We start from the raw sequence: 48,743 nt of genomic DNA, 5'->3' as shown, positions 1-48,743 counted from the left end.
GCGCGTGCGGTAGGGCGTGTTCACGGCCTCGACGGGGCGCAGGTCGGCATCGCGCCATTCGAGCCGCAGCCATTCGCGGTGCTCGCGCAATTGCGCCGCCGCGCGGTCGGCCCAGTGCGTGCGCTCCATGCCGGGCGCGAGCGTGGCGCGCAGGCTCTGGGCATTGCGCTGCAGGCCGCTGCGCAGGTCGACGACGGCATCGGCGGTGTCGCGCTCGAGCGCGGCCTGCACCTGCTCGACCTCGTGCCGACCGGCCAGCCACACGACGGTGACGAGCAGCGCCGACACCAGCACCGCCAGCAACAGCCACAGAAACCAGCGCTTCCACAGCGAGCGCAGGCGCGCGAAGGCGACGACCCATCCCCGGCGCTGCGGCTGCTGTTGCGGCGGCGGCGGTGCAGGAACGTCGAGCGCCTCGTCGGCCATCGTCAGGCGAGCACGCGGTGCGACAGCGCGGGCAGCTGGGCGCGCGTGCGCTCGACCTGGCGGGCGTCGAGGTCGAACAGCACCACGCCCTCTTCGACGGCCTGCTGCGCGACCACCGTGCCCCAGGGGTCGATGACCAGCGACTGGCCCCAGGTCTGGCGGCCGTTCTCGTGCGTGCCGCCCTGCGCGGGCGCGACCACCCAGGCCAGGTTCTCGATGGCGCGGGCGCGCAGCAGCACCTCCCAATGCGCGGCGCCTGTGGTGCGCGTGAACGCACTGGGCACCAGCATCAGGTCGGCGCCCTGCCCCGCCAGCGCGCGGTACAGCTCGGGAAAGCGCAGGTCGTAGCAGACGCTCATGCCCACGCGCCAGCTGTGGCCGTCGCGCGAAGGCAGGTCGAACACCACGGGCTGCGCGCCCGGTGCGATGACGCGGCGCTCGTCGTAGTGCTCGGTGCCGTTGTCGAAGAAGAACAGGTGGATCTTGTCGTAGCGCGCCACGCACTTGCCTTCGGGCGAGAAGGCCAGCGAGCTGTTGAACACGTGGTCGGCGTCGTCGCTCTCGATGGGCAGCGTGCCGCCCACGATCCACAGGCCGAACTCGCGCGCCGCATCGGCCAGGAAACCCTGCACCGTGCCCGCGCCGGCGGTCTCGCGCAGGCCGAGCTTGTCGGTGTCGCGCGCGCCCATCATGCAGAAATACTCGGGCAGCACCGCGAGCTCGGCGCCGTCGCGCGCCGCCTGCCCGAGCAGGGCGTGGGCCCGCACGAGGTTGGCTTCGCGGGTGATGGCGGACACCATCTGGATGGCTGCGACTTTCATTGCGTGGTCTCCGTTTTCCTGGCTTCGCCGGTCGCGGGCGCGCCCGACATACCGGGCAGTTGCAGCGAGCGCGGCACCTTGGTGATCTTCGGGTCGGCCCAGGTGCCTTCGACGTGGAACTCCTGCGTGGCGGCGGCCGCGAGCGGCTTGCTCAGCACCCACTGCGCGAGGAAGGTGCCCAGGCCGATGGCCGGGTTGATGGCCGTGGCCACCAGCGCGGCCGTGCCGGCGTTGATTTCGGGCACCACCACCACGCGCAGGTTCTGCGTCTCGCGCACGATGTCGGCCGAGCCGTCCATGAGTGCGGCGGCGTTGACGCCCTTCATCTGCAGGTTGTTGGTGCTGGCGATGCCCTTGTTGATCTTGGCGTCGCCGCGGATGAAGTCGAAGGCGAAGCCCTGGCTGAACACGTCGCGGAAGTCGAGCGTGAGCCGGCGCGGCAGCGCCTGCAGGCTCAGCACGCCCAGCAGCTTGGCCAGGCCCGGGTCGGCCTTGAGGAACTGGCCCTGCTCCACGTCGACCTGCAGCTGACCGCCCAGGCTCGGGTAGTCGAGTGAGAACGGCGAGCCGCGCCAGTTCACCTCGCCCTCGAGCCGCCCCTTGCCGCGCCGCAAGACGCCCGGCATGCCGAAGCGCGTGAGCAGGTCGCCGGCGTCGGCGATGTCGAGCTTGAAGTTCATGGCCGTGGTGCGGCGCTGGCCGGCGTTCGCGCCGCCGCCCGCCGGTGCGGCCCAGGTGCCCTTGGCGGTGAAGGTGGCTTCGGGCACGCTGAAGGCGAGCTTGTTGAGCAGCCATTCGCGCCCGCCGCGGTTGACGGCATCGATCTCGGCGCGGCCCAGGCGCTTGCCGAGCAGCTCGAAGTCGTCGACCACGATGTCCAGCGCGGGCAAGGTGCCGGGCTGCTCGTCGAGCAGGGTCTCGACCTGCGTGGCCTCGGTCGGCGCGATCTTCAGGCGCGCCAGCCGCGCATAGAGCCGGCCGTCCTGGCTGTGGCTGTACTCGGCGTAGCCGCTCAATTCGCTGGCGTCGACGTTGGCGCGCCACAGCGCACCTTCGCGCGTGCCGCCGAGCACCACGTTGTGCAGGGTGCGGCCCGCAATGCCCAGCTGCTGCGCGCGCACGGCGATGCGCGTGGGCAGGTAGGCCAAGTCGGGATCGTCGGCGCGCTCGCCGGCAGCGGCCGCGGCGCTGGTGCCCACCAGCGTCTGCCAGGCGCCCATGTCGAGCTTGGCGACGTTGACGTTGGCGAACACGCCGCGGTCGGGCGGCAGCGCCGTCTCGCCCGCGGCCAGCCCGATGCCGATGCCGCCGCGCAGCACGCGCGCCTCGCCCGTGGCCGACAGCTCGCGCACGTACTGCACCGAACCGACGCGGCCGAGTTCGAGCGTCAGCTGGTCCTGCGTGGCGACGTGGCGGGCGTCGCGCGTGAGCACCTTCTTTTCGATGCGCAAGGGCATCTGCTCTTCGGCGGTCTTGACCAACGGCGTGGGCAGCTGCAGCGCCAGCCCCTGCAGGCTGCTGGTGAGGGAGAACTCGGGCGTGTCGTCGCGCATCGAGAAGGTGGCGGCGTACGGCGTGCTGCCGGTGGCGTGCTTGGCCAGCCGCGCGAGCCAGTCGACCTCGCGCGCGCCGCGCAGGCCTTCGGCGCTGGCCGTGCCCTGCGCCTTCAGCGCCAGTTCGCGCTGCGGTCCGCTGAAGCGGCCCTTGCCTTCGACGCGCACGTCGCCGCCCAGCAGCCGGGCCTGCACGCCGGCCAGCGAGAAGCCGGTGTCGGTGAAGCTGAGCGTGCCGCGCGCCTGCGTGAACGGCGGGGCCTCGGGCACCAGCTGCAGCTCGTTGTCGGCCAGCGTGACGGTGGCCTGCACCTTGGTGTTGTTGACGTTGTCCAGCGGCAGGTCGAGGCGCAGCTTGTAGTCGGCCGAGCCGGTGGCGCGCGCGCGCTGCAGGAAAGGCCCGGCCTCGCCGGCCAGCGGCGCGCCGGCGCGCAGCACCTCGCCCAGCGGCCCCTTGGCCTGCGCATCGACGCGCAGCATGGCGGCGTGGTGCGACATGTCGGCGATCTGCACCTCGGCCTTCGTGACCTCGACGCCGGGCGCGCCCGCCACACGGCCGCGCGCGTTGCGCACCAGCATGCCTGCGCGTTCGAAGACCAGCTCGCCCGACACGCCCGTGAGCGCCGGCCACACGGGCGGCGGCGCGGCGGGCGGGCCGGTGCGCGACGGCGGGGTTGTGCTGGCTGCACTGGCCGCGGCGAGCGACGGCGGCACGTAGGCGTAGTGCACGTCCGACACCTTGGCCGCGATGCGGAACTCGCCCTGCTTCGGGTCCATGAAGGGCATGTCGTGCAGGTCGCCGCGCACGCGGAAATCGACGATGCTGGCCGTGCCCTTGACGACCGACTCGCGCACGTAGTCGCGCGTGTGCTGCGGAATGTCGAGCGGCAGGTAGCGGAACACGCGGGTGCCGTCGGCGCGCGTGAGCTTGCCCTGCAGGTCGAGCACGCCGGGGTGCTGCGCGCGGCTGCGCGAGGTGGCCGGGTCGCTGGTGCGCCAGTGGGCCTCGGCCTCGCCCTCGGCGTCGGCGTTGGCAAAGCGCAGCTTCGACACCTGCACCTGCATGGCGCCGTTGTCGAGCTTCCACTGCAACTGGGTCGAGAGCCGGTCGATCGGGATGACGGGGTCTTCGAACACGCCGGGGAATTCGAGCGTGCCCTTGGCCATGGTCAGCGTGGCGGTGCCGCCGGTGTGGCTGGCGTCGAAGTCGAGCGTGGCGCCGCTGAGGCCGGGGGTACCGGGGTGCACGCGCGGTGGCGCGGCGGCAGCGCCCGCCGGCGGTGGCGTACTCGGCGCGGCCGATGCAGCCGGTGCCGGCTGCGACGCCACGCGCAACCCGCTGACCCGGCCCTTGGCCTGGTAGCGCGCGATGGCATCGGGCGCGCCCTGCCAGTTCATGTCGATGCGCTCGACCAGGCCGCGCGGCGCATAGGCGCCCAGCACGCGGTGCGTGGCCTCGCCCAGCGGCAGGCGGTCGGCGATGAGGGCCAGCGCGGCGAGGTCGAGCCGGTCGGCCTTCAGCGCGCCGTGCTCGGGCGTGCGGCCCTTGGTCGGCGTGTGCTGCAGCCACAGGTTGCCGCCGGGCCAGCGCATGCCGTCGACGGTGTCGAACTGCAGCGCGGTGGTCGAAAACTCGAAGGTGTCGGCCTTCAGGTGCCCCGCCAGCCGGCCGGTGACGGCGCGCAGCACCAGCGGCTGCAGCCCCTTGCCGAGCGAGGCGTCGATGCGATTCAGGCCGAGGTCGGCCGCGCCGCCGACGATGCGCCCGTCGTCCACGTCGGCCCACAGGCGCAGCGCGCCGTTGCCTTCGCGGATGCGCGCGTCGAGCGAGACGTACTGGCCCAGGCGGGTGACGTCGATGTAGGGCAGGTCGGCATAGAGCTGGCCGTCCCAGGTCTGCCAGTGGCCGCTGCGCAGCGACAGCAGCGGCTGACGGAACTGGCCGCGCAGCGTGAAGCGCTCGCCCCAGCCGGCCGGCGGCGTGGCGTCCAGCCGCAGGCCGTGGCGGCGCGAGCCGTTGCGGGACACGAAGCGCACGTCGGTCAGCAGCAGCGGTTCGGCGCCGCGCTGCTCGTCGGTCCAGCGCACGGTGCCGCCTTCGATGACGAACTCGCGCTGCGCGAAAAACCAGTCGGCGGCGCGGGTCTCTCCGGTGGTGTCGGTCTCCATGTGCAATCCAGCCACATGGAGTTTTCCCTGAGTGTCGCGGCGCACGTCGAGCTGCGGGCCCTCGATGTAGAGCTGCTCGAAATTGAGGCGCCACAGCGAGCGCGGCGACACGCTCGCCACCACCCGCACGAGGCGAAGGGCCTCGCGTTTGTCTGCGTCCTGCAGCACCACGTCGCGCAATTCGAAGGCCGGAAATAGCCCTTCGGAACGGGCGGTGATGGCGCCGATGCGCACCGGGACACCGATGGCCTTGCTAGCCTGCGCCTCGAGTGCACCGCGAAAATCGCCGATTCGCGGCACAATCCACGCGTGCAGGACCACGACTGACAGCGCCAGCAGAAGCCACGCAGCGAAGAGCAGACCCAATAGCCAGCGCGCTGTCACAGCGGTGATTTGGAGCAGACGTGAAGGGGAAGACGCCGTGTCGTTCATTGAGGGTCGCGCTGTGTCGGGAATTATGACCGCCAGCCTAGAGCCGGGTTCCGCGCCAACCCACACCAGTGTGAATCAGTTGCCATCCAATCCGACGCCTTCCGCGTTTTCTTCCAGTTCCCGATTCGTCCAGCGGCTGCGTCGCCGCTATGCGGCCGAGCTCGGCCTGCTGCCGCCCGGCGAGCCCCGGCGCGAATCGATGACCGTCGCCTACGACGAATTGCGCGCCCGTGGCGTGGCCGTCGGCGATGCCTTGCGCATCGTGCGCCAGCTCGTCATGGAACGTCTGGTCACACTCGATTGCGACCAGCAGGCCCCGCTCGCCGTGGTGACCACGGCCGTGACCGAGCTGGCCGAACTGGCGCTGGACATCGCCTGCCAGGACGCCTGCCACGAACTCGACGCCCAGCACGGCGCGCCGCTCGGCCCCGAAGGCCAGCGCTCGCAGCTGTGGGTGATCGGCATGGGCAAGCTCGGCGCGCGCGAGCTCAACGTGTCGAGCGACATCGACCTCATCTACCTGTACGACGTCGACGGCGACACGGCCGGCGATGCCGACGGGCGCGGGAAGCTGTCGAACCAGGAATACTTTGCGCGCGCCGTGAAGCGCATCTATGCGCTGGTCGGCGACGTGACCGAGCACGGCTTCGTGTTCCGCGTCGACCTGGCGCTGCGGCCCAACGGCAACTCAGGGCCGAGCGTGGTCTCGCTCGATGCGCTCGAAGAATATTTCCAGGTGCAGGGCCGCGAATGGGAGCGCTTTGCCTGGATGAAGAGCCGCGTGGTCGCGCCGCGCGCCGTGGTGCAGGACGGCCAGGCCCAGGCGCTGCGCACCGTGGTGCTGCCCTTCGTGTTCCGCCGCTACCTCGATTACAGCGTGTTCGATTCGCTGCGCATCCTGCACCGCCAGATCCGCGAGCAGTCGGCGCGCCGCAGCGCCGGACGCCCCGAGCGCGCCAACGACGTGAAGCTCTCGCGTGGCGGCATCCGCGAAATCGAATTCACCGTGCAGCTGCTGCAGGTGGTGCGCGGCGGCCAGTTCCCCGAGCTGCGCACGCGTCCCACGCTCGATGCGCTGCAGCGGCTGGCGCGCGCCAACCTCATGCCGCAGGACACAGCCGACACGCTGGCCGCGGCCTACGAGTTCCTGCGCCGCGTGGAGCACCGCATCCAGTACCTGGACGATCAGCAGACCCACGTGCTGCCGGTCAACGACGACGACCTGCGCTGGATCGCGCAGTCGATGGGCTATGCCGACTGCTGCCCTTTTCTCGAACAGCTCGACACGCACCGCGAGTTCGTGGCGCAGGAATTCGACAAGCTGCTGGGCGGCGAGAAGCCCTGCAACGGCAAGTGCAACGGCAAGAAATCGGCCGCGCCCGCCGACCTGGTCGACCTGCTCGACGACCTGCCGCCCGTGTTTGCCGAGCGCATCCGCGACTGGTGCGAAACGCCGCGCGTGCTCGCGCTGCGCGAAGAAACCCGCGGCCGCCTGCGCCAGCTGGTGCAGCGCACCGGCCAGTGGCTGAAGGAGCCCGACGGCGACGGCGCAGGACAAACACCGCGCCACGTCGATGCCGCCATGCGCTGGGCCGACTGGATCGAACCGCTGATGCGCCGCGAGAGCTACCTGGCGCTGCTGGTCGAACGCCCCGCCGTGCAGGAGCGCCTGTTGCGCCTGCTGGGCGCCGCGAAATGGCCGGCGCGCTACCTCATGCAGCACCCCGGCGTGATCGACGAGCTCGCGAGCGACGAGATGCTCTCGGGCCGCTTCATCGCCGACGAATTCGAGCGCGAGCTCGAAGCGCGCCACACCTCGCTCACCCGCACCGGCGAAGCCGACGAAGAGCGCCTGCTGAACCTGCTGCGCCACGCTCACCACGCCGAGGTGTTCCGCACGCTGGCGCGCGACGTGGACGGCCGCATCACCGTCGAACAGGTGGCCGACGACCTGAGCGCGCTGGCCGACACCACGCTGCGCGTGACCGCGCGCTGGTGCTGGCCGCATGTGCGCAACCGGCACCGCGAGGTGCCGCAGTTCGCGATCATCGGCTACGGAAAATTGGGCGGCAAAGAGCTCGGCTACGGCAGCGACCTGGACATCGTGTTCGTCTATGACGACGACGACGAGCGCGCCGGCGAGGTCTATGCGGCCTACGTGCGCAAGCTCATCAACTGGCTCACGGTGAAGACGCGCGAGGGCGATCTGTTCGAGATCGACACCGCGCTGCGGCCCAACGGCAACTCGGGCCTGCTCACCACCAGCTTCGAGGCCTACGAAAAGTACCAGCTCGGCCGCGGCAGCAACACCGCATGGACCTGGGAGCACCAGGCCATGACGCGCGCGCGCTTCGTGCTCGGCAGCGCCGACCACGGCGCCGAACTGGGCGCGCGCTTCGACCAGGTGCGCGAGGCCGTGATGGTCGCCCCGCGCGACCGCGAATCGCTGAAGGCCGAGATCATCGGCATGCGCAACAAGCTGCGCGGCGCCCGCCCCGTGAAGGCCGACCGCTTCGACGTGAAGCACAGTCCCGGCGGCATGGTCGATGCCGAGTTCGCCGTGCAGTTCCTGGTGCTGTCGGCCTCGGGCGCGCACCCCGAGCTGATTCCCAACCTGGGCAACATCGCGCTGCTGCTGCGCGCCGAACAGGCCGGGCTGCTGCCCGACGGCGTGGGCCGCGATGCGGCCACCGCCTATCGCGAGCTGCGCCGCGTGCAGCACCGCGCGCGCCTGAACGAAGAGCCGACGCAGGTCACGCCGCCCGCCCTGAGCGCCGAGCGCGACGCCATGCTGGCGCTGTGGAAGGCGGTCTTTGGCTGACGGCGCCCTCGCTTCCCGCGCGCTGACGGCCTGCGCCCTGGCCGCGGCGCTCGTGCTGGCCGGCTGCGCCAGCGGACCCCGCAGCAGCGGTGGTGGCGTCGCCGGTGGGCGCGACGGCCCCGGCACCAACATCCCGTCGGACCTCGACCGCGTGCCCGACGCCGAGCCCCGCATCGAGGCCATCCGCAGCAGCGGCGGCACCAGCAAGCCCTACACGGTGCTGGGCCGCGGCTACCAACCGATCACCGACGACCGGCCGTTCCGTGAATCGGGCATCGCCTCGTGGTACGGCCGCAAGTTCCATGCGGCCTCGACCGCCAGCGGCGAGCCCTACGACATGTACGCCATGACGGCCGCGCACAAGACGCTGCCGCTGCCGAGCTACGTGCGCGTGCGCAACCCGGCCAACGGGCGCGAAGTGATCGTGCGCGTGAACGACCGCGGCCCCTTCGTGGACGGCCGCGTGATCGACCTGAGCTACACGGCGGCGCTGAAGCTCGATCTGCTGCGCGGCGTGGCGCCGGTGGAGATCGAGCGCATCACCAACGAAGACATCCGCACCGGCGCCTGGCGGCGCGATGCGGGCACGGCCTATGCCGCGGCGCCAGCGCCTGCACCTGCGCCCATCCGGGTGGCGGCGGCACCGGTGGCCGTGCCGTCGGCCTGGGTCGCGCCGGTTGCGATGACGGCTGCGGCGGCACCTGCCGCGACGATGCCCGTGACACCGCAGAGGCCGGTGATGGCCGCGGCACCGCCATCAGCGCCCGAGGCACCGGCCGGCCCGCGCGAAGCGATGGTGGTGACGGACCTCGCGCCGCTGGCCCCGATCGCGGCGCCCGCAGTACCGTCGACGCCTTCGTCCACTGCAGCCGGCTTCTGGGTGCAACTCGGCGCGTTCCGCGAACGCGACGGCGCCGAGAGCCTGAGAAACCAGGCCGCACGCGGCCTGCCCACGCTGGCGCCGCAGCTGCGCGTGTTCAGCGAAGCCGGCACGCACCGCCTGCAGGCCGGCCCGTTCCCGTCGCGCAATGCGGCGGGCGAAGCCGTCACGCAGCTGCGCGACAGCCTGCGCATCGCGCCGATGGTGGTGGAGAGGCGCTGAGGCTCAGGGCATCGCCTTGGCCACGACCTGCGAACGCAGGCCCACGCCGAGCCGGTTCCAGGCGTTGATCTGCGCCACCGCGAGCGAGAGCTCGACGATTTCCTGGTCGCTGAACACGGCCTTCAGTGCTTCGTACTCGGCATCGCGATCGGCGTGGTGGTCGGCCAGGCGCGTGAGCGTTTCGGCCCAGTCGAGCGCCGCACGCTCGCGTTCGTTGAAGAGGCTCACCTCGCGCCAGGTGGCGAGGCTGTTGATGCGCTGCCAGTCTTCGCCCTGCACGCGCAGGTCGCGCACGTGCATGTCGAGACAGTAGGCGCAGCCGTTGATCTGCGAGACCCGGGCAAAGACGAGGTCGATCAGCACCTTGCCGAGCGTGCTCGACTCGAAGCTGCCGTTGACGGCGATCATGGCCTGGAAGGACTTCGGGGCGAACTTGGTCCAGGCGAGACGGAGGGCGGGGGCTTGGCTCATGAGATGTACTCCAGGGTGGTTGAAGGAAGAGAAGCGAAATCTGCTTGCTACACCTTGAAGACGCGCCAGCCATCGGCCCTGTGACAGCCTGCGCGATTTTTTTCTTCAGTCGCTCCGTTTGGCCGCGAACAGCTGCGCGATGCGCGCCAGCTTGTCGGGGTTGCGCTGGGCGCGGATGCGCACGATGCGCTCACCCTCGATCTCGAAGGTCTGGGCCGATTCGAGCTCGCCGTCCAGAAAGCGCAGCATCCCGGGCTCACCGTTGAGCTCGACCAGCTCCATGTGCACGCCGGCCCCCATGCGGCGCCACAGCGAGTAGTACAGCTGCGCCAGCCGCTGGTTGCCGCGCAGAATCTTGCTGAAGGTCTGCACCTTGCCGCCGCCGTCGCCGATGAGTTCCACGTCTTCGGCCATCAGCAGCTTCAGGTCCTGCATGCTGCCGCGCGCGGCGGCGTCGGCAAACGCGCGCAGCAGCCGCTGGTGGGTGTCGCGCGACACCTGGAAACGTGGGCGTGCCTCCTGCACCTGGACCTTGGCGCGGTGCACCAGCTGGCGGCAGGCGGCTTCGCTCTTGCCGAGGGTCTGGGCGATCTCGTCGTAGTCGGCGTCGAACACCTCGCGCATGAGAAAGGCGGCACGCGCCTCGGGCGCGAGGCGTTCGAGCACGGCGAGGAAGGCGACGGAGATGTTGTCGGCGCGCTCGAGCACTTCTTCGGGCGTGTCGGGCGACCCGGTGAGCGTGGGCTCGGGCATCCAGGGGCCGATGTAGTGCTCGCGCTGGACCTTGGCGCTGCGCAGCCGGTCGATCGACAGGCGCGTGACGACGGTCACGAGCCAGGCTTCGGCGCTGCCGAAACTGGCCTTGTCGGCCTCGTGCCAGCGCAGCCAGGCGTCCTGCACCACCTCTTCGGCCTCGGCGACGGAGCCGAGCATGCGGTAGGCGATGCCCTGGAGGCGGCGGCGGTGGCTGTCGAAGGTGAGGGTCGGGTCGTCCATGCCCGATTAGACGTTTGACACCGCCGCGTTGTGACAGCTCGCGCCCAAAAAAATCGCCCCGGCATGCGGGGCGATTTTTTAGATCTTGGGAGCGGCTCAGGCGCCCTGGTATTCGGGCTTGGGGCCCAACGTGGCCGAGACTTCCTTGCGGTAGCGGTTCAGCTCCTGCACGGTCTTGAAGCTGCGGTTCATCAACAGGCTCAGGTTGTGCAGGATGCGCTCGCCGACCTTGGTTTCCCAGCCGGCGTCGAACTTGATCTGCTTGTCCAGCCAGTGCTCGAGCCAGTCGGGATCGGGCATGCGGCTCTGGATGGTGTCGTTCGGGAACAGCGCCTTGTTCACGTGCAGGTTGGTCGGGTGCAGCGCCTGGGCGGTGCGGCGCGCGCTGGCCATCAGCACGCCCACCTTGGTGAAGGCGGCACGGGCTTCGTCGCCGAACTTTTCCATGGCGCGCTTCATGTAGCGCAGGTAGGCGCCGCCGTGGCGGGCTTCGTCCTGGCTCAGCGTGGTGTAGATGTGCTTGATGACCGGCTCGGTGTGCCACTGGGCGGCGCGGCGGTACCAGTGGTTCAGGCGGATCTCGCCGCAGAAGTGCAGCATGAGGGTTTCGAGCGGGGGCGCCGGGTCGAAGTCGAAGCGCACCTCGTGCAGCTCCTGTTCGGTGGGCGCGTGCTGCGGGCTGAAGCGCTTCAGGTACTCCATGAGCACCAGCGAGTGCTTCTGCTCTTCGAAGAACCAGATCGACATGAACGCCGAAAAATCGCTATCGTGCCGGTTGTCGCGCAGGAACATCTCGGTGGCCGGCAACGCCGACCACTCGGTGATGGCATTCATCTTGATGGTCTGCGCCTGCTCTTCAGTCAGCAAGGAAGCGTCGAACGACTGCCAGGGGATGTCCTTGTCCATGTCCCAGCGGACGGATTCGAGTTGTCTGAAGAGTTCCGGGTAGAGCATCAAAGTCTTTCAATGGCCGCCGATTTTAATCGGCCCGTTTGGCGCGCCCATGACAGACGCGCGATGATGTGCTTACGCGCGCACTTGCGCCATAGATGCACACCCCCTTTTCGATCCAGGAGCCCGTCATGCGAACCCCCGCCCGATCGTCGATGCTGCGACGTTGCGCCACGGCCTTTTCACTCGGGGCGGGCCTTGTGGCCGCCCTCCCGGCGGGTGCCCAGACCGCCCCCCCCGCGCCCGTGGTGGGGGCTGCAGCGGGATGCCCGGCGATCCTGCAGCACAGCTTCCCGCGGCTGCAGGATGAAAAGCCCCAGAACCTTTGCCAGTACTCCGGAAAAGTGGTCCTGGTGGTCAATACGGCCAGTTTTTGCGGCTTCACCCCGCAGTACAAGGGGCTGGAGGCGCTGGACATGAAGTACCGCGCCCGCGGCCTCGTGGTGCTGGGCTTCCCCTCGAACGACTTCTCCCAGGAATCGGGCTCCAACAAGGAGATCGCCGACTTCTGCGAAAGCACCTTCGGCGTGAAATTCCCGATGTTCGCCAAGTCGTCGGTGCGCGGCACCGACGCCAACCCGCTGTTCAAGCAGCTCGCGCAGGCCTCGGGCACCACGCCGAAGTGGAACTTCTACAAGTACCTGATCGGGCGCGACGGCAAGGTGGTGCAGGCCTGGTCGAGCATGACGGCACCGGACGAAACCGGCTTTGTGAACGTCATCGAGAAACAGCTCGGGCCGAATCAGGACAAGGCGGGCGATTGAAGAATGCACCGGGCTGCGGCGATGCGCGACGCGGCCCCTGCAATGTGAACTTTGAGTCACAAACGTTTACCACTCGACCGGGAACCGGGCACCGGAGCCGCGCTCATACTTGAGCATGGGCCGCCAAGGCCCACAGGTTTTCATGTTGCGAGGTCTTCCGGGCGCCTGCCGTCCGGTTGAAATCCCGAGGCGATTCTTCTCCTCCTCCCTCCCTCCCTCCTTCGTGTCGGGGCGCCTCGCAGCATTTTTGTCTTCCCGCCGGAAGCGGGGCCCGCGATGACGCAGCGCCCCGCCGACCTTCCTGCACGTCGCGGCCTGAACGGCCCCAAAGAAAAAGCGCCCCAAGGGGCGCTTTGTCGTTTCAGGGCTGGGTGTCGATGAAGCTCGGCCGCAGCATGAGCTTGTCGTACAGCCGGGCCAGGTTGGCGTGCTCGCCGCGCCAGTCGATCTCGGGAAAACGCAGCCCCAGCCAGCCCAGTGCGCAGCCGACCGCGATGTCCGACAGGCTCAGGTGGATGCCGCTGCAGAACGGCTTGTCGCCCAGGCCCTTGGCCATGGCGGACACGCCGGCTTCGACCTTGACGCGCTGGCGCTCGATCCAGGCGGTGCTGCGCTCGCCGTCGGCGCGGCCGGTCCAGGTGGCTTCGAGGCGCCAGAGCACGCCGGCGTCCATGACGCCGTCGGCCAGCGCTTCCCAGGTCTTGACCTCGGCGCGCTCGCGGCTTTGCTGCGGAATAAGCTTGCCCACGGGCGACAGGGTGTCGATGTATTCGACGATGACGCGCGAGTCGAACATCGCCTCGCCGCCTTCCATGATCAGGCACGGCACCTTGCCCAGCGGGTTCGAATGGGCGATCGTGGTGTCGGCGGACCAGACGTCTTCGATCACGAACTGGTAGTCGAGCCGCTTTTCGGCCAGCACCACGCGCACCTTGCGCACATAAGGACTGGCGGCGGATCCGATCAGTTTCATGAAGGCTCTCTCCCCATATCGTTTGTTAACGTTTGTTCGCAGGCATTTTAGGTGAACGGAAAAAGACGCCGCCCCAATTCCCCCGCGCCGCGGCCCCCCGGCGGCCGCCTAAAATTCGGGCATGAGCTTTTCCACCGTCTCCGCCCTCTCCCCCCTTGACGGCCGCTATGCGGCCAAACTCGCGGCCTTGCGCCCGCTGATGAGCGAACAGGGCTACATGCACCGTCGCGTGCAGGTGGAGGTGGCGTGGTTCATTGCGCTGTCCGACTGCGGCTTTGCCGAGTTCAAGCCCCTCACGGGCGGCGCGCGCAAGTACCTGATGGGGCTGGTGTCGCACTTTTCCGAGGCCGATGCGCTGGCCATCAAGGACATCGAGAAGACCACCAACCACGACGTGAAGGCCGTCGAATACTGGATCAAGTCGAAGTTCGAAGCCCGCCCGGAGCTGCTGGCCGCCGCCGAGTTCGTGCACTTCGCCTGCACCAGCGAAGACATCAACAACACCAGCCACGCCCTGCAGATCCAGGCCGCGCGCGACACCGTGGTGCTGCCGGCCATCGACGGCCTGATCGCCAAGCTGCGCGAAATGGCGCACCAGTTCGCCGACGTGTCGATGCTCTCGCGCACGCACGGCCAGACCGCCAGCCCGACCACCGTCGGCAAGGAAATCGCCAACGTGGCGGTGCGCCTGACCAAGGCCCGCGCGCAAATCGCCGCCGTGCAGCTGCTCGGCAAGATGAACGGCGCCGTCGGCAACTACAACGCGCACCTGGCCGCCTGGCCCGAGTTCGACTGGGAAGCCTTCAGCCGCAAGGTCGTCGAGACGCCCGCGCCGCTGGGCCTGGGCCTGAACTTCCAGCCGTACAGCATCCAGATCGAGCCGCACGACTACATGGCCGAGCTGTTCGACGCCGTGGCGCGCGTCAACACCATCCTGGTCGACTTCTCGCGCGACATCTGGGGCTACGTGAGCCTGGGCTACTTCAAGCAGCGCCTGAAGAAGGGCGAGATCGGCTCGTCGACCATGCCGCACAAGGTCAACCCGATCGACTTCGAGAACGCCGAAGGCAACCTGGGCCTGGCCAACGCGGTGCTGCGCCACCTGAGCGAGAAGCTGCCCATCAGCCGCTGGCAGCGCGACCTGACCGACAGCACGGTGCTGCGCAACATCGGCGTGGCCTTTGGCTACGCCACGCTGGCCTACGCAAGCCTGGCCACGGGCCTGGGCAAGCTCGAGCTCAACGAAGAAGCGCTGGCCGATGACCTCGACGCCTCGTGGGAAGTGCTGGCCGAGCCGATCCAGACCGTGATGCGCCGCTTCGGCGTGCAGGGTGCCTACGAGCAGCTCAAGGAAGTCACGCGCGGCAAGACCGTGACGGCCGAGGCGCTGCACGGGCTGATCCGCTCGCTGGAGATTCCGGAAGAGGAAAAAGCCCGCCTTCTGGCCATGACGCCGGCCAGCTACACCGGCAAGGCCGCCGAACTCGCTCGTAGAATTTAGGCTCCCCCCGCGACGATCCGCCGGCCCGTGTTGCCCACGGCCGGTGCGCTTCGCTCGCTGCTCGATCCCTTTCAGCCAACGTGCCCCTCCGGGGCGCATGCCAGCCGACAACCCTGACGGGACGCTTCGACGTCCCCGTTGTTCATGCTGCGCGCCCTGCTGAGACACCACTGGCTCACGCTCCACCGATGGACCGGCCTCGCGCCCGGTCCGCTGGCCGCGTTCGGCCACTGCGCCCCCTTCACGACGATCACCGCACTGCGGGGCCTGGCGCTCGCGGGCCTCGGCCTGCGCGGCGTCTGCACCACGCCCTGAGCACCCGCGGCACACCCATTCAAGCAAACCAACAGACAACAACGCTTTCGACAACCAGAGGAGGAAAAAAACCATGTTCAAGAAAACAAAAACCACCGCCATCGTGATGGCGCTCTTTCCCATCAGCTTCCAGAGCTGGGCGGCCGACGCCGAGCCCGGGGCCGATCCATCGAAGTCGCTCGAGGCCATCACCGTCACCGGCGACTGGCTCGGCTCACCCAGCGAGACCAAGGTGCTCGAGCACGCCGGCGCGCGCAGCATCGTCGAACGCAAGCAGATCCAGGAAAGCGGCGCCGCCAGCGTGCGCGACGTGCTGCGCCAGGTGCCCGGCGTGCAGGTGCAGGAAAGCAGCGGCACGGGCGGCAGCGACATCTCGCTCAACGTGGGGGTGCGCGGCCTGACCTCGCGGCTGTCGTTCCGCTCCACCGTGCTGATCGACGGCGTGCCCGTGGCCTATGCGCCCTACGGCCAGCCGCAGCTGTCGCTGGCGCCGGTGGCGCTGGGCAGCCTCGAGGCGGTCGACGTGGTGCGCGGCGCGGGCTCGGTGCGCTACGGCCCCCAGAACGTGGGCGGCATCATCAACTTCGTGACGCGCTCGATTCCGAAGCAGTTCGCGGGTGAAGTGGGCGTGGGCGTCGAAAGCGCCAGCCACGGCGGCGGCACCAAGACGACGCCCACCCTGTTCATCGGCGGCACCAACGAGAACGGCCTGGGCCTGGCGCTGCTGTATTCGGGCACGCACGGCAACGGCTTTCGCCAGAGCAACGACAAGACGCGCATCGACGACCTGATGCTCAAGGGCGCCTACCGCCTCTCGAAGACCGACGACATCGCCGTGACGCTGCACCGCTTCGAAGGCAGCGCCAGCATGCCGGGCGGGCTGACCACCGCGCAGTTCGCGGCCAACCCCTTCCAGTCGGACCGCCCGTTCGACGAGTTCAGCGGCAGCCGCACCGACGGCTCGGTCAAGTACACGCACAACGACGGCGTGAACAAGTTCGAGATGCTGACCTACTACACGGACTCGTTCCGCGGCAGCCACCTCGAGCAGGAAGGCTCGGGCAACAGCGCCGGCCAACGCCGCCTCACCGCCGCCCCGCGCAACTACAAGACCTACGCCTTCGAGCCGCGCTACTCGCGCCTCATCGATTCCGGCAGCGTGGTGCAAGAGATCAGCGTCGGCGCGCGCTACCTCAAGGAAGAGGCCTCCGAGGTGGCCACGCGCAGCAGCTACTACCGGCCGCGCCCGGGCTTCGATGCCTACTCGCTGGCCCAGCCCACGTACCAGTTCAGCAAGGGCGGCACGACGGCGCACGCGTTCTACATCGACGACCGCATCGACTTCGGCAACTGGACGGTCACGCCCGGCGTGCGCTACGAATCGATCCGCTCGCACAACGATGTCTTCAACATGGCGAGCGGCCGGATCACCAGCGCGATCTATCCGAAGATCGACTCCAACGAGGTGCTGCCCACGCTGTCGGTGCTCTACCGCATGAGCGAGCGCTGGTCGGTGTTCGCCAATGCCGGCGTGTCGTTCGGGCCGCAGCAGTACGCGCAGCTCGCGCAGTCGACCAGCGGCCTGCATCCCGAGAAGGCCAAGACCTACGAGATCGGCACGCACTACAAGGGCGAGGCCTGGAGCGGCGAGCTGACGCTGTTCAACATCAACTTCGACAAGGAACTGCAGCTGGCGCGCTCCATCACCGGCGAGGTCAGCCAATGGACCGACCTGGGCGCCACGCGCCACCGCGGGCTGGAGTCGGCGCTGCGCTACGACCTGGGCAGCCTGAGCGACGCGCTCAAGGGGCTGTCGGTGTCGGGCACCTACACGTACACGCAGGCGACCTCGAAAGCCGGCGCCTTCGCCGGCCGCGACCTGCCGTTCTACTCGCGCCAGGTGGCCACGCTGGGCGCGCGCTACGAGCGCGGGCCGTGGACGGTCAACGCCGACGTGTACGCGCAGTCGAAGCAGCGCTCGCCGGGCGCGCCCGACGACGGCGCGAGGTACATCACGCTGGAGGACTCGACCGGCCGGCTCGGCGACATCCCCGGCTACGCCACGATGAACCTGCGCGCCGCCTACGACTTCGGCCCCTCGCTGAGCCACCTGAAGCTGGCCGTGGGCGTGAAGAACCTGTTCGACCGCCGCTACTACAACCGCTCGGTCGACAACAACGGCGGCAAGTACGTGGGCCAGCCGCGCACGCTGTACATGCAGGCGTCGCTGGCGTTCTGAGGCGCGGGGGTGCGCGGGAGGGCGTCGGGCCTACACTCGCGCACCCATGGCTCTCAAATCCACCATCTTCAAGGCCACCCTCGCGGTGGCCGACATCGACCACGGCTACTACGCCGACCATGCGCTGACCCTGGCGCGCCACCCCAGCGAGACCGACGAGCGGATGATGATCCGGCTGGTGGCGCTGGCGCTCAACGCGCACCAGCTGCAGGACATCTGCAACGGCGACGGCACGCTGGCCTTCGGCGCGGGGCTGTCGAACGTCGAGGAACCCGACGTGTGGCTGCGCGACTTCACGGGCCAGACCAAGATCTGGATCGAGGTCGGCCAGCCCGAGGACAAGCCCGTCATCAAGGCCTGCGGCAAGGCGGACGAGGTGATCGTCTATTGCTTCAACCACGCAGCCGAAATCTGGTGGCGCGGCATCGAGAACAAGCTCGCGCGGCCGCAGAACCTGAAGGTCTACCGCGTGCCGACCGAGGCCTCGCAGGCGCTCGCCAAGCTGGCGCAGCGCAGCATGCAGCTGCAGGCGACGATCCAGGAAAGCACGCTGACGCTCGGCGACGGCGTGAACAGCATCGACGTCGAACTGCTGCGCTGGAAGTAGTCCCGCGCCGCTAGGCAGCGGGCATCATCTCGCCGCACTGCCAGCACTGCTCGAAACCGCCTTCGACCTGCTCGCCGCACACGCACAGCCAGCTGCGCTGCGGGCGGTTCTGCAGTTCGTGCAGCAGGCGCTTCGCGAGCTCGTACTGCGATTCGTCGTCGATCCAGATCTCGGGCAGGCACTGGTCGGGCGGCAGCTGGCCCATGACCGCGCCAAGGAATTCGCGCTGCACCGTCGCGGCCACACCCTCTTCGCGCAACGCGTGCGCCCACACGGTCGCGATCGCGAGGTTGGGGGCTTGCGCGAGGCGTCGCATGGTCAGGGCGCCCAGTGCTTGTCGTCGTCGGGGTCGAACTCGGGCTCGGCGGCGGTGGGCTCGGCTTCGCGCGCGCGCTCGGCATAACGGTTGAAGCGCCACGCCGAGTCTTCCATGGTGATGCGGCGCCAGGTGACGCGCTTCTCGACCGGCGTCATGGCCGGCCAGTACTGCACCTCGTCGAAGCTGCGCCCGCAGCCCTTGCATTCATCGTCGCCCTGGCTCGTCGAGCAGATCGCGATGCAGGGCGTGTCGGGCGTGCTGTGGTACCAGTCGAGCCAGGCAGCCCAGGCCTTGGGAGGAAAGCCGACCTCGTCGACCTCGTCTTCGTGGTGGAAGACCATGAGCGCGTAGACCTCGGCCAGCGCGCGCAGTTCGGGCGCCAGCGTGATGCCGTCGGGCGAGGGAGACTTCTCGCGCCAGTGGTTGATGGCGGCCTCGATGTCGGTGATGTGGATGGCGGCCATGAAGAGTGAAAAAACAGCGAGCGGCGATCATAGTCCCGCAATGTCCCGCCCCTTCCTAGGGCCATAGACGCTACCAAAAATAGAGCACGCATCGCCCAGCGCATGCGGCCTGCGGAAGGATCGCCCTCAAATGTAAAGAAAACTTTTGGTTGCCTCGGCGCGGTCTTCAATGCTCTAATCCCGCCCACGAAGGGGAGTAGCTCCCGATCGCTGTCCCCGGGCAGCGTGAATCGTCAGGTCGTCAATACGAAGCACAACACTTCCGGCCTGGCGGGCGACACACGCGCCGACGCCTGTCGGCGCGCCTGCTGTTGTCGAGCGAGACCTTCGATTTGAACCTGCGCAGGTTTGGTCGAAGCGTTCGCAAGTCCCCGGTGTCACCCGGCCTTCGCACCCCCGCTCTCGACCGCACCCGCGCAGGGTGAATCGAAACGCATCGGCATGCCGCTGCCCGTCGTGGTCCCCTCCAGGGAGCTGCGGGCGCGCTGCCAAGACAATGAGGAATCTATGGAACAGTTCATGACCCCGGAATTCTGGGTCGCGGTCGGTCAGATCATCATGATCGACATTCTTCTGGGCGGCGACAACGCTGTCGTCATCGCGCTGGCATGCCGCAAGCTGCCGCCCGCGCAACGCACCCAGGGCATCCTGTGGGGTACCGCCGGCGCCATCATCCTGCGCGTGATCCTGATCTTCTTCGCGCTCACGCTGCTCGCGATTCCGTTCCTGAAGCTGGTGGGCGCGATCCTGCTGCTGTGGATCGGCGTGAAACTGCTGGCCCCCGACCATGACGACGCGCACGGCAACATCACCGGCAGCGACAAGCTCTGGGGTGCCGTGAAGACCGTGATCATTGCCGACCTGGTGATGAGCGTGGATAACGTGATCGCCATCGCCGGTGCCGCACAAGGCGCGGGCGACGGCCACCAGATGCCGCTGGTGATCTTCGGTCTGCTCGTGAGCATCCCGATCATCGTCTGGGGCAGCCAACTGGTCATCAAGCTGATGGACCGCTTCCCGATGATCATCACGCTGGGCGGCATGCTGCTGGGCTGGATCGCCGGCACGATGGCTGTGTCCGACCCCGCCCTGGCGAACCCGACCAACTGGACCTGGGTGCCGAAGGTGCCGCAGACCGACACCATCAAGTACGCCGCTGGCGTCTTCGGTGCGCTGTTGGTGCTGGCGATCGGCAAGTGGGTGGCCTCGCGCAAGCCGGCCCCCGCCACCCCGGCCCACTGAGCGTTCATCGGTCGATCAACGCCCCGCACTGAAACTTCTTGCATCAATCCGGTCTCTGTCACTCTAACTATCAAAGGAGAGCACTCATGGAAAAGATCATTCTTTACGTCGACGACGCCGTCTATGCCAGCGAGCAGTTCGCCGAACTGGCGCCGGATGCAGACAACGTCGTGGCGCGCCATTGGGTGCTCGTGGCCTGCGCGCCGCGCATGACACACCGGATCAGCAAGTGGGTGAGCCACAGCGCGCGCGAAAACTGGCGCGCCAAGTGGTTCAGCAAGGTGCAGGCGCAGATGCTGCCGCTGCTCGAGCGCAACGGCGGCCAGGTGACGGCGGTGCTGGCCAAGGGCCCGCTGACCGACCTCACGCAGCAACTCAAGCGCGAGCACGCAGCCACCCACGTGGTTGATGCGCGCCGCCCGAAGGTCGGCGTCGACCTGGAACCGGTCGCGCCCGACCAGACCCCGCCCAAGCAATCGGGCTGGGCCTTTCCCGGCGCCGTGATGGGCATGGGTGCACTGCTGGTGCTGGCGAACGAGCTGGCCGAGTAAGCCCAGGGCCACACGCCCTCCCGAACCGACACAAGCCCCGCTGCGGCAACGCAGCGGGGCTTGTTCTTTTGCGCGGGCCCGTGGGGTATCCTGCGGCGCATGCGCATCCTCCTCAAATGGCTGCTCAGCGCCGTCGCGCTGCTCGCGGTCGCCTACCTCTACAGCGGCGTCCAGGTCCAGAGTTTCGGTTCGGCGCTGCTCGCGGCGGCCGTGATCGGCCTGCTCAACATGGTCGTGCGGCCGGTGCTGGTGATCCTCACGTTGCCGGTCACCATCGTCACGCTCGGGCTGTTCCTGTTCGTGATCAACGCCCTGCTGTTCTGGGCCGCCTCGGGCCTGCTCGGCGGCTTCCACGTCAGCGGCTTCTTCGCCGCGCTGGTGGGCTCGCTGATCTACTCGCTGCTCGGGCTGCTCATCGAGAGCGCGCTGGGCGGGCTGCTGTCGTCACGGCGCTGAGCGCCGGCGGCACCGCCCTCTTCCCCTTCATCATCACTTCAGCGGCGGCTCCTCGGCCTGCTGCTTGACCAGCACGTCGACGGCGCGCGCGCGTGTGTCGACGATCGACGCCTCGTAGTGGTCGATGGGCCCGCCCGACTTGCGGATCAGCTCCTGCGCCGCCTTGAAGCGGTCGCGCGCCGCCGGGTAGTCGAGGATCGCCACGTTGGCCTCGGCATCGGCACGGACCGCGCGCAGCGTGTCGTTCTGCGCACCGTACAGGTTGGCCAGCGTGCGCCAGACCGTGGCGTCGCGCGGATGAACCGCCACCCAGTCGCGCAGCACGGGCACCATCGGCGCGGGCTGGCGCTGGGCGATCGCGGCTTCGGCGGCGAGGATCATCTCGGGCCGCTCCTTCGACTTGGCATCGAGCAACGCCGCCGCGCGAGGCGCGCCGCCGGCCGCAAGTTCGATCTCGGCCTGCAGCCAGCGCGCCTGCTTGCTCGCCGCCGAATCGTCGGCCGTGCGGGCCACGAGCCGCTCGGCCAGTGCCCGCGCCGCCTTGAAATCGCGCAGCTCCTTGGCTGCCATCGCCGCCGCGTAGAGCGTGCCCGCCTGCTGCGCCGGTGAACTGCCCGCGAACTCGCCGCTCGACGCCGCGTTGACCCACAGCCGCAGCACGTCGACGCCCGGGCGCGTGAGCACGCGGGCGCGCGAAGCGACCATGGCGTGGTCCATCACCAGCGGCACCACCGGCGGTGCGGCGTCGGCCCGGAACTGGAAGCGGCCCTGCATGTCCGAGATGCGCTCGGTCGTCAGCGGGTGGCTGCGCAGGTAGGGGTACGAACCGTTGTCGTTCAGGCGCGAGGCGTACTGCAGCTTCTCGAACATCGCCGCGGCGCCCTGCGGCGCAAAGCCCGCCTGCGTCATCACGCCGAAGCCGATGCGGTCGGCCTCGCGCTCCATGTCGCGCGAAAAACTCAGCTGGTTCTGCATGAACAACGCCTGGCTGCCCATGATCACCGCCTGGCCAGCGTCGGAATTGCGGCTCTTGCTGGCCGCGATCATCCCGAGGATCAGGCCCGCGATCATCAAGGGCATCTGCTTGCCCTGCTTGTTCATGATGCGCGAGATGTGACGCTGCGTGACGTGCGACAGCTCGTGCCCCAGCACCGTCGCCAGCTCGTCGCGGCTGCCGACCGCGGCCAGCAACCCCAGGTTCAGCCCGAGGTAGCCGCCGGGCAGCGCGAAGGCGTTGATGTTGCGGTCGCGCCCCAGCAGGATGGTCCAGGCGAAACGCTCGTCAAGCTCGGGCGTGAGCTCGCCGCGCGCGCGTGCGGCGGCGAGCAGGCGCTGCCAGATGTCCTGCACGTAGGCGGCGATCACCGGGTCGTCGATGTAGTCGGTGTCGCGGTACAGCTCGCGCACGATCTGGTCGCCCAGCTGGCGCTCGGCGCTCGCCGTCATCTCGCCGCCGTCACCGAGGCCCGGCAGGATCTGCTGCACCTGCGCCAGCGCGGGGGCCGGCAGCAGCATCTGGGAAGCTATCAAAAAAGTAGCGCACACCGCATGCCGGAGGGGCGTCGGGCGTGTTTTCTTGGGGGAAGAGGGAGTCAAGCGCGGCATTCCTCGTCTGTGGCTCGGGCTCGTATGATGCATCTTCAAAACGAACGTTCACCGATGAGCACCCTCACCCACTTCGATGCCCAAGGCCAGGCCCACATGGTCGACGTGGCGGCCAAGCCCGCCACCCACCGCGTGGCCGTGGCCACCGGCCGCATCGAGATGCAGCCCGCGACGCTCGCGCTGATCGAATCGGGCACCGCCAAGAAGGGCGACGTGCTGGGCATCGCGCGCATCGCCGGCATCCAGGCGGCAAAAAAGACCAGCGACCTCATCCCGCTGTGCCACCCGCTCGCCCTGACCCGCGTGGCCGTGGCCTTCGCACTCGCTGAGGGCGGCGAGGCACCGCAGGTGGCCTGTACCGCGACCGTCGAGACCGTCGGGCCGACCGGCGTCGAGATGGAAGCCCTGACCGCCGTGCAGGTCGCGCTGCTCACCATCTACGACATGTGCAAGGCCGTCGACCGCGGGATGCGGATCACCGACGTGCATGTGCTGGAGAAGCACGGCGGGAAGTCGGGGAGCTACGTCGCGACGGCGGGCTGAATCGAGCTGCTACAGCTCGGGCGCATCGTCTGGGCGGTCTTCCAGCCAGCGGGCGAATTCGTTGGGAAACGCCGCACGGAAGCGTTGTGCCCACATGTGGGCCTCGGCATCGCGGCCCACCAACTCGGCACTTTCGATCAGCTTGACGATGACCCGCGGCTCGGGCGAGAAATGCACGACGCGCGCGGCCAGGGCGTGCATCTGCGCGGCATTCGCGGGGGTGACGGCGGTGAGCGTCAGCTCGGCGAAATCCACCTGCCGTGAGAACAGCCAGGAGCCCTGGAGCTTGGCGAGCGTGTCGTCGCGGTAGGCCGGCAGGCGCGCCTCGCGCGGCAGGTAGATCTGGCTGATGCGGGTGTAGTCCCAGGCGGCGTAGCCGATGACGGCGATCCAGGCTGCGGCGGCGAAGGCGGCGATTTTTCTGCCGTTCGCTTGCGGGCGCGTGGGCGATGCTGGCCACAGGATGCCGAGGCACAGGCCGAACACCAGCTGGAACGGGCCGTACCACAGGGGGTACTCGAGCAGGCTGTGCAACAGGATGACGCCGAGCAGGCCCCATGCCATCAGCCGCAGGGGGTCGCGCTCGCGCCACGGCTTCGCGGCCGTCACCATCCAGAGGAAACCGCCACAGATCAACAGCGCCGCCGGGATGCCCAGCTCGACCGCGAGGTGCAGCGGGAGGTTGTGGGCGTTGTCGAGGATGACGGGGAAACGCGGGCCGTTGTACAGCGTGGCGAAGTGGGCGAAGCTGAGTTCGCCCCAGCCCCAGCCGGTGAAGGGGCGCTGGGCGATCAGAGACGACACGTTTTGCCAGAGGACGATGCGGCTGTCGGTGGTGACGACGGTGGGTTGCAGGCGGTGGAGCATGCCGGTGCCGGAAGCGACCGCGTGGCCGACGTCGCCACCGCTGGCCAGGTACGGCAGCAGCCAGTGCAGGGCGACGTACAGCGGAATGGCGGCGAGCAGGAGCGCGGGGGCGGGTAGGCGGAAGTCCGCCGAGCCTGCATGCCGCGGCGCCCGGCGGCGTTCCCGCCACGCCATGGCGGCGGCACCGATGGCGATCAGCAGCAACTGCAGAAAGCCGGTGCGTGATCCCGACGCCACAAGGGCCGCTACTAGGAGCACGCTGAAGGGAACGAACCGCCAGCGGGTGCGCGGGAACCGCGATGTGGCATGCCACCACAGCGCCGCGACCAGCGCCAGGCTGATCAGGGTGGCGAACTGGTTGGGCTGGCGGAGGTTGCCCCAGCCGCGGCCAGAAGTGGGCGACGAAGTCAACGAACCCAAAAATTCCGCGAGGCCGTAGTACTGGAGCAAGCCCAGAAGGGCACTGAGAAGACCTGCGACGAGCAGGCCGGCGGCCAACGTGCGAACCAGAGATCCGCGGTGCTGCGCCACGCCTGCACCGAGGCAAGCGGCCGTCGCGATCCCTGCCAACGCGCCCAAGGTCGGCAGCAAGAGCGTGGTTCCGCGATCCAAGGCGGCTGACAGCATGACGAAAACCGCCATCACCGCCAGCCCGGCGCGCAGGCCCCTCAAGGGAAAGGCGGACGGTGCCATCGCGAGCAGCCCTGCAACACAGCCCCATGACATCAACTGCTGCCAGACGTTGATCGAGGGACCGCCCACCAGCGGGGAAAGAAAGGGCCAGGCCACGAGGCCAGCACAGACCAGTTCCGCAGCTCGTGAATGTGCGGACGAAGGAGGCGCCGACAGGGACGCGTCAAAGCGATTCATTGCCCGAATCATGCCAACCGACTATCGCCGATGAGTGGCAGCGCGCGGCGGATGAGTGGATTTGCATTCAGAAACAGTTATAGACACTCTATAACAATCGCAAATAACCATTGCCTGCCGCCCGCGGCTATCGCTGCAGCAGCCAAGAGACGCCTCCATGAACAGACAGAGATTCGACACGAAAACGGCTGCCCGCCAACGCCGCAGTTTGCAGGGCTTCACCCTCATCGAGGTCATGGTCGTCGTGGCCGTTATCGGCATCCTCGCGGCCATCGCGCTTCCAAGCTACAACGACTACGTTCGACGCGGGCAACTGCCTGAGGCGTTCAATACGCTTTCCGCCTATCGGGCGACGATGGAGCAGTACTACCAGGACAACCGGAATTACGGGCCCTCGGGAACCAATTGCGCCGCCAACGCGGCGGCCGCATTCACGCCTTCCGGTGCCAAGTACTTTGGCTACACCTGCTCGACGTCCGCCAGCCAGCAGAACTACGTCATCACTGCCACGGGAAGTGCCGGGCGGGCGGTCGGCCACACATACACCATCAACCAGAACGGCGACCGCGCCACCACCCAATTCAAGGGCAGCACCGTGACGCAACCGTGCTGGCTTACCAGCACCAGCGCCTGCTGATCGAACCATGCCGGTCACCATGCGTCAACGCGGCTTCACACTGGTCGAACTGGTCGTCACCATCGCGGTGCTGGCGCTGATCCTCTTCGCCGCCATGCCGAGCATCGGCACATGGCTGGAGAACACCCGCATCCGCAACGTCGCCGATTCACTGCAAAACGGGCTCCAACTGGCGCGCGGCGAAGCTGTGCGGCGCAACCAGAGCATGTCGCTCTGGCTGGTGTCGCTCAACGACCCTGCGGTGCTGAGCGATGACTGTTCTCTCTCGGGCGCCAGCGGCGCCTGGATCGTGAGTGTGAATTCACCGGTGGGACATTGCGCCGATGCGCCGTCCACGACCAGCTCCCCCATGATCGTCATAGGACGCGCGTCTGGTGACAGTGGGGGACGAGTCTCGGTGGTGGCCGTGCAATCCGCTGACGGCTCGACCGAAGGCACGAGCGTCACATTCAACGGGTTTGGGCGCATTGCCAACGCCGACGCCATTGGCCAGATCGACGTGACCGGAACCACCACCGGCGCCCGAGCGTTGCGCATCGTCGTTTCGCCCTCAGGCTCGGTGCGCATGTGCGAACCGGCCATCGTCGACAGCGCGGCAAAGGATCCCCGTAAATGCTGAATCGAATGAATCGCGTGCGCGCGACCGACCGGCTCCGCCCGATGCGATACAAGCCCCGCCAAGCACGGCACGCCCGAGGCATCGCCTTGATCGAAGTGCTCGTGGCATTGCTGATCTTCATGCTCGGCGTGCTCGGGTTGGTAGGCCTGCAGGCATCAATGACACGCGCCCAAACCGAGTCCAAGGTGCGCGCCGATGCCGCTTACCTCGCCAGCGAACTGAACGGCCGCATGTGGTCCGATCTCGCCAATCTCGCAAGCTATGACGGCACCGGCTGCGCCTCCCAAGCTCGATGCAGCGAATGGCAGAGCAAGGTCGGTAGCAGCCTGCCTGGCGGGACCGGTGCAGTCACGGTCAATGCAACCTCTGGCGACGTCGCGGTCACCATCAGCTGGACGATGCCGAATGGTGAAACACATCGGTACGTCACACACACCACCGTCGCCAAGGCTGCGAACTGAGATGCGCACCATTCATCAATCCAACCCCTCCAGGCGTCTTTCCCAGTGCGGCTTCACCCTGGTCGAGCTCATGGTCGGCCTCGTCCTGGGACTGCTCACCGTGCTGGTCATCAGCCAGGTGCTCGCGCTCGCTGAAGGCAAGAAGCGCTCCATCACGATGGGCAGCGATGCGCAGGTCAACGGCGCGTTGTCGCTGTTCACCCTCCAACGTGACGTGCAGATGGCTGGCTACGGTGCAGCTGCCAGCCCGGATGCCCTCGGCTGTTCAGTGACGGGGAAGTACGACTCCGGCGGCGCGTCGTTCGTTTTTCCGCTGGCACCAGTCGTCATCACCAACGGCACCAGCGCCGACACCAACGCCCCGGACACGATCACTGTCTTGCAGGGGCAGACCACCAACTTTTCAGTGCCCATGGTTCTCAAGGAAGAGCACCCGCAGTCCAGCAACTATTTCGAAGTGGCGTCCTCCTTGGGCGCCGCGGTCGGCAACATGATGATTGCCGTGCCGAAACTCCAAGGTTCCGGCATGGGGTGCACGCTCTTCACCGTGACCAACGACACCACCTCCCCAGCCACGACCCTGGGGCCTACGCGCGTACCCCACGCCGCAACCGCTGCGAGCAAATGGAATCAGAACAGCATATTTCCGGCGAGCGGATACATGTCAGGCAGCTATTTGCTGAACATGGGTTCGATGGTCTATCGCAGCTACTCGATCAGTAGCGCCCACAGCCTCCAGATGATCGAACGCTCTCCGGTGAGCGGAGCATTGACCGACCCGCCATTGGAACTCTATCCCCAGATCGTCAATCTCCAGGCCCTGTACGGCAAGGACACCAATGGTGATGGCGTCGTCGACACCTACGACAACGTGACGCCAACCACCAACGCGGGCTGGCTCCAGGTGCTCGCGATCCGTATTGCTGTGGTGGCGCGCAGCAATCAGTACGAGAAAGAGATCGTCACAGCGAGTGCCCCTCAATGGGACGTCGGTGCCAACGCCACCATCGCCGGCACCGCAACCTGCCACGGCACCAGCAAGTGCATTGCACTGCGAGTGAGCCAGGTCGCCGAATGGCAACACTACCGCTTCAAGGTCTACGACACGATCGTGCCGCTGCGCAACGTCCTCTGGAATTCCTGAGCCATCGCCATGCAAATCAGACCTTTGAATCTTGCCCCGCGCCAGCGCGCACAACGCGGTGTCTCACTGCTTTTTGCCCTGCTGACTCTGGTTGCACTTTTGCTTGCAACGTTGGCACTGGTGCGCTCGGTGGACACCAGCACGCTGCTGCTGGGCAATATGGGCTTCAAGCAGGATGCCACCTCTGCAGCAGACCAGGCCGCGCGCCAGGCAATTGACTGGTTGACCGCCAACAGCGCCAGTCTGAACACCGATGCCGCGTCGAACGGCTACTACGCCAGCACGCAGGAGCTTGCTGCCGACGGGGTCACGGCAAAGCCGCCCATCGATGTCACCGGCCGGCAACTCGCGGCCAGCAACAACCGCCAATTGATCGACTGGGACGGCAACACCTGCCAGTCCGCCACAACGGGCACATACAACGGCTGCACCGTCACCACTGCGGATGCCGGCGTCATCAACAGCAACAACGCCCGATTCGTCATCTTCAGGCTGTGCTCCAAACCGGGCAACTACGTCACCGATGCGAGCATCAGTTGCGCCAAACCGATTTCAGGCGGCGGCGCCAACGTGAGCAAAAAGGGCGAAATGAACTACGCCGAGCAACCATTTCCCGGCGGCGCATCTGGCCCTTACTACCGCATCGTGGTCCGTGTGCTGGGCGCGCGCAACACCACCAGCTTCACCGAAACCATTGTGCATTTCTGATGAGGGAGCGCCTCTGCGGCGCGAGACACAGAGAACTCAACACCATGAAAAATAGATCCAACCCTGTCCTCGACCGCAAGTACCAAAGGCAGGCCATCTGCTGTGCGGTGATGGTCTGCGCATTGCTGCTGGGGTCGTTCGCTCCCGTGATCGAAGCGGCCCCCACCGACCTATCGAATCAGCCGCTGGCGACGCTCCCTGCGGTTCAAGCCAAGCCGAACCTGTTGTTCGTTCTCGACGACTCGGGAAGCATGGACAGAGACTACATGCCTGACGAAATGTACAACGACGACGGCAGGTATGGATTCCGCTCTGCCCAGTGCAATGGCGTGGCCTACGACCCCCTGATGACCTATTCGCCACCGCTCAATGCAGATGGGACGTCCTATCCCAATGCGGTTTTTACAGCGGCACGTGTCGATGGCTATGACACATCGAGTTCCACCACGAACCTCAGCGACCGGTTCTATTACACCTACAGCGGTACCCAACCCAAGATGGGCTGGGTCTACACCAGCAGCGGCGCTGTCCGGAACACCTTCTACAACGAGTGCACGACGCCTAGTGCCCTTTTCACCCGCGTAACGGTCACCAGCGCTTCCGCAGATGCTCAGAACTACGCCAACTGGTACTCGTACTACCGCAAGCGCTACCTGTTGATGCGCACTGCCATGGGTCGAGCGATCTCGGTGCTCGACTCGAGCTATCGCGTGGGCTTCAGCACAATCAGCGATGGAACGGCAGTAGATGGCGGGAATTACTTTCGGGACGTCAAGGATTTCGATAGCGACCAGAAGACCAACTTCTACAGGAGCCTCTACGACGCTTCGCCTAACGGCTGGACACCCTTGCGCGCGGCCTTATCCAAGGCAGGGCGCTACTTCGCCAACAAAGCTCCTGGCCAAACCTACGATCCGGTCCAGTACTCTTGCCAACGCAACTACGCGCTGCTTTCTACGGATGGCTACTGGAACAAGGCGAAAGGCCTGAAGCTCAACGGCACCAGCGAAATCGGGCAGCAAGACGGGACCGAAGCTCGCCCGATGCGGGACGAAACGCGGGTGATCGTTACCACGGTGACGCCCCACACCGTGGCGCTGACCCAGAACGCGCTTTCCACCCAGACGCAAACCAGGGACTGGACGCGCACCTCCGTCACGGTTTCTTCAACGCCCAAGGCCTCCAACCCGAACAAGGGGCAGTATCGCGTCACTACGCGCACAAATCAGCGCTACACCGAGACGCAAACCCGGACCCGTACAACGCCGCAATCTGCAACCGAGTCCTACACCGAGACAGTCGTGACAACCGATGGTGTCGAGACATCCAGAAGCACCAGCCCACGCACGACCTCCACCTGGATCAACACGGCGACGCCGACCGAGACATTCACCGGCAATGGCCCTCCCACTGCTAGCAGCAGCTTTACGAGCGGGACCTCGAACACGTCCTACCAGACGGCCAAAGGGGATGACCAGACAACCTATTCAAATCCGGCCCAAGGAGCCTGGAGTGCATGGTCTACACCGGCGGTCACATCCAATTCGACACCGGTTCGCCAGCCCCCTGTTGCGGGCACACCCACTCAAACGCCGTCTACATCTGGAGGTACCGGCAACACACTGGCTGACGTCGCCCAGTACTACTTTGCAACAGACCTGCGCACGAGTGCGCTAGGCAATTGCACCTCGAACAGTTCCGGCAGCAGCCAGGATGTTTGCAGCAACATCGTGCGTCCGGTCGGCAACGACAAGGCCGCATGGCAGCACATGAATTCGTTCACGATCGGCCTGGGTGTGAGTGGCACGCTGCCTTACGACAAGAACTACCTGACACAGACCGCTGGCACCTACGCCGAACTGACCAGCGGCGCCTTGACCTGGCCTGTGCCGGAGGGCGCGGATCTGAACAACGGCGAGGGTGGCAACGCCACCAACGTCGACGACCTGTGGCACGCAGCCGTCAATGGCCGCGGCCAGTACTACTCGGCACTCGATGCCGGTGCACTGAGCGAAGCCATCAATGGTGTCGTCACCTCGGTGCAGCAAGTGGCCGGCTCGGGCGCCACCGCCTCGACCAGTTCGCTTCAACTGGTGGCCGGCGACAACAACCTTGTATTCCGAGCGAGCTACACCACGCAGTTGTGGACCGGTGACCTCCAAGCCTTTTCAATCAACGGCTCGACGGGCGTCATTGCGAGTACCGCGACTTGGTCGGCGCAGGCCAAGCTCGACGCGACGTCCGCGTCGTCCCGCAGGATCTACTTCAGCGACGGGTCGGCCCTTCGGAGCTTCGAGTACGGAAATCTGAGTGCCACGCAAAAGGGTTACTTCGACAATCTCTGCAGCCAGACACTCGTCTCGGCGCAATGCTCGCAGCTGTCAGCCAGCAACAAGGCCGTGGCCAACAACGGCGCCAACCTGGTCAACTATCTGCGCGGCGTACGGACCCACGAATCGGCCAGCGTCGATGGCTCCAGCACCAACATCGCCGCGCTCTATCGCAAGCGCGACCATGTGCTGGGTGACATCATCAACGGCGCTCCAGTCCATGTCGGGAAGCCGCCGTTCCGGTACGCCGATGCAGGGTATGCCGATTTCGTCACGGCGAAGGCAACGCGCACGCCCGTGGTGTATGTGGGCTCGAACGACGGCATGCTGCACGCCTTCTCGGCCGCCACCAACGACACGGGCGGCACCGAGCTCTGGGCCTATGTTCCGAGCGCCGTCATGCCCAACCTTTACAAGATGGCCGACACGAGCTATGGCTCGAAGCACCAATACTCCGTGGATGGAGCGCCAGTCATGGGCGACATCAAGGTCGGAACCACCTGGAAGACCATCGTCGTTGGCGGCCTCAACAGCGGCGGACGCGGCTACTACGCGCTCGACATCACCGACCCCAACGACCCCAAAGCCCTTTGGGAGTTCACCGACGCCAACCTGGGCCTCAGCTTCGGCAACCCGGTGATTGCCAAACGCAGCGACGGCACCTGGATCGTTGCCTTCGCCTCTGGCTACAACAACGCCGATGGCAAGGGCCACCTCTACGTGTTGAATGCCAATACCGGCGCTCTGCTGCTGGACATAGCTACCAGCGATGGCAGCAACACGGATCCGAGCGGCCTGGCCAAGATCAACGCCTGGATCGAAAGCACCAGCGACAACACGGCCAAGCGCTTCTATGGCGGCGATCTGCAAGGCAACCTCTGGCGTTTCGATATTGACGCGCTCCTGCCGCCCAACCGGGCAGCGATGCGACTCGCCAAGCTCCAGGTCGATGCCTCGACGCCGCAACCCATCACCACCAAGCCGGAAACCGTCGAGATTTCAGGCCGACCGGTGGTCGTGGTTGCGACGGGCCAGTACCTCGGTGCATCCGACATTGCGAATTCGACGCAGCAAAGCATCTACGCAGTGAGAGACACGCTGACCGCCACCGGATGGAGCGACGTGCGCGCCGACACCGCGAATTTCGTCAGGCAGACATTCACCTTGAACGGCCCCGTGGCAACTGCCACAGCAGCCTCGGTATCCAACACGGCGGTCAACTGGTCGACCAAAGGGGGATGGTGGATTGACCTGCCACATTCGCGTGAACGCGTGAACACCAACCTGGGCCTGCAATACAGCACCCTGTCGATTGCCACCGCCATCCCGAACGGCGATGCGTGTGCATCGGGCGGTACGGCCTGGCGCTACTACCTCAACGTGGCCAATGGCGGCGTAGTCACCACCAACCCGGCCGGTGGACTCTGGAGCACTGACGGGTTGATCATGGGCATGACATGGGTGCAGGACAGCAATGGCAATGCCCGCATCATTTATCAGAAGAGCAATGGCGACAACGTGGTTGAAACGCCGCCGGTGGCAACGTCCTCAGGCTCTGGCAGTGTGCATCGGACCTCCTGGCGTGAGCTGGTGGACTGATCTGCGATAAAAGCGGTCCCGGCCCGGCGTGCGCCGGGCCAGGCGAAGATGCGATACATACTTTGTGCGAGTGCAATGCTCTCTCTGGCACTCCACGTTGCTGCGCTTTCGACATGCATCTCATCCGTCGCCCCAAGGCAGGCCGCGAACGGTGCAGTTGGAAGTGCTGTCGCCTCCATGCGAGTGCGAACGGTCCGCGCCCATCCTTCCTTGCCCCCGCTTTTGCCAGTCCATGCCGTCCTTCTGACGACCGGAGCGCCTCATTCATCAGGGAGGGAACCGATCCTTACGGAGGAACCTTCGGCAAGCACGCCATCTACTGCGCCGCCTGCCTCCGTCACAAGCGAGGTTGAGGTCGACAACTACGTTCCACGCAGCCGGCTATCGACACCACCCGTTGCCAAGACGAGCATCGTGCTCGAGCCTCCGCTTGGCGAACTAGCGGTCGACCGACTTGTGGGCATTCTTTTGCTCTTCATCGATGAGCAAGGTCGGGTTCAACGCGTCGATGCAGAGGAGCCGACACTTCCCTCGACTTTCGAGCAAGCCGCACGCGAGGCGTTCATGGCCGCGGAGTTTTCTCCCGGTGAAGTCGATGGCCGGGCAGTCAAGTCGCGGCTGCGAGTGGAAGTGGTGTTCGACAACACATCGCTGGCGATGCGGTGAAGATGCGCTCTATGGCTCTCGCATCGAATCTCACGCGGATCATGTGGCGGGAAGTCATCGCGAACTGACGAAGCAAGCGCAGTGCCGGTCGGCGCGCTCAAAAGAAAGGGTCGAACCCGTACGCAGGCTCGCGCAGCAACTGCCGCTGCTGCTTGAGCCAGCGCTTGGTCGCTGCCGTGTCGGCCAGCATGTCCAACTCGCGCTGCTGCTGGCTCAGTTCCAGGCGCAGCTGCCGACGGTGCTGCCCGAGCAGTGGGCCCAGCTTGCGCGGGTCGATGGCGGCGCCCCCGGGTTCGAGCCCGTGGTCGAAGCAGAACCGCAGCTCGACGCCCTCGATCTCCGCTTTCAGTTCCGCCAGCTGCTCGCCCAGCACCTTGTTGTAGTGCTTCAAGCGCTCGGCACTGGCGTTCGCGATATGGCTGGCGTCGATCTGCTCGATCTGCAGTTGCAGTTCAGCAGCGCGAGCAGGTCGTTGGCCGCGTAGGCCTGGTTCGCCTTCTGCATCAGCGCCGTCTTGACTTTGCGCTGCTGCGCATCGGTTTCGCGGTCGGGGTGCAGGGCGCTGGCGAGCTTGCGGAAGATGTCGCGCACGGACTGCGTGGCCTGTTGCGCTTCGGCTTCGCGCCGCTGCTGCGCGGCGCTGGCCTTCTTGCGGCCCGACCCGGCCTGGGTGCTGTGTCGGCTTCCTGGGCCGCCGCCGCCTTCGCCTGCAGCCCATGCTGCATGCGCGCGAGCAGGTCGTCCTGCGTGTCGATGCCCTCGTCATCGCCCAGATCAAGGCCGGTCATGGCTTCGGCCACGTCCTTCATCGCGCGCACCATCTGCTGCCGCTCGGTGCCGAAGTCGATCTCGGCGTGCCGGGCGAACAGCACCTTGAGTTCTTCGTCATCACCATCGTCGTCACCGTCACGCGCATGCAGCAACTCGCCTGCGGCGTCGCACACCAGTTCACGCGGTGTCTCGCGATCGGTTTGGGCCATCCGCGCGGCTGGCCCAGTAGTTCGTCCAGCGCGAACACCCATTGCCTGCGCGCGGCCAGCAGTTCGTCTTCCAGCGGCAGCACCACCTGCACGTGGGCCTGGCGGTAGGTGCCGATGCCGTCATGCCACGCCGCCAGCGTCTGGCGGGCCTTCTCGTTCTGGCGGATCAGGGTGTTGAAGCACTTCTGCGGCCGCGTCAATGCGGGCCGACTTCACTGGGGAGATTTGCAGGGCTTGGGGCGCATCTGGCGGATTCGGAATCGACGGCTGAAGACCGCATTGTCGATGAGCGCCTGCGCGTCGGCGCTCCGAAACGAGCCGAGCCTTTGCACCAAAATGACGCAGCTGGAAATTGAATTCTGCCCCTCTATTTTCTGACCCCTATTCTTCAATGCATAAATTTTATGCATTTACCTCCAAGGTTTCAGATTCACAATTGCTAGTGGCGTCCCAAGCTCTTTCTTCATCAGCACTGCCATCGCCTTGTTTTTTGCCACAAGAGGAAGCCAAGCATTGGCTTCTGGCCACTTCTCCAAAGCAACCGCATACGCTTCGGAATCATTAAGTTGGAGCAGTTCACTCAATGGACGAGATTTCATTATGACCTCTGGAGTCACCTGCTCCATTGGCACATACAAATCGGGACGTTGAGCCAGATCAGCTCCGCCAGTCGTCGACTCCAGAATCAGTTGATTGCGCTTTTCCCTATCACTTGGAATTAATGAAGCGACCCATCGTGGCCCGCCCCAGGGGATGCTTCTAAATTCCGGGCTAGCAATTTTTAAAAATCTTCCTTCCAGCTCATTAGCCTGTCCGACATCAAATCGATCGACGCTAAAAACAATCCATGCGGGTCGCGAAATAGCTATTGCATGAAACCCGTAGGAAAAAGCGCCCATCTGCAAAACAAGAATACAAGCAAGATCCAATTTGAGACTTTTTTTGTTTGGCCGGAAAACAATAAAAGTCAGAAGAGGGCCAATCACCACATCAATAGCAATGAGAAGCAAAAAAATCTTACCCACACCCACAGCCTCCGCTAACGGAGAGGGGTACCAAATAAGATAAACAACGGCCATGGCGCTGGCCGCCAGAAATGCCGAAAGGGCAACATGAATTCCAAATGCCAGAATCCTATTTCTCATGAAGCCTCAGCCATCTTCAAAATTAAAACCACACTTCAATTTTTCCAATGAATTTAAAGTAAAAAAAAGAGCGCCGAAGCGCTCTTCTTATATCAGTCAACCAATCAACGGCAAGCTGCGGGTGCAAAGCGCACAGGCAGAGTAGCTGCTGCGGTAACTGCCGGAGAGACTACCGTCGCAACGGTATCCGAATGGCACTGCCACTGGATCGCATCTGCGGGGGGAGTAAATGCAGCCGTGGCATCGGGCAGAGCGGAAACAGCGCCAGCAACGCCAGTGTAGGGAACGAGCACCAAAGTACCATTGCCTGCACGGGCGGTGTATGTGATGGTCGTTTGACCAGTCACTGCCGCGATGACGATAGACGTCACGTTTTGAGATGCCGAGGGGGCATTGAAATTGGAAGAGTAGCCGTTCGTACTGTCTTGACCGGACGAAAGAATGTCTGCGACGTGTACTTTGGCGGCACCGGCACCAACGAGACCTTCAGATACTCGAGCACGCACTGTGTAGTCCTGATACGCCGGCAGAGCCACAGCGGCCAAGATACCGATGATCGCCACAACGATCATCAACTCGATCAGGGTGAAACCCTTTTGCACATTGCGTGCGATAGAACGACGGTTCATTCATTAACTCCAGGTTGGTTTGTAAAGCCCGGGAACCAGCCCGGAGCGGGGTAACTTCCGCAGCATCCGTGCCACCCGGCTTCCCCACCCTGCAGCCCTCGATCGGGCCGTCTTTGGTCACAAGTTGGTTACATGATGTGACACAACTCGCACTCAGATGCCAATTGTGTCGACAAATTTGTCATGCCCGACCGGGCTCTGTCAGAAGGTCAGCACCCCGTTCGCCTTGAGCCAGCGGATGTCCCGCTGCGCCAATCCGGCCACCTCGCGCCCCGCCAGCATCTCGATCTGGCTCATGATTTCTTCGGTCTCTGCGGGCTTGGTGTGGGTGATGTAGATCGGGTACTGCTTGCCCGGATCGATCTGCGCCAGCTCGTGCGCCAGCGCCACCGGCGACAGGTGCAGGCTGCGTTCGGCCAGGGCTTCCTCGCGGGAGCTGAAGGCGGTCTCGATGACCAGCATCGCCACGTCGATCGCGTTGATGCGCTCCCAGAAGGGCGGGTTGCGTTCGGTGTCGCCGCTGAAGACCCAGTGGGCGCCGCCTTCGGCCCGGCGTATGGCGAAGCCGCAGGCCGGCACGGTGTGGACTGCCGGCAGCACTTCGATCATCTTGGGGGCGCCGCTTCCCAGCGCGAGGCGTTGCCCGACCGTGATCTCGTGAAAGCTCACGAAGGGCGATTCGGGGCTGGGAATGCGCTCGAAATTCGGCCAGATGACGTTGTTGAACACATGCGCCCGCAGCGCGTCGATGGTGGCGGCCAATGCATGCACGCGCAGCGGCCGGGTGCGGCGGCTGCCGACGGCGTCGAGCATAAGGGGCAGGGCGGCGATGTGGTCGAGGTGCGAATGGGTGAGCACCACGTCGTCGATGGCGGCCATCTCGTCGAGGGTGAGATCGCCGACGCCTGTACCGGCGTCCACGAGCAGGTCCGCATCGACCAGGAACGAGGTGGTGCGGCAGTCCTTGGCGATGGCGCCCGAGCAACCCAGCACGCGTACCTGCATGGTGGAAGACCTCTTGTGTGCGTCTGACATTATTTGGTGTCGAACCGGGTGGCGCCGTCCCAGTCCGGGTCTTGCGGGCGTAGCGCCATCGAGGCTAAACGCTGGGCATAGAGCTGGTAAAGGACTTTTTTGGCATCCGCGGCGAGCAGGGGAGCCAGCAAGTTTCGGCCCAGCGCCCAATCCTGGCGGCGGTAGGCGGCGAGCACCTGGCTCCATCGGTCGAGTTGCTGCCGCGTGGTGTCCTGCGCCTCGGCGCCGGCCTGCGCCGAAAGCGGGGTGTAGATGGCGACGGCCTGGGCCTTGCCCTTGACGCGCACGCTGTCGAGCTCCTGCCAGACGAAGCCGGGGGCCGCTTCGCGGGTCGCGCCGCTGGCCACGATCTCGACGCCGTAGTGTCCGCTCAAGCCCTCCAGCCGGGACGCGAGATTGACCGCGTCACCGACCACGGTATAGCTGCGGCGCGCGGTCGAGCCCATGTCGCCGACGCTCATGAGCCCGCTGTTGAGGCCGATGCCGGCGCTGATCTCGGGGCGGCCGTTTGCGCGGTGCTGGCGGTTGATGTCGTGCACGGCGGCGGCCATGTCGAGCGCGGCCTGCACGGCGAGCGCGGCGTGGTCGGGGGTGTCGATCGGCGCGCCCCAGAAGGCCATGACGCAATCGCCCATGTATTTGTCGACGGTGCCGCGGTGCGCGCTGATCACTTCGGTGAGCCGGCTGAAGACGGTGTTCAGAAAGGCCTGCAGTTCGGCCGGCGCCATCTGCTCGGACAGCCGGGTGAAGTCGCGCATGTCGCAGAACATCACGGTCATTTCCTTGCTCTCGGCGCGCATGCTGTAGCGGCCGGGGCGCACGAGCATTTCGTCGACCAGCTGCGGCGGCACGTAGGTGCCGAAGAGCCGCACCAGCCCGCGCCGCGCGCGCGATTCGACAAAGTAGCCCCAGCTCATGTTGAGCGCGAAAGCCAGCGCCGCCATGAAAAGCGCCGACGCCAGCGGGAGCACGAGGCTGTGGCCGATGTAGAGCCAGGTGTTGAGGCCGACCAGCGCAGCGACCACGCCCGCGCCGAGCAGCACGGCGCGCGATGCGGACAGCAGCGACAGCCCGAACGCGAGCAGCAGCCCCGCCGCCAGCACGGTCAGCACTTCGTAGCCCGGCGCGTAGTCGGGCACGGCCAGCAGGCGCTGATCAAGCAAGCCCGAGACGATGTTGGCGTGCACTTCGACGCCCGGGAACGCGGCGCCGACCGGGGTGGCGCGCAGGTCCTGCAGGCCGGGAGCGGTGGCGCCGAGCAGCACGATCTTGCCTTTCAACTCACCCGGCGCCAGGCGGCCCTCGAGCACGTCGGCAGCGGCCACGTAGCGGAACGACCCGGCACGCGGACCGCCGGGGCCACGGAACGGCACCTGCAGGCTGGCGCTCTGGTCGACCGGGATGCGCAACGACCCGAGCACCAGCGCCTGGAGGCGCGGAACGTTGCCGTCGCCGGCCACGAGCGCCGGCCGCACCGGCGGCGAGCCGTTCGCCAGCCGGTACACCGCAAGCGCCAGCGACTCGTAGTGCCCGGGCGACGCGTGCTCACCCTCGTAGCGGGCGATGAGCGGCACGCTGCGGATGACGCCGTCGTCGTCGCCGTCACCGACCAGGGTGTTCAGGAACCCCGCGACCGGCGCCGCGCGCGCCAGCACCGGCAGGCTGGCGCCGAACCCGTTCCAGAGCGTGACGAAGGACGCATGGGGCGGAAAAGCCTCGGGCGGCAGCACCGGCGTCGCCGGCAGCAGCCCCTTGGCGCTGGGCTGTTCGGTGCGCGTGAAGTAATAACCGAGCGCCACAGGCTGGCCGCGCAGGGCCTGGGCCAAGGTCGCGTCGTGGTCGAGGGTTGGCGCGAGTTGGTCGATCTCGGCGGAAAGGCCCGGCACATCGCGCAAAGGACCGGCTGCGATCTCTTTCAGGCGCCCGAGGCCGGAGCTGCGGTCGGGCTCGAGAAACATCACGTCGAAGCCGAGCACGGCCGCGTGCTGGCGGGCCAGCAGTTCAGTGGTGAGGCTGGCGATCTTGTCGCGCGGCCAGGGCCACTGGCCCTCGCGCGCCAGGCTGGCGTCGTCGACATCGACGATCACGACCCGCGTGTCGGGCGTGCCCGGCATGGTGGCGCGCAGGCGGGCGTCGTAGATCAGGTGGTCCAGGTGCTCGATCACGCCCAACCGCCAGATGCCGGTGGCATGGAGCAGCGCCAGCAGCACTGGCAGCAGCGTGATGGTGATGCGCGGCCAGTGCCGCCGCAACACGCTCATTGACATACCTTCGTGCTTCGCACTGCGGTGCGAGCTTGCTTGGGGCGGCCCGGCGCTGCGCTCATGGCTGGTCAGCCTTGGACAACGGATGCCTGACGGCAAAAAAACGGGGAGCGGAGCAGGGCGCCCGAGGCGACTCAGATCCGGACGAACTGCATGCGCGTGGCGCCGCCGAGTTCGAGCACGTCGCCTTCCTGCAGCGCGACGGCTTCGGCGCCCAGTTGCACGCCGTTGAGCGTGACGCTGCCGACAACGGTGGCAGCCACGTAGCCTTGTCGGCGACGCGTGACGACAGCCACGGCCACGCCGGGTTTGCCGATGGTGGTGACCACCTTCTGCAGCGGGACGTCCTGACCTTCGTTGGTGCCCGAGAGCACGCGCAGCATGGGCACGCCCAGCTCGACCAGCGCGCCCGATTCGGTGGGCGCCGACGAGAGGGGCATCGGAGCCGAATACTCGGAGAGCGAGGCCCGCACGGAGCCGGGGCCGACCATGAGGTTGCTGTGCGAGCGGAAGTGGATGCGGCAGCCACCGACCTCGATGACGTCGTTGTCCTGAAGCGCCTGCTTCTGGATGGCCAGCGCATTGACGTAGGTGCCGTTGGTGCTGTTGAGATCTTCAATTTCGACTTCGCCGCCGCTCATGTGCAGCACGGCATGCTCGCCGCTGACGGCGAGATTGTCGATCACGATGTCGTTGTAGGCGCGGCGGCCCAACGTCGTGCGATTCTTGGCGAGCGCCACTTGGCCGATGACGACACCATCGACCGAAATGATCATCTTCGGCATGGCCGATTACTCCCCGTTTGCAAAGATCCAGCACCTTCAGGCGGCGCAAACGGTCCGCCGCCCGGGTTGGCTGCTACATGGCCCCGCGGGTCGCTTCGCTGACGCCCGCCTTGGCCAGAACAACTGAAATGTTATCCCGTCCGCCATTGTCGTTTGAAATTGCAACCAAAAGTGAAGCCATCTCCTTGAGGCCGAGATCGCGAGTCAAAAGCGTGAAAAGCTGCGCATCCGGCACCATCTCGCTGAGCCCGTCGGAGCACAGCATGTACAGGTCGCCCGGTCTGGCACTGTGCTCGTGCATCTCCAGCAAGACCTGGGCTTCCACGCCCAAGGCCCGCGTCACGAGGTTGCGGGTGGGGGAGTTCAGGGCCTCTTCGGGCGTGATGGCGCCGGCGTCGAGCTGCTGCTGGCGCAGCGAATGGTCGCGCGTGAGCTGCTCCAGCTTGTTGTTGCGCAGGCGGTAGCAGCGCGAATCGCCGATGTGGCCGACCACCACGCGCTGCGGGCGAAACGCCGCCAGCACCAGGGTCGTGCCCATGCCCCGCAGTTCTTCGTGGATGACGCCCGCTTGGAGGATGGCGCCGTTGGCCTCGTCGGTGGCCGCCTGCAGCGCACGCCGGACCACGCGGGCGGGCGCCTGCATGCCGGCCTGGGCGAACCAGCGGCCGAAGCTCGCGTGCATCAGCGAAATGGCCATGGCACTGGCCACCTCACCGCCCTTGTAGCCGCCCATGCCGTCGGCCAGCAGCGCCAGGCCGAGGGCCGGATCGACATGCACCGCGTCTTCGTTGTGGGCGCGCAGGCGCCCGACATCGGTCAGTGCCGCAAACTCCCAGCTCAGGGCCGGTCGACTGGAGAAAAGAGAAACGCCAACACCTGCCATCGTTTGTCAGCGCTCGCTTTTTTGAAGATCAGTGCGCAGCAGCGCGTGCGCGCCGTTGCAGGAAGCGGCCCAGGGCCACGACGAGCACCGCGCCGGCGATTGCGCCCGCGTAGTGCATCCAGGGGTTGGCCGCCAGCGCGTCATGCAGCGACACGTCGCTCACGATGGTTTCGCCGCCGACCCAGCCGATCAGCGCAGCGCCCAGCATGATGATGATCGGGAAGCGTTCCATGAGCTTGATCATGAGCGTGCTGCCGAAAATCACCAAGGGGATGCTGATGGCCAAACCCAACACCAGCAACACCATGCTGCCTTGCGCGGCGGCCGCCACGGCGATCACGTTGTCCAGGCTCATCACCAGGTCGGCCAGCAGGATGGTCCGCACGGCCACGAACATGCTGCCGTACTCCTTGGACTCGCCGTCGCCGTCGTCTTCCTCGCTCAAGAGCTGCAGGCCGATCCACAGCAGCAGGGCGCCGCCGATGATCTGCAGGTAGGGCAACGCCAACAGCTTGGCCGCCACCACCGTCAGCACGATGCGCAGCACGACGGCCGCGCCCGAGCCGAACAGCACGGCTTTTTTCTGTTGCGCGGGCGGCAGCGATCGCGCCGCCATGGCGATCACGACGGCGTTGTCGCCCGAAAGGATGATGTTGATCCAGACGATCTTGATCAGGCCGATCCAGAAGTCCGTGCTTTGAAGAAGTTCCATGTCTCTGATTCCACTGTGTTGTAGTTAAAAAAGCGCCCGCAACTCAATGCGGGCGCTTTTTCATTTCTGCGTGGTAATGCGAGCGGCGGGAATGCCGCCAGCGGTACGAGTGCTTTTTAGAGCTTGCCCTTGAGCAGCTTTGCCAGCTCCGAGAAGTTGCGCGTCACGGTGAAGCCGCACTCTTCCATGATGGCGAGCTTGGCTTCGGCCGTGTCGGCGCCGCCCGAGATCAGCGCGCCGGCGTGGCCCATGCGCTTGCCGGGAGGGGCGGTGACACCGGCGATGAAACCGACGACCGGCTTCTTCATGTTGTCCTTGCACCAGCGGGCTGCGTCAGCCTCGTCCGGTCCGCCGATTTCACCGATCATGATGACGGCGTCGGTTTCGGGATCGTCGTTGAAGGCTTGCATCACGTCGATGTGCTTCAGGCCGTTGATCGGGTCGCCGCCGATGCCGACTGCCGACGATTGGCCCAGGCCGATTTCCGTCAGTTGAGCCACGGCTTCGTACGTCAGCGTGCCCGAGCGCGAGACCACGCCGATGCGACCCTTGCGGTGGATGTGGCCGGGCATGATGCCGATCTTGATTTCGTCGGGCGTGATCAGGCCGGGGCAGTTCGGGCCCAGCAGCAAGGTCTTCTTGCCGCCGGCCGCTTCCTTGGCCTTCATGCGGTTGCGCACCTCGAGCATGTCGCGGACCGGAATGCCTTCGGTGATGCAGATCGCCATGTCCAGGTCGGCCTCAACGGCTTCCCAGATGGCGGCTGCGGCACCTGCCGGCGGCACGTAGATCACCGACACGGTGGCGCCGGTCTGCGTGGCGGCTTCCTTCACCGAACCGAAGATCGGGATGTTGAAGATCGACTCGCCGGCCTTCTTCGGGTTCACGCCGGCCACGAAGGCGTTCTTGCCGTTCGCGTATTCCTGGCACTTTTCGGTGTGGAACTGACCGGTCTTGCCGGTGATGCCTTGCGTGATGACTTTGGTGTCTTTGTTGATGTAGATCGACATGACTTGTTCCTTAGGCCTTTTTCACTGCTGCGACGACCTTCTGGGCCGCGTCCGCCATGGTGTCGGCGCTGATGATCGGCAGGCCCGACTCGGCCAGCAGCTTCTTGCCTTCGACTTCGTTGGTGCCCTTCATGCGCACGACCAGCGGCACTTGCAGGTTCACGGCCTTGCAGGCTGCGATCACGCCGGTGGCGATGGTGTCGCACTTCATGATGCCGCCGAAGATGTTCACGAGGATGGCTTCCACGTTCTTGTTCTTCAGCATGATCTTGAAGGCTTCCGTGACCTTCTCGGGGGTGGCACCGCCGCCCACGTCCAGGAAGTTGGCCGGCTCGCCGCCGAACAGCTTGATGGTGTCCATGGTGGCCATGGCCAGGCCGGCACCGTTCACCAGGCAGCCGATGTTGCCGTCCAGCGAGATGTAGGCCAGGTCGAACTTCGAGGCTTCGACTTCGGCCGCGTCTTCTTCGTCGAGGTCGCGCAGGGCCACGATTTCGGGGTGGCGGAACAGCGCGTTGCTGTCGAAATTGAACTTGGCGTCCAGCGCCATGACGTTGCCCTTGCTGTCACGGTTGAGCGGGTTGATCTCGACCAGCGAGGCGTCCGTCTCCATGTAGCAGGCGTAGAGCTTCTTCAGGATGTCGACCGTCTGGGCGGTCGAATCGGCCGGCATGCCGATGCCGTCGGCGATTTCCTTGGCTTGCGCGTCGGTCAGGCCGTCCTTGGGGTCGGCGTAGACCGTGATGATCTTCTCGGGGGTGGAATGGGCCACTTCCTCGATGTCCATGCCGCCTTCGCTCGAAGCGATGAACGCGATCTTCTGCGTCGCGCGGTCGGTCACGGCCGAAATGTAGTATTCCTTGTTGATGTCGGCGCCGTCTTCGATGTAGAGGCGGCGGACCTTCTGGCCTTCAGGGCCGGTCTGGTGCGTCTTGAGCTGCATGCCGAGGATCTCGCCAGCCAGCTTCTTGACGTCTTCGATCGACTTGGCGACCTTGACGCCGCCGCCCTTGCCGCGGCCACCCGCGTGAATCTGGGCCTTGACGACCCAGACCGGGCCTCCAAGCTTCTGGGCGGCTTCGACCGCCTCCTGAACCGTATAGGCCGGAATGCCGCGCGGCACCGGCACGCCGAACTTGGCAAGGATTTCCTTGCCTTGGTACTCGTGAATCTTCATGAGGGATGTCTCTCGGAAGGAGGAGGTTGAGAACGGGAGATCGGGAGTGAGACTGTTGTTTCTGCTCTGTTGTTCGCGGGCGACGGCAGCCTGACGGCTGGGGGCGGCGAACAACCGCGGACTGTATCATGGTGCGCCGCACCAATACTTGATGTGCGGTTGCGGTCAATACGTACTTTCTTCTAGCCACTCTACGCATACTCCGATATGGCCAAGGTTTTCATCGACGGCGAAGCCGGCACCACCGGCCTGCAAATTCGCGAGCGGCTGCAGACGATGCCGCAGATCGAGCTCGTGAGCATCGCGCCCGAGCTGCGCAAGGACGTGGCCGCCAAGCGCGAGCTGATGGCCGGCGTCGACCTCGTGGTGCTGTGCCTGCACGACGACGCGGCGCGCGAGTCGGTCGCACTGATCGACCAGCTCCCGGGCAAAAAGCCCAAGATCATCGACGCCTCGACCGCGCACCGCGTGGCGCCCGGCTGGGTGTTCGGCTTTCCCGAGCTGGTCGAAGGCCACTGGCAGGCCGTGGCCGAAGCCGACCGCGTCGGCAACCCCGGCTGCTACGCCACCGGCGCCATCGCCATGGTGCGCCCTCTGATCGACGCGGGCCTGCTGCCGGCCGATTTCCCGGTGTCGCTGCCTTCGGTGAGCGGCTATTCGGGCGGCGGCCGGACCATGATCGAGGACTACGAAGCCGGCAAGGCGCCGCTGTTCGAGACCTACGCGCTGGGCCTGAAGCACAAGCACATCCCCGAAATCATGACCTACACCGGCCTCACGCGCCGCCCGATCTTCATTCCGTCGGTGGGCAATTTCAAGCAGGGCATGCTGGTGCAGTTGCCGCTGCACCTCGACCTGCTGCCCGGCAAGCCGAAGGCCGGCGACCTGCAAGAAGCCCTGGCCGCCCACTACGCCAAGAGCAACACGCCCGAACAGTTCGTGAAGGTGCTGCCGCCGACCGACGACGGCAAGCTCGACGCGCTGGCGCTCAACGACACCAACCAGCTCGAGATCCGCGTGTTCCCGAACGAAGACCACCGCCACGCCGTGGTGATCGCGCGCCTGGACAACCTGGGCAAGGGCGCCAGCGGTGCCGCGGTGCAGAACCTCAAGCTGATGCTGGGCCTTTGAGCCGCTGCGTCAACCGCTGACAGACCCGAAAGGCCGGCCCGCAAGGACCGGCCTTTTTGCTTTCCGTGCAGCAAACCTCAGCGCAGGAAGTAATCGACCGGCACCATCGGCGCTGGCGCCGGGGCGCCCACCGACTGGCACAGGTCGATCTCGAGCGTGCGGCACAGCGCCTCGAGCGGCAGGTCGTTCGACTCGGTGCCGAAGGGCTCCTCGATCTCGTCGCCGAGCGCGTCGAGGCCGAAGAAGGTGTAGGCCACGATCAGCACCACCACCGGCGTCATGAACCCGACCGAATCCACCAGCCCGAAGGGCAGCAGGTAGCAGTAGAGGTACGCCGTGCGGTGCAGCAGCAGCGTGTACGAAAAGGGAATGGGCGTGCTGAGGATGCGTTCGCACGACGCGGCCGCACCGCTCAGCGCCGACAGCGTGCCGTCGACGCCCGCCGCCAGCGCCGGGTCGATGCGCCGCGCGCGCAGCGCTTCGCGCAGGTCGGCGCCCATGTGCATCAGCAGCGCATGCGGCCGGTTCGCGACCTGCGTCAGGCCCTGCCATTCCGCTTCGCGCAGGAAGGGCTGGGTGTCGGCGGCGGCATCGGTGCCGCGCAGCTGGTGACGCAGCGCATGGGCAAAAGCCGCGGCGCGCAAGGTCATGCGCACGCGCAGGTCGTCCAGTCGGCGGACGGTGTCAGCGCCGGCGCTCACCGGCGCATCGCCGTCGATGAGGCTCTGGCACTGGCGCGCCAGATTGCGCGAACGCAGGATCACCTCGCCCCAGAGCTTGCGCGCTTCCCAGAAACGGTCGTAGGCCGCGGTGTTGCGAAAGCCCAGGAAGATCGCCAGCGGCAGGCCGAGCAGCGCGAAGGGCACGGTGCCGAGCGGAATCTTGATGGAGCCGAAGCGCCCGTGCAGCACCGTGACGACGATGGCCACGATCACATTGAGCGTGAGCGCCGCGGCGATGCGCGGCAGGACGGAGCCCCGCCAGGACAGGAACAGCTTGAGCCCGGACGGGCGTTTCCGGACGATCATGAAAGCGAGGGGAGGGACAGACGGGGAGGCATGGATGCCGCGCATGCCGCAAGGCCTGCGCAGGCGCCGATTGTCGCCGGGGCATCAGCACGACGGCGGCTGTACGCCGCAAGACCGACGCAGACGGTCGGGCTCAGCGCACGAGCCACAGCCCCACGCCCAGCAAGACCGCCTGCACGGCCAGCGCGATGAAGAAGGACTTGCGCGAGGGCGTCGACATGTCTTGCAGCACCTCGTGGATGCGGCGCGTGAGCAGGGCGCGCAGCGCGGGGTCTTGCGTGGCGCCTTCGCCCGTCGCCGGTGCGGCGGCACCCTGCGCCGCACGCTCCTGCTGCCACTCGGCCAGCATGTCGCTCAGGGGCAGGCGGGCCAGCACGAAGCCGACCACCGTGCGCACGGCCCGGCCTTCGCCGAGCACCGGCGCGAGTTGCTGGCACAACGCGTCGGGCGACAGCCAGTCGGCCACGCGCTGCAGGCCGCCGTGCGTGCGCGGCATGGCTTCGATGCGGCCCGCGATGGCGTCGCCGAGCCGCTGCGACACGGCCTCGCCACGCGCCACGACCACATGCTGCATCGCGCGGGCGCGGCCCTGCTGCACGCCCAGCAGAAAGTACACGCCGACGAACAGCGCCAGCAGCACGGCCACCAGCAGCGGCGGCGACGTGATCAGGGCCACGATGGCGCCGACACCACCGGCCCGCGCGGCCGGGTTGCCGGGCCCTTGCAGCTGGCTCAGGTAATAGAAGAACACGCCGCCGCCCAGGAACAGGCCGATCAGCGCGCCCTTGATGGCCGAGCCGGCGAAGGCGAAGCCGGCCTTGGCGCCGGTGCGAACAAGAGACTGCGGACGAGCGGGTTGTGACGACATGAACGGTTCCTCCGGTTTTTTGGAAAGCCGCCTCCTGGGAGGCCGGTCGCTGGCGATCATGCCACCGCCTTCCCGCACCATAATCGCGCCACACAACAACGAGGAGGATCGCCATGGGAACCGTCAGATTTCAGAAACCGACCGCTGCATTCGTCGCCGCCTCCTGGGCCGCGCTGATCATCGGAGCCATCGTCTACCTGGTCGGGCTGTGGAATGCCGCGATGCAGCTCAACGAGAAGGGCTACTACTTCACCATCCTCATGTACGGCCTGTTCTCCGCCGTGTCGCTGCAAAAGACAGTGCGCGACCGGCTCGAGGGCATCTCGGTCACGGGCATCTACTTCGGCCTGTGCTGGGTCTCGTTGCTGCTGTCGGTCGGCCTGTTGGCCGTGGGCCTGTTCAACGCCTCGCTGGCTGCGAGCGAGAAGGGCTTCTACGCCATGGCCTTCCTGCTGAGCCTGTTCGGCGCGGTGGCGGTGCAGAAGAACGTGCGCGACATCGCCTCGTACAAGGCCGAGAACCCGCTGGCCGACGACGTCGCCGCCGCCGAGTAAGCCAGGCCCGGCTCAGCCCGCCTCGAGCAGGCGGCGCAGGGCCTGCAGGTCGCGCGCGATCCATTCGGCATCGCGCGCAAAGGCCGCATCGTCCATGTGCGGCTGACGCAGCAGCGTGAACTGCAGCTCGCACACACCGGGCGCCACGCCGATCACACGAAACGGCAAATAGACCTCGGGCACGCCTTCGGGCGCCACCCAGTGGTCGAGCACACCGAACTCATTGGGCGGTGCAAAGCGCATGCGGGCCTCGCCGCTTTCGGGCGTGCGCACGATCCAGTGGTCGCCGTGCGGCACCAGTGCACTTTTCGAAAGGCCGCTGGCCCAGTCGGGCAGCCGCTTCGGGTCGGACGCGAGCGCATAGGCGTCGCGCCATTCGCAGTTCACGCGCTGCGTGATGACGCGGGAGAGCGCGCCGCCTTCATTCGTCGGGGTTGTCGTCGCTTGTGTCATCGAAGTCACTCCTGAGCACCTTGGACACGACAGCGCCCGAGAAACCGCGCGCCATCAGGAATCGCATCTGCTTCGCACGCTCCTTCAGATCGGCCGGCGGCGCATCGAAGCGGCGACGCCACAGGGCCGTGGCGCGCGCGACTTCCGTTTCCTGCAAACCGGCCACCGCCTCGGCGATGGCTTCGGGCGCGATGCCCTTGGCCTGCAGTTCCTGCTTCACGCGCAACGCGCCCGAGCGGGCGGCGCGCTGGTTCAGCACCGAGGCCACGACGCGCGGCTCGCTGATGAAATCCTTGGCGGCCAACTCGTCGAGTGCCTTTGCCAGCGTGCCAGGCTCTTCCTCGTGCTTCGCCAGCTTGCGCTCCAGCTCCGCGCGCGAATGCTCGCGCTGGCTCAGGAGGCGCAGGGCGCGGCCTTTGAGGGAGGGGGCGCTGAAAGCCATGCGGGGGTGGGTCGCTCACGCGGCCCACGCAACACGCGAAGGCCGCCTTGTCGAACTTACTCCGCTGCCGCCTTGTCGGCCTTCGAGGCCTTGGCCGGCTTCTCGGCCTTCTCCGGCTCGCTGCCGGCATCGGCTGCGAGCAGCGGAATGCCCAGCGACTCGCGCACCTTGTTCTCGATTTCGCGCGACAGGTCGGGGTTCTCGCGCAGGAACTCGCGCGCGTTGTCGCGGCCCTGACCGATCTTCTCGCCGTTGTAGGCGTACCAGGCGCCCGACTTGTCGATGATCTTGGCCGTGACGCCCATGTCGATGATCTCGCCTTCGCGGCTGATGCCTTCGCCGAACAGGATGTCGAACTCGGCCGTCTTGAACGGCGGGCTCACCTTGTTCTTCACCACCTTCACCTTGGTTTCGTTGCCGATGGC

At 66.4% G+C, this 48,743-nt stretch carries 46 protein-coding genes and 2 pseudogenes; 21 read left to right on the top strand and 27 right to left on the bottom strand.

What is annotated here, in order from left to right:
- From AAG801_RS11465 to AAG801_RS11455, 3 genes and pseudogenes are all read right to left on the bottom strand, one after another.
- Window positions 1-426: pseudogene (locus tag AAG801_RS11465) on the bottom strand (PAS domain-containing sensor histidine kinase); the annotation flags it as partial.
- A gap of 2 nt (window positions 427-428) precedes the next feature.
- Entirely contained in the window at window positions 429-1,247 is an 819-nt protein-coding gene (locus AAG801_RS11460) for a carbon-nitrogen hydrolase family protein (protein ID WP_101490829.1), read from the bottom strand.
- Complete coding sequence (locus AAG801_RS11455) at window positions 1,244-5,401, bottom strand: YhdP family protein (protein ID WP_341888473.1); 4,158 nt, start codon at window positions 5,399-5,401, stop codon at window positions 1,244-1,246. Before AAG801_RS11455 ends, AAG801_RS11460 begins: the two co-directional genes overlap by 4 nt.
- A 25-nt stretch (window positions 5,402-5,426) precedes the next feature.
- Here AAG801_RS11455 and glnE point away from each other — a divergent pair, with 25 nt between their 5' ends.
- Together glnE and AAG801_RS11445 are read left to right on the top strand one after the other, a co-directional pair.
- Window positions 5,427-8,222, top strand: a complete 2,796-nt coding sequence (glnE, locus tag AAG801_RS11450) for a bifunctional [glutamate--ammonia ligase]-adenylyl-L-tyrosine phosphorylase/[glutamate--ammonia-ligase] adenylyltransferase (protein ID WP_341888472.1) — start codon at window positions 5,427-5,429, stop codon at window positions 8,220-8,222.
- The gene (locus tag AAG801_RS11445; protein ID WP_341888471.1) at window positions 8,215-9,324 is read left to right on the top strand and encodes a septal ring lytic transglycosylase RlpA family protein; all 1,110 of its coding nucleotides are present in this window, start codon (window positions 8,215-8,217) and stop codon (window positions 9,322-9,324) included. Before glnE ends, AAG801_RS11445 begins: the two co-directional genes overlap by 8 nt.
- 3 nt (window positions 9,325-9,327) lie before the next feature.
- Here AAG801_RS11445 and AAG801_RS11440 read toward each other — a convergent pair whose 3' ends face one another.
- The 3 genes from AAG801_RS11440 to AAG801_RS11430 form a co-directional block, all read right to left on the bottom strand.
- On the bottom strand, window positions 9,328-9,795 hold the full coding sequence (locus AAG801_RS11440) for a carboxymuconolactone decarboxylase family protein (protein WP_153281501.1): 468 nt from the start codon (window positions 9,793-9,795) through the stop codon (window positions 9,328-9,330).
- 105 nt (window positions 9,796-9,900) lie between these two features.
- Window positions 9,901-10,791 carry an RNA polymerase sigma-70 factor gene (locus AAG801_RS11435; protein ID WP_341888470.1) on the bottom strand — a complete coding sequence of 297 codons (891 nt, stop codon included), beginning with the start codon at window positions 10,789-10,791 and terminating at the stop codon, window positions 9,901-9,903.
- Between the two features lie 96 nt (window positions 10,792-10,887).
- Window positions 10,888-11,745, bottom strand: coding sequence for a hypothetical protein (locus AAG801_RS11430; protein ID WP_062475258.1), 858 nt, complete (start codon window positions 11,743-11,745; stop codon window positions 10,888-10,890).
- Between the two features lie 128 nt (window positions 11,746-11,873).
- Here AAG801_RS11430 and AAG801_RS11425 point away from each other — a divergent pair, with 128 nt between their 5' ends.
- On the top strand, window positions 11,874-12,506 hold the full coding sequence (locus AAG801_RS11425) for a glutathione peroxidase (RefSeq protein ID WP_341888475.1): 633 nt from the start codon (window positions 11,874-11,876) through the stop codon (window positions 12,504-12,506).
- A 361-nt stretch (window positions 12,507-12,867) separates the two neighbouring features.
- Here the strand turns inward: AAG801_RS11425 and AAG801_RS11420 are convergent, their stop codons facing one another.
- Window positions 12,868-13,479 carry a glutathione S-transferase N-terminal domain-containing protein gene (locus AAG801_RS11420; protein ID WP_341888469.1) on the bottom strand — a complete coding sequence of 204 codons (612 nt, stop codon included), beginning with the start codon at window positions 13,477-13,479 and terminating at the stop codon, window positions 12,868-12,870.
- Window positions 13,480-13,600: 121 nt separating this feature from the next.
- Between AAG801_RS11420 and purB the strand changes: the two genes are divergently transcribed.
- The 4 genes from purB (at window position 13,601) to AAG801_RS11400 (ending at window position 18,141) form a co-directional block, all read left to right on the top strand.
- Entirely contained in the window at window positions 13,601-14,980 is a 1,380-nt protein-coding gene (purB, locus tag AAG801_RS11415; RefSeq protein WP_341888468.1) for an adenylosuccinate lyase, read from the top strand.
- Between the two features lie 138 nt (window positions 14,981-15,118).
- Window positions 15,119-15,295, top strand: coding sequence for a hypothetical protein (locus AAG801_RS11410; RefSeq protein ID WP_341888467.1), 177 nt, complete (start codon window positions 15,119-15,121; stop codon window positions 15,293-15,295).
- 73 nt (window positions 15,296-15,368) lie between these two features.
- Window positions 15,369-17,534, top strand: coding sequence for a TonB-dependent siderophore receptor (locus tag AAG801_RS11405; protein WP_341888466.1), 2,166 nt, complete (start codon window positions 15,369-15,371; stop codon window positions 17,532-17,534).
- A 46-nt stretch (window positions 17,535-17,580) separates the two neighbouring features.
- Window positions 17,581-18,141 carry a YaeQ family protein gene (locus AAG801_RS11400; RefSeq protein WP_101490819.1) on the top strand — a complete coding sequence of 187 codons (561 nt, stop codon included), beginning with the start codon at window positions 17,581-17,583 and terminating at the stop codon, window positions 18,139-18,141.
- A gap of 10 nt (window positions 18,142-18,151) precedes the next feature.
- Here the strand turns inward: AAG801_RS11400 and AAG801_RS11395 are convergent, their stop codons facing one another.
- Both AAG801_RS11395 and AAG801_RS11390 read right to left on the bottom strand, forming a co-directional pair.
- Window positions 18,152-18,457 (bottom strand): DUF2007 domain-containing protein, encoded by a 306-nt coding sequence (locus AAG801_RS11395; RefSeq protein WP_062475276.1) that lies wholly within the window; start codon window positions 18,455-18,457, stop codon window positions 18,152-18,154.
- Window positions 18,458-18,459: 2 nt separating this feature from the next.
- A complete protein-coding gene (locus tag AAG801_RS11390) occupies window positions 18,460-18,924 on the bottom strand; it encodes a DUF3717 domain-containing protein (protein ID WP_341888465.1) in 465 nt (154 codons plus the stop codon).
- Window positions 18,925-19,431: 507 nt separating this feature from the next.
- On the opposite strand from AAG801_RS11390, the gene AAG801_RS11385 reads away from it, so the two are divergent.
- From AAG801_RS11385 to AAG801_RS11375, 3 genes are all read left to right on the top strand, one after another.
- Complete coding sequence (locus AAG801_RS11385) at window positions 19,432-20,166, top strand: TerC family protein (RefSeq protein ID WP_101490816.1); 735 nt, start codon at window positions 19,432-19,434, stop codon at window positions 20,164-20,166.
- Between the two features lie 86 nt (window positions 20,167-20,252).
- The gene (locus AAG801_RS11380) at window positions 20,253-20,717 is read left to right on the top strand and encodes a hypothetical protein (RefSeq protein ID WP_341888464.1); all 465 of its coding nucleotides are present in this window, start codon (window positions 20,253-20,255) and stop codon (window positions 20,715-20,717) included.
- A gap of 99 nt (window positions 20,718-20,816) precedes the next feature.
- On the top strand, window positions 20,817-21,173 hold the full coding sequence (locus AAG801_RS11375) for a phage holin family protein (RefSeq protein WP_101490814.1): 357 nt from the start codon (window positions 20,817-20,819) through the stop codon (window positions 21,171-21,173).
- Between the two features lie 33 nt (window positions 21,174-21,206).
- Here AAG801_RS11375 and AAG801_RS11370 read toward each other — a convergent pair whose 3' ends face one another.
- Window positions 21,207-22,778 (bottom strand): M48 family metalloprotease, encoded by a 1,572-nt coding sequence (locus AAG801_RS11370; RefSeq protein WP_341888463.1) that lies wholly within the window; start codon window positions 22,776-22,778, stop codon window positions 21,207-21,209.
- Between the two features lie 54 nt (window positions 22,779-22,832).
- Between AAG801_RS11370 and moaC the strand changes: the two genes are divergently transcribed.
- Entirely contained in the window at window positions 22,833-23,321 is a 489-nt protein-coding gene (gene moaC, locus AAG801_RS11365) for a cyclic pyranopterin monophosphate synthase MoaC (RefSeq protein WP_341888462.1), read from the top strand.
- A gap of 9 nt (window positions 23,322-23,330) precedes the next feature.
- Here the strand turns inward: moaC and AAG801_RS11360 are convergent, their stop codons facing one another.
- A complete protein-coding gene (locus AAG801_RS11360) occupies window positions 23,331-25,058 on the bottom strand; it encodes a Wzy polymerase domain-containing protein (RefSeq protein ID WP_341888461.1) in 1,728 nt (575 codons plus the stop codon).
- A gap of 157 nt (window positions 25,059-25,215) precedes the next feature.
- Between AAG801_RS11360 and AAG801_RS11355 the strand changes: the two genes are divergently transcribed.
- From AAG801_RS11355 to AAG801_RS11325, 7 genes are all read left to right on the top strand, one after another.
- A complete protein-coding gene (locus tag AAG801_RS11355) occupies window positions 25,216-25,695 on the top strand; it encodes a type IV pilin protein (RefSeq protein ID WP_341888460.1) in 480 nt (159 codons plus the stop codon).
- A gap of 7 nt (window positions 25,696-25,702) precedes the next feature.
- On the top strand, window positions 25,703-26,314 hold the full coding sequence (locus AAG801_RS11350) for a GspH/FimT family pseudopilin (RefSeq protein WP_341888459.1): 612 nt from the start codon (window positions 25,703-25,705) through the stop codon (window positions 26,312-26,314).
- A 95-nt stretch (window positions 26,315-26,409) separates the two neighbouring features.
- A complete protein-coding gene (locus AAG801_RS11345) occupies window positions 26,410-26,775 on the top strand; it encodes a pilus assembly protein PilV (RefSeq protein WP_341888474.1) in 366 nt (121 codons plus the stop codon).
- A gap of 1 nt (window position 26,776) precedes the next feature.
- A complete protein-coding gene (locus AAG801_RS11340) occupies window positions 26,777-27,919 on the top strand; it encodes a PilW family protein (protein WP_341888458.1) in 1,143 nt (380 codons plus the stop codon).
- 9 nt (window positions 27,920-27,928) lie between these two features.
- Entirely contained in the window at window positions 27,929-28,627 is a 699-nt protein-coding gene (locus tag AAG801_RS11335) for a pilus assembly protein PilX (RefSeq protein WP_341888457.1), read from the top strand.
- Between the two features lie 44 nt (window positions 28,628-28,671).
- Window positions 28,672-32,556: a PilC/PilY family type IV pilus protein gene (locus tag AAG801_RS11330; RefSeq protein WP_341888456.1), complete on the top strand. Its 3,885-nt coding sequence runs from the start codon at window positions 28,672-28,674 to the stop codon at window positions 32,554-32,556.
- A gap of 414 nt (window positions 32,557-32,970) precedes the next feature.
- Window positions 32,971-33,222, top strand: a complete 252-nt coding sequence (locus tag AAG801_RS11325; protein WP_341888455.1) for an energy transducer TonB — start codon at window positions 32,971-32,973, stop codon at window positions 33,220-33,222.
- A 97-nt stretch (window positions 33,223-33,319) separates the two neighbouring features.
- On the opposite strand, the gene AAG801_RS11320 is transcribed toward AAG801_RS11325, so the two are convergent.
- Together AAG801_RS11320 and AAG801_RS11315 are read right to left on the bottom strand one after the other, a co-directional pair.
- On the bottom strand, window positions 33,320-33,613 hold the full coding sequence (locus tag AAG801_RS11320) for a hypothetical protein (RefSeq protein ID WP_341888454.1): 294 nt from the start codon (window positions 33,611-33,613) through the stop codon (window positions 33,320-33,322).
- The gene (locus tag AAG801_RS11315; protein WP_341888453.1) at window positions 33,610-33,813 is read right to left on the bottom strand and encodes a hypothetical protein; all 204 of its coding nucleotides are present in this window, start codon (window positions 33,811-33,813) and stop codon (window positions 33,610-33,612) included. The genes AAG801_RS11320 and AAG801_RS11315 overlap by 4 nt, the downstream gene beginning before the upstream one ends.
- Window positions 33,814-33,938: 125 nt before the next feature.
- Between AAG801_RS11315 and AAG801_RS11310 the strand changes: the two genes are divergently transcribed.
- The gene (locus AAG801_RS11310; protein ID WP_341888452.1) at window positions 33,939-34,310 is read left to right on the top strand and encodes a hypothetical protein; all 372 of its coding nucleotides are present in this window, start codon (window positions 33,939-33,941) and stop codon (window positions 34,308-34,310) included.
- Window positions 34,311-34,612: 302 nt separating this feature from the next.
- Here AAG801_RS11310 and tfpZ read toward each other — a convergent pair whose 3' ends face one another.
- The 9 genes from tfpZ to sucC all read right to left on the bottom strand — a co-directional run bounded on the left by tfpZ (window position 34,613) and on the right by sucC (window position 43,842).
- Window positions 34,613-35,347, bottom strand: coding sequence for a TfpX/TfpZ family type IV pilin accessory protein (gene tfpZ, locus AAG801_RS11305; protein WP_341888451.1), 735 nt, complete (start codon window positions 35,345-35,347; stop codon window positions 34,613-34,615).
- 104 nt (window positions 35,348-35,451) lie between these two features.
- Window positions 35,452-35,976, bottom strand: a complete 525-nt coding sequence (locus tag AAG801_RS11300) for a pilin (RefSeq protein ID WP_341888450.1) — start codon at window positions 35,974-35,976, stop codon at window positions 35,452-35,454.
- A 201-nt stretch (window positions 35,977-36,177) separates the two neighbouring features.
- On the bottom strand, window positions 36,178-36,981 hold the full coding sequence (locus AAG801_RS11295) for a 3',5'-cyclic-nucleotide phosphodiesterase (RefSeq protein ID WP_341888449.1): 804 nt from the start codon (window positions 36,979-36,981) through the stop codon (window positions 36,178-36,180).
- Window positions 36,982-37,010: 29 nt separating this feature from the next.
- Window positions 37,011-39,272 carry an adenylate/guanylate cyclase domain-containing protein gene (locus tag AAG801_RS11290; RefSeq protein WP_341888448.1) on the bottom strand — a complete coding sequence of 754 codons (2,262 nt, stop codon included), beginning with the start codon at window positions 39,270-39,272 and terminating at the stop codon, window positions 37,011-37,013.
- Between the two features lie 137 nt (window positions 39,273-39,409).
- A complete protein-coding gene (locus AAG801_RS11285) occupies window positions 39,410-40,060 on the bottom strand; it encodes an FHA domain-containing protein (RefSeq protein WP_341888447.1) in 651 nt (216 codons plus the stop codon).
- A gap of 73 nt (window positions 40,061-40,133) precedes the next feature.
- Complete coding sequence (locus tag AAG801_RS11280; RefSeq protein ID WP_341888446.1) at window positions 40,134-40,943, bottom strand: Stp1/IreP family PP2C-type Ser/Thr phosphatase; 810 nt, start codon at window positions 40,941-40,943, stop codon at window positions 40,134-40,136.
- Window positions 40,944-40,971: 28 nt separating this feature from the next.
- A complete protein-coding gene (locus AAG801_RS11275) occupies window positions 40,972-41,655 on the bottom strand; it encodes a TerC family protein (RefSeq protein WP_101490798.1) in 684 nt (227 codons plus the stop codon).
- Between the two features lie 116 nt (window positions 41,656-41,771).
- Entirely contained in the window at window positions 41,772-42,665 is an 894-nt protein-coding gene (gene sucD / locus AAG801_RS11270; protein WP_101490797.1) for a succinate--CoA ligase subunit alpha, read from the bottom strand.
- Between the two features lie 10 nt (window positions 42,666-42,675).
- Window positions 42,676-43,842: an ADP-forming succinate--CoA ligase subunit beta gene (gene sucC / locus AAG801_RS11265; protein WP_099794140.1), complete on the bottom strand. Its 1,167-nt coding sequence runs from the start codon at window positions 43,840-43,842 to the stop codon at window positions 42,676-42,678.
- 207 nt (window positions 43,843-44,049) lie between these two features.
- Here sucC and argC point away from each other — a divergent pair, with 207 nt between their 5' ends.
- Entirely contained in the window at window positions 44,050-44,973 is a 924-nt protein-coding gene (gene argC / locus AAG801_RS11260) for an N-acetyl-gamma-glutamyl-phosphate reductase (RefSeq protein WP_341888445.1), read from the top strand.
- Window positions 44,974-45,050: 77 nt separating this feature from the next.
- Here the strand turns inward: argC and AAG801_RS11255 are convergent, their stop codons facing one another.
- Window positions 45,051-46,001 carry a bestrophin family ion channel gene (locus AAG801_RS11255; protein WP_341888444.1) on the bottom strand — a complete coding sequence of 317 codons (951 nt, stop codon included), beginning with the start codon at window positions 45,999-46,001 and terminating at the stop codon, window positions 45,051-45,053.
- A gap of 133 nt (window positions 46,002-46,134) precedes the next feature.
- Complete coding sequence (locus tag AAG801_RS11250; protein ID WP_341888443.1) at window positions 46,135-46,869, bottom strand: hypothetical protein; 735 nt, start codon at window positions 46,867-46,869, stop codon at window positions 46,135-46,137.
- 113 nt (window positions 46,870-46,982) lie between these two features.
- Between AAG801_RS11250 and yiaA the strand changes: the two genes are divergently transcribed.
- Entirely contained in the window at window positions 46,983-47,423 is a 441-nt protein-coding gene (yiaA, locus tag AAG801_RS11245; RefSeq protein ID WP_341888442.1) for an inner membrane protein YiaA, read from the top strand.
- A gap of 12 nt (window positions 47,424-47,435) precedes the next feature.
- Here yiaA and AAG801_RS11240 read toward each other — a convergent pair whose 3' ends face one another.
- From AAG801_RS11240 to recA, 3 genes and pseudogenes are all read right to left on the bottom strand, one after another.
- Window positions 47,436-47,876, bottom strand: coding sequence for an SRPBCC family protein (locus AAG801_RS11240; protein ID WP_341888441.1), 441 nt, complete (start codon window positions 47,874-47,876; stop codon window positions 47,436-47,438).
- Window positions 47,845-48,318, bottom strand: a complete 474-nt coding sequence (gene recX, locus AAG801_RS11235) for a recombination regulator RecX (RefSeq protein WP_341888440.1) — start codon at window positions 48,316-48,318, stop codon at window positions 47,845-47,847. The genes AAG801_RS11240 and recX overlap by 32 nt, the downstream gene beginning before the upstream one ends.
- Before the next feature lie 56 nt (window positions 48,319-48,374).
- Window positions 48,375-48,743: pseudogene (gene recA, locus AAG801_RS11230) on the bottom strand (recombinase RecA); the annotation flags it as partial.

It is taken from the genome of Variovorax sp. YR752 (assembly GCF_943372545.1).
The sequence above is the reverse complement of the archived record's forward strand: the minus strand, read 5'-3'. Positions and strand labels throughout refer to the sequence as shown.

Excerpts from the sequence above, each read along its gene's own strand:
- AAG801_RS11455 (WP_341888473.1), bottom strand. The coding sequence starts at position 5,401 with ATGAACGACACGGCGTCTTCCCCTTCACGTCTGCTCCAAATCACCGCT.
- AAG801_RS11430 (WP_062475258.1), bottom strand. The coding sequence starts at position 11,745 with ATGCTCTACCCGGAACTCTTCAGACAACTCGAATCCGTCCGCTGGGAC.
- AAG801_RS11460 (WP_101490829.1), bottom strand. The coding sequence starts at position 1,247 with ATGAAAGTCGCAGCCATCCAGATGGTGTCCGCCATCACCCGCGAAGCC.
- AAG801_RS11275 (WP_101490798.1), bottom strand. The coding sequence starts at position 41,655 with ATGGAACTTCTTCAAAGCACGGACTTCTGGATCGGCCTGATCAAGATC.
- AAG801_RS11420 (WP_341888469.1), bottom strand. The coding sequence starts at position 13,479 with ATGAAACTGATCGGATCCGCCGCCAGTCCTTATGTGCGCAAGGTGCGC.
- AAG801_RS11350 (WP_341888459.1), top strand. The coding sequence starts at position 25,703 with ATGCCGGTCACCATGCGTCAACGCGGCTTCACACTGGTCGAACTGGTC.
- sucD (WP_101490797.1), bottom strand. The coding sequence starts at position 42,665 with ATGTCGATCTACATCAACAAAGACACCAAAGTCATCACGCAAGGCATC.
- AAG801_RS11300 (WP_341888450.1), bottom strand. The coding sequence starts at position 35,976 with ATGAACCGTCGTTCTATCGCACGCAATGTGCAAAAGGGTTTCACCCTG.
- AAG801_RS11370 (WP_341888463.1), bottom strand. The coding sequence starts at position 22,778 with ATGCCGCGCTTGACTCCCTCTTCCCCCAAGAAAACACGCCCGACGCCC.
- AAG801_RS11405 (WP_341888466.1), top strand. The coding sequence starts at position 15,369 with ATGTTCAAGAAAACAAAAACCACCGCCATCGTGATGGCGCTCTTTCCC.
- AAG801_RS11380 (WP_341888464.1), top strand. The coding sequence starts at position 20,253 with ATGGAAAAGATCATTCTTTACGTCGACGACGCCGTCTATGCCAGCGAG.
- purB (WP_341888468.1), top strand. The coding sequence starts at position 13,601 with ATGAGCTTTTCCACCGTCTCCGCCCTCTCCCCCCTTGACGGCCGCTAT.
- AAG801_RS11375 (WP_101490814.1), top strand. The coding sequence starts at position 20,817 with ATGCGCATCCTCCTCAAATGGCTGCTCAGCGCCGTCGCGCTGCTCGCG.
- AAG801_RS11360 (WP_341888461.1), bottom strand. The coding sequence starts at position 25,058 with ATGAATCGCTTTGACGCGTCCCTGTCGGCGCCTCCTTCGTCCGCACAT.
- AAG801_RS11255 (WP_341888444.1), bottom strand. The coding sequence starts at position 46,001 with ATGATCGTCCGGAAACGCCCGTCCGGGCTCAAGCTGTTCCTGTCCTGG.
- argC (WP_341888445.1), top strand. The coding sequence starts at position 44,050 with ATGGCCAAGGTTTTCATCGACGGCGAAGCCGGCACCACCGGCCTGCAA.
- AAG801_RS11285 (WP_341888447.1), bottom strand. The coding sequence starts at position 40,060 with ATGCCGAAGATGATCATTTCGGTCGATGGTGTCGTCATCGGCCAAGTG.
- glnE (WP_341888472.1), top strand. The coding sequence starts at position 5,427 with ATGACCGCCAGCCTAGAGCCGGGTTCCGCGCCAACCCACACCAGTGTG.
- AAG801_RS11250 (WP_341888443.1), bottom strand. The coding sequence starts at position 46,869 with ATGTCGTCACAACCCGCTCGTCCGCAGTCTCTTGTTCGCACCGGCGCC.
- AAG801_RS11330 (WP_341888456.1), top strand. The coding sequence starts at position 28,672 with ATGAAAAATAGATCCAACCCTGTCCTCGACCGCAAGTACCAAAGGCAG.
- AAG801_RS11280 (WP_341888446.1), bottom strand. The coding sequence starts at position 40,943 with ATGGCAGGTGTTGGCGTTTCTCTTTTCTCCAGTCGACCGGCCCTGAGC.
- AAG801_RS11295 (WP_341888449.1), bottom strand. The coding sequence starts at position 36,981 with ATGCAGGTACGCGTGCTGGGTTGCTCGGGCGCCATCGCCAAGGACTGC.
- sucC (WP_099794140.1), bottom strand. The coding sequence starts at position 43,842 with ATGAAGATTCACGAGTACCAAGGCAAGGAAATCCTTGCCAAGTTCGGC.
- AAG801_RS11400 (WP_101490819.1), top strand. The coding sequence starts at position 17,581 with ATGGCTCTCAAATCCACCATCTTCAAGGCCACCCTCGCGGTGGCCGAC.
- AAG801_RS11290 (WP_341888448.1), bottom strand. The coding sequence starts at position 39,272 with ATGAGCGTGTTGCGGCGGCACTGGCCGCGCATCACCATCACGCTGCTG.
- yiaA (WP_341888442.1), top strand. The coding sequence starts at position 46,983 with ATGGGAACCGTCAGATTTCAGAAACCGACCGCTGCATTCGTCGCCGCC.
- AAG801_RS11425 (WP_341888475.1), top strand. The coding sequence starts at position 11,874 with ATGCGAACCCCCGCCCGATCGTCGATGCTGCGACGTTGCGCCACGGCC.
- AAG801_RS11385 (WP_101490816.1), top strand. The coding sequence starts at position 19,432 with ATGGAACAGTTCATGACCCCGGAATTCTGGGTCGCGGTCGGTCAGATC.
- AAG801_RS11240 (WP_341888441.1), bottom strand. The coding sequence starts at position 47,876 with ATGACACAAGCGACGACAACCCCGACGAATGAAGGCGGCGCGCTCTCC.
- AAG801_RS11310 (WP_341888452.1), top strand. The coding sequence starts at position 33,939 with ATGCTGCATGCGCGCGAGCAGGTCGTCCTGCGTGTCGATGCCCTCGTC.
- tfpZ (WP_341888451.1), bottom strand. The coding sequence starts at position 35,347 with ATGAGAAATAGGATTCTGGCATTTGGAATTCATGTTGCCCTTTCGGCA.
- AAG801_RS11395 (WP_062475276.1), bottom strand. The coding sequence starts at position 18,457 with ATGCGACGCCTCGCGCAAGCCCCCAACCTCGCGATCGCGACCGTGTGG.
- AAG801_RS11340 (WP_341888458.1), top strand. The coding sequence starts at position 26,777 with ATGCGCACCATTCATCAATCCAACCCCTCCAGGCGTCTTTCCCAGTGC.
- AAG801_RS11335 (WP_341888457.1), top strand. The coding sequence starts at position 27,929 with ATGCAAATCAGACCTTTGAATCTTGCCCCGCGCCAGCGCGCACAACGC.
- recX (WP_341888440.1), bottom strand. The coding sequence starts at position 48,318 with ATGGCTTTCAGCGCCCCCTCCCTCAAAGGCCGCGCCCTGCGCCTCCTG.
- AAG801_RS11355 (WP_341888460.1), top strand. The coding sequence starts at position 25,216 with ATGAACAGACAGAGATTCGACACGAAAACGGCTGCCCGCCAACGCCGC.
- AAG801_RS11390 (WP_341888465.1), bottom strand. The coding sequence starts at position 18,924 with ATGGCCGCCATCCACATCACCGACATCGAGGCCGCCATCAACCACTGG.
- AAG801_RS11435 (WP_341888470.1), bottom strand. The coding sequence starts at position 10,791 with ATGGACGACCCGACCCTCACCTTCGACAGCCACCGCCGCCGCCTCCAG.
- AAG801_RS11440 (WP_153281501.1), bottom strand. The coding sequence starts at position 9,795 with ATGAGCCAAGCCCCCGCCCTCCGTCTCGCCTGGACCAAGTTCGCCCCG.
- moaC (WP_341888462.1), top strand. The coding sequence starts at position 22,833 with ATGAGCACCCTCACCCACTTCGATGCCCAAGGCCAGGCCCACATGGTC.